This is a genomic window from Olleya sp. UBA1516, from assembly GCF_002323495.1.
Classification (GTDB): Bacteria; Bacteroidota; Bacteroidia; order Flavobacteriales; family Flavobacteriaceae; genus Olleya.
In genome coordinates, this window is sequence record NZ_DCQO01000016.1 from 1 (window position 1) to 57,671 (window position 57,671).

The window sequence follows — 57,671 nt, forward strand, 5'->3', positions numbered from 1 at the left end:
TGTGAAGACTCCAAAGCCATCACTGTCTGGATCACAATACTCTAAAGCGGTTGGTGTAAATGCTACTGGTGCTTGTACAACATCTAATTGTAAAGTCGTTGTTGTAAAACAGCCAGTAGTTACATCTTCTACTCTTACATAAACTATTTGTGGGTTAGAAATGTTTGTATACGGTATGGCTAATGGACTAGTTTCTGTTTCTGCATCTAATTGCGTTAGGTAATAACTTACTGCATAGTCTGGGTTACCTCCACTAATCTCATTGTTTTTAATACTTAAATCTATACTTGTAAATCCGTCTGGTGTGCCATCATCACAAACTTCTAATGGTGTTGGTGTGATTGCTGTAGGTAATGCATTTACTATAAGATTAAAAGTTGTAGACCCATAACATGTTGGATTAATATTATCGTTAACTCTTACATGTACAATTTGTTCTGGCGAATCTATATTTTGATAAGTAGTTGGATTTAAAATAGGATTAGTTTCTGCCTCTAAATCTGTTAAGTTTTCATAAAAAGTAACTGTATAGTTTGCTGGATCTTGACCTCCAAGAATTGTAGTTTCTTGAGTTGTTAAATCAAAAATCTCAAATCCATCTTCAGAAACATCATCACATACTACCATGTTAGCAGGTTGTACAGCTATAGCATTAGGATTAACAATTAAGGTAAATCCTCCGTTTGGTAAAGTAGTAGCTGTATAACAGTCTGAATCAATTAAGCTTTCGATACGAACAAAAATATATTCACCATTGTTACCATTATATGGACTAACTAATGGGTTATCACCTGAATCAGCATCTGCAAATGAGTTATGATACGTTACTGTATATTCTGAAGCTAACTGCGTACCTAACACTGTTGCAGTCTGTAATTCTAAATTAAACATTTCAACACCATCATTAGACAAATCATCACAAACCTCCATGTCTGGTGCTTGGTTAAGAACCGATGTTATCACATCTAGATTAAAAGTATCAACATCTGAACAAGTTCCTGATGCCACATCTTCAATTCTGATATGAATAATTTCTGGATAGGTTTCATTTCCAATGTAGTTGGCTGGATCCGCAATAGGATTAAGTCCCAATTGTGCATCTGACAAACTATTATGATAACTAATAGTTACGTCTGCAGCGACTTGACTTCCTATCGCTTCGGAATCATTAACCGTTAAATCAAAAATTTCATTTCCGGAAGGATTATTACATGTAATAATATCAATGGTATTTTCCACCATTGGTCCTGGAATAAATTCTATTAAAACAGAATCTGTCGCTTGACATGTTGCAGAAAAAACAACATCAACACTATAAACACCATTTTCCGTTGCGTTCAAAGTAGATCCCGTTTCTCCTGGTATAACAACTCCGTCTAAATACCAAGTATGAGTTGCTGTAGGTAAGTTTGTATCTAAAGGTACAGATCCTCCGGAACATATTGCTGTACCAGCATCTATGGTAACATCATCTCCTAAATCTCCTCCTAAATTAAATGTTCCTGCTCCTAAAAACACTGCTGCATTATAGGCTGAATCACCATCATCCGCAATAACTAGTTTAATGTTATAAGTGTTACCAGGCGTTACATTAGAAAATGCAGTCATAGAAGTTGTATAACCTCTAAAATCGATTGGAGAATTTCCTGGAGGCAATCCTCCTGCTCCATAATAAGAATCGAAAAAAGTTGGATTAACCGATGGACAACTTGCATTATACGCATTGTCTCTAACCGTAAACACAGAAACAACATCTGTTGTTCCTGGCACGATTGCCAAATTAGTAACTGCAGTCGTTGATAAATCCGTTAATAAAAATGCAAAAGCATCTGTAAATCCACATTGGAAACCTCCATACTCTTCTGATGCGAATAAGAAATCAAAACTTATACTATCAGCTATTGGCACAAAATTAAACTCGATAAAAGAAGCATCATTAGAATCTCCTGGGTTTAATGCTGGTATTGCATTTTCTAAATCTGCATCTCCTGGCCATCCACCACTACTTTGTGTTCCTGTTTCAGGTCCTTCAGCTTCCATTGCATCACCAGAATTTAAAACAATACCTGCTTCAAATGGAAATGCACCTGGAAGTGCTGTAAAATATCCAATCCCATTTTCTTGCCCAAAATTGCTTCCTGTGCTCCAATTAAAATTAGAAACTGTAGCACATGGGCTATCAATTAATACATCCTCTATTAATTCTGGAACTGTATAAGTTGTTTGATTTACAGTAATATATGGACTTAAAACTTCTACTTCAATAGTTGTAGAAGCAGAACATCCTGTTGGATTGCTATCTGTTGCTGTAAATGTTACAGTAAACGTCCCTAAATTGTTAAATACATGACTTGATGATAATCCTGCTGCTGAAGATCCATCTCCAAAATTCCAGTTATAAGTTGCTCCTGTTCCGTCATCTTCAAAAATAGCACTACCATCAAAACTAACAGTACCACCTAAAGGAATTTGAATAACACCTAAACCATCTGCTACTGGGTTTGTAGCATCTATAGTAGGTGTAATTGTTTGACAGGATTGTAAACATGAAATATTAGCAGCCCAACCTGAAGTATTTGCTGCTGCACTACTTACAAACTCTATTGTAATACAACCTGTTGCACTAGTTGTTGATGCAGAAATTGTACCTGGATTATTTGCTGCTCCACCACCAGAATATGTACCAATTACCGCAGCACTTGTATCATCACCATCATAGATAGTCATTACGTCAGAACCTAGTTGCGTACTAAATGTAGTAAATTGTATTTGAATAAATTGATCTGGTCCATCTGGACATAGCGTTAAAACAAAATTCTCGTTATCAGCATAATTAGCCGATGCTCCTCCTGAATCATAAAGCACACCTGAACATTGTGAAAACGTTCCGTTTTGCATCAAAATATCTTGAGATTGAGCAGTGAATAAAGCACCTAGAAAAGTAACAATAAGTAGAAATTTTTTCATTTCTTATTTAGTAAAAGGGTTGAATAATTGGTTAATTTACAATTATACTAAAATACTGCCTAATAATTTGATTAAATTCATCTTAAAAAATGATAAGAATAGATCTTACATAGATTAATTAATACGCATTTTTATAATAAAAACAGACAGGGTTGAATAGTATATATATTAAACAGTTACAATTCAAAAACTCCTACCCAACCCTAGAGTTTGCAAATTATATCTATATTTGTTTTAACTTATAAAATCATACAATGGAATTACAAAAATGGATAGACAAAGGGTCTGAAATTATTATTGAATACACGCCTAAAATGTTAGCTGCAATAGCTATCTGGATTATTGGTGCTTTTGTTATTAAACAAGCTCTAAGAGCTTTAAAAAAACTAATGCTAGTTAGAAATTATGATGAAAGCTTACAAAAATTTTTAATAAACCTATTACGTTGGGTTTTAAAAATTGTACTAATTATAGTCGTATTAGGCACGTTAGGCATTGAAACTACATCCTTTGCTGCGATATTGGCTGCAGCAGGTTTAGCTATTGGATTAGCTTTACAAGGGTCTTTAGCTAATTTTGCTGGAGGTGTGTTAATTATGTTATTTAAACCTTTCAAAATTGGTGACTTGATAGAAGCACAAGGTCAAGTTGGAGTTGTAAAAGAGATCCAAATTTTTACGACTAAACTTACAGGATTATCAAACAGAGAAATTATTATACCTAATGGCTCTTTGTCCAATGGAAATATTATTAATTTTTCTACTGAAGGTACGCGACGTGTAGATTTGGTTTTTGGCGTTGGGTATGAATCTGACATTAAAAAAACAAAAGATGTTTTAATGTCTGTATTAACCGCTAACCCTAAAGTATTAGAAACACCTGCACCCACAGTAAATGTGATTGAATTAGCAGATAGCTCTATTAATTTTGCTGTAAGACCTTGGTGTAAAGCTGAAGATTATTGGGCTGTTTATTTTGAGACAACCGAACAAACTAAAGAAGCACTAGATGCTGCTGGTATTGATATACCTTATCCACATAGTGTTGAAATACAAAAACAGGCTTAATTATTTTTTAGATTTTATTGCTACAAAATCTTTTAAGTAATACGGTTCAAAATAAGCGACATCTTCGGTGTCGCTTTTTTTGTATTTATTAAAACTTAAAGCACTCATTTGATCTGCAGAAGGTAATTTGTTTTCAATAAACACTGCATTGTTATTATCTAATAACGCTTTAGTTTTAGCTACACCATCACCAATAAAGTAGACTTTATTTTCTGACAAATAAGATTGAAATGACGTCTCATCAAGGACTTGCGCTTCAATTGCTCTAATGCTATTAAACTGAGTATCAAAAATAGCAGAATACACCTCTAAACGTCTAGCGTCTAACATTGGTACAATTAATCCAGAATCTGCTTTTACTTGATGCGCTAAGGCTTCTAAAGTAGATACAGATACTAATGGTATGTTTAAAGCAAATGCTAAGCCCTTTGCTGCAGACACACCTATGCGCAATCCTGTATATGATCCTGGTCCTTTACTTACTGCTATGGCATCTAATTGTAACGTTGAAATCTTTGCTTCTTTTAACACCTCATCAACGTAAACATGGAGTTTTTCTGCATGAGAATAACCATTTCCGTAATCTTCCTTTAACACCAAAGTCTCTCCTTTATGAGAAAGAGAGACTGAGCAGTTAGTTGTAGACGTTTCAATATTTAAAATATATGCCACTTTTATTCTGTTATTGGTTTATCAAGATAAAAATCTAACACTTTAGTTTTAAAAACGTAATTGTATTTAGCGTTTAAAAAAGACGATTGTGCATTTATTAGTCGGTTACGAACTTGTTCTAATTGAAACGATGTACTAACACCTAAATCGTATTTATCTTGTTCGTTTTGAAAAGCTAACTCTTGAGACTCTAAAGATATTTTAGACGCTTCATATTGAATTAATGAAGCCTTAGCATCAGCAAAAGCTTGCTCGACATTGGAAGTTAGCGTTTGTTTTTCTTGCTCTAAATCTAAAATGATTCGATCTTTACTAATCTCTGCTCTTTTAACACTTGCATCTGTTCTAAATCCATTAAAAATTGGCACGTTTAAACTAAAACCAACATTGTATCCAAGGTTGTTTTCAATTTGCTCTGCAAATCCATTTTTTTGCAATTCGATTATTGCCTCTCCAGACGTTGCATCAAATCCTGTAACTATAGGTAAAACATCATCTTGTCCTTGTAAATGTTGGTAAGACGTACTTGCACCAACACCAAAACTTAAGGTTGGTAAATACGCGCTTCTTGCAATCTGATAGTTTAACTCAGCATTATCAATATTAAGTTGTGCGCCTTTAATTTCTGGACGATTATCTAAAGCATAAGATAAAATTTCGTTTGAATTTTTGTAAGCTAAGACTGCTTCCGTTAAATCAATATCTACATTTTGAATATCAAAACCTTGTGATGGTATTTGTAATATCTGTGATAAATCTAATAGTGATAATACCACATTGTTTTTGGCATTAACTAAGCGCTCATTATCTGAAGCCAATTGCGATTTAGAGACTAACAAATCTGCACTTGCTCTGGCTCCTGCATCAACAAGTTCTTGTACTTGCTCTAAACTTTTTTGGCTAATTGCTACTTGCTCTTCTGCTTGCTTTACAGCTTCGCGATTAAACAATATATTTAAATACGCATTTACAACATTTAACGAGATATTATTTTTTAAAATATCTAATTGAATCTTACTATTTTCAATACCTAGATCTGCTTGCTTTTGAAGATTTGTATTTCTAAAACCATTAAATAAGGTAACACCTGCATTTAAACCAAACCCATTACCTCTAGAATCTCTAGAAATCCTGCTTCCGTTTTGATCTATAAACGAACCAAAATTCCAATTTTGAGAGGCACTTGCATTTACTGTAGGTAAAAAATTTCCTTTTGCAGATTTTAAATTTTGTTCTGCAATTTGTTGATCTAGCAGTGACTGTCTAACGGTTATGTTGTTTTGCAATGCGTAATCAACACTTTCTTTTAATGACCACTTTTTTTCTTGAGCAAAAGCTGTGAAGCCTACTAAGAATATTAATGTGAATTGTATTATATTTCTAGTTTTCATCTTCGTTATCTTCTTTTGATGCTTTGTTCCACACTTTAATTTTTTCTCCTTCTTTAACACCTTCTGTGATTTCGACATTAATTCCATCAGACAATCCTAATTCAACATCTCTTTTTTCAAAAGTACCTGGAGCTGTTTCAATGTCAACAAATGGTTTTTCAGTAATTCTGTTAAACTGTAATAATGATTCTTTAATTACTAAAATACTGTCCTTGCTTTCCATTTCAATTTCAGCATTAGCACTATAACCAGCTCTAATTTTAGTTGAAGGTTCTACCGTTACATCTGCTTTAATAGTAAACTGTACTGCTCCATTCTCTTCCATCCCCTTAGGCGCCACAAATGTAAGTTTAGCAGGAAACACTTTTTCGTTAATCGCACCTAAAATTACTTTAATATCTTTTCCTTCTTCTAATTTACCAACCTCAGCTTCATCCACTTTACCTTCAAAAATCATTTTGCTCATGTCTGCAATAGTCGCGATTGTAGTACCAGCATTAAAGTTATTACTTTCAATAACTTGATCACCTTCTCTAACCGGAATTTCTAGAATTGTTCCAGGAATTAAAGCGATAATATTTGTATTTGCAGATCCACCACCAGACAATGATCCTCTTTTAATAATTTGGTAATTATTTTGAGCTTGATTTAAAGTTTCTTGTGCTTGGTTTAAAGACAATTGACTGTTTTCAAAATCTTGTCTAGATATAACCCCTTTTTCAAATAAAGCTTTATTACGATCGTATAATGTTTTAGCATTATTAAACGCTAGTTTTGCTGTAGATATTTGTCCACTTGCACCAACCAAACTTTGCTCGTTAGGTACGACTCTAATTTTAGCAATCACATCTCCTTTTTTAACGATGTCACCTTCCTCGACTAGAATTTTATCGATAATACCAGAAATTTGAGGTTTTAGCTCTACTTCTTCCTCTGGATTTAATTTACCTGTAGCTACCGTTTTAGTATTTATTGAGGTATAAAAAGGCTCTGCTGTTTTAAACTCTTCCACTGATTTAGAACTTGAGTCTTTAAAGTATTTTAACACCATTAAAAGTGCTATTACCAAAGCAACAATTACAATTATTTTTATTACTTTTTTCATTTTTATATAGTTTACTCGGTTGATTTTAAAAGTTTTTTAGACTTTACTTTAATTATATTTAATTGATAAAATTATTCTTCTCTTAATGCCTCAATAGGCTTAATACTTGTTGCTTTAAAGGCTGGTATTAGTCCTATTAAAGTCCCTAATACCACCAAAATTATTAAGGCAATAAATACCACTGCTATAGACACTGATGCGTTAACAATAACAGCTTCTGCACCTTGACCAAAAGCACTATCCAACGCTATTAGTATCCAGCCACCAGTAATTATACCTAATAGTCCTGCAACTAAAGTGATTGATACAGCCTCCACAACAATTTGTCTTTTAATCTCATAAGGTGTGGCACCTAAAGCACGTCTAACACCTATTTCTTTAGTTCTTTCTTTAACTGTAATAAGCAATATATTACCAATTGCAAATACACCTGCAATTAAGGTTGCTATACCAACAAACCAGGTTAAAAATTGCATTCCTGTTAAAAATCCAGTGATTTTTGCAAACTCTTTACCTAAATTAAAACTACCAAATGCACGTGTATCATCTGGATGCACTCTATTTAAGTTTCTTAAAATTAGTTTGGAGTCTGCTTCAATTTGCGAAATATCGTATTCTGGTTTACCAGTAATCATCATCCAACCAATATTTTCACCCATATTATATATTTGTTGAAAAGTGGTGAAAGGAATATGAATATCACTAGATGGTCCCATATTAGCATTACCAGTTTCAAACATACCAATGACTTTAAAATTCATTCCGTTTAACAGAATGTATTCGCCTATCATTTCTTCATCTTTTTCAAAAATTTGTTTGTAGATTTCTTCTGAAATAACGACGACTTTCCTATTTTCATCAATATCAGTTTGATTGATAAAACGTCCACGAATCATTTTCTTTTTTTGAACTTGATCTAATAAAGGATAATCACCATTTACGCCAAAATTACCAGACAGAAAATTACGTACTACCAAAGCAGAACTTTGATTTCTTGGTACCACAAACTCAATACCTTCAACATTTTCCTCAATTTTTTTAGCGTCACTTATTTTAAGTTGTACTTGTCTACCTTCCTGAAACCCTTTAAAAGGTTTGCTGGTACTTTGTGCCCAAACAAACACACTATTTGTAGCAAAATCACCAAACAATCTATTAAAAGAATTTTCTAACCCTTTTGCTGAACCAAGTAATCCGATAAGTAGTAAAATTCCCCACCAAACACCAACCATAGTTAATGCTGAACGTAGTTTGTTTTTACTTAAACTATCGTAAACTTCTTGCCATGTATCTCTTTCGAATAAAAACATTATAATTTAGTCATTTCTTAGTGCGACAATTGGTTTAATCTTGGAAGCCTTTTTAGCTGGTAAATAGCCTGCAATACCACCAGCTACAATAAGAGTTATAGTTGCTGCAACAACAACGCTTAAACTTACAGTTGGGTCTTTTATAAAATATTTTTCTAGCATTGGTCCTGCAAACTCTACGACTGTCATCCCAATGAGCAAGCCTACAAATCCAGCAATAACTGTAACTAAAATAGACTCTAATAATATGATTGACACTATCGATTTTGGTGAAGCTCCAAGTGCTTTTCTAATTCCAATCTCTTTAGTACGCTCTTTAACAATAAAAATCATCATGTTACTTATACCAACTATTCCTGCTATTAATGTCCCAAATCCAATAACTAATACCATGACACCTAAACCTCCTGTCATTTGATTGATAGCTTTAGACTCATTAGCCAAGTTTCTAACCCTTATAGCACGTTGGTCATTTTGAGACACTGAAAAACGATCTTTTAGTTTTCTGGTTAAGGCAGTACTAAACCCAATAGCTTCGTCAAAATTCATGCTTGGGTTATAGGTCAAATTGATTTGATCGATATAGTCGTTATTACCATAAATTTGTTGTGCTGTAGACACTGGCATATACATGTAACGCTCTTCATTATCTCCACCATCGTCACTAAACACACCAACCACTTTATATTGGATCCCATTTAAATTAATGTATTTACCAATAGCAGTTGTTTTTAAAAATAAATCCTCTTCTACTAATCGTCCAATAACAACTACTTTAGTTTTATTGTCAACGTCTAATTGATTGATGTATCGACCGTATTCTACTTTAGTATTTTCAAGATATTGATGGTCTGGGTGAACAGCTCTAACACTGTAGCTGTTTTTTTCGTTTCTAAACGAAGCATTTACATTTCTGTATATTCTTGCGGTTATGAATTGTACTTTGTCACCAAACTCGTCTTTAATATACTCATAATCCTCATTAGTAAACTGTATTTGTCTACCAGCTTGTAATCCTTTATGTGCTTTTGAGGTTTGCCCAGAATTTATAAAAATAGAATTAGCAGCATCATCCACAAAAGCGGTATCAAATGTATTGACTAATCCATTGACCACTCCAAATAGAATGGCGAATAATGAAATAGCAAAAGCTACTGTAAAACCAGACAATATACTTCTGGTTCTATTCATGTTTATACTCTGAAATATTTCGCGCCAAAGATCTCTATCAAACATGTGCAGAAGCTCTTTCTTGATTAATAAACACATCCTCCATAATAACACCATCTTTTAATCGCACAATACGCTTACACATATTTGCAATATCCTCTTCGTGTGTTACCATTAAAATGGTTTTACCCTCATCGTTTAAAGATTGGATAAAGTCCATAATCTCATAAGAGGTTTTGGTATCCAATGCTCCTGTAGGCTCATCGGCTAATAATAATTTTGGATTTGCAGCTAAAGCACGTGCAATTGCTACACGCTGTTTTTGTCCACCTGACAACTCGTTTGGTAAGTGAGTAGCCCAATTAGCTAAGCCCACTTTTTTAAGGTGAAACATTGCTTTTTCAATACGCTCTTTTCGTTTTAAGCCTTGATAATACAATGGTAATGCAACATTTTCTACTGCATTTTTATAATTTATTAAGTTAAACGATTGGAATATAAATCCTAAAAATTTGTTTCGGTAAATCGCTGCTTTCTTTTCGGTAAGATTTTTAATAGGGACACCATCAAGTATATACTCGCCTTCATCAGCTTCATCTAACATTCCAATAATATTAAGTAACGTCGATTTTCCAGAACCTGAAGAACCCATAATAGCAACCATTTCGCCTTCTTCAACAGATAAATCAATACCTTTTAAAACATGAAGACTAGAATCGCCAATTGGATAAGACTTATGTAACTTATTTATTTTGAGCATAATTGATGGTTTTTTTGATTGATGATTAACTCAATAACAATTAGACTACAAAGGATACAATTTGTTACAACATTTATTAAAAAATTTTGTTAAATATTGGTTTTAAAGGTTTTTAATAAGATGCTTTTATTCATTCTTTATTCATTTGTAAATAAAACATCTGCGCCAATCATAACATTACCTGTCCTATTATCGTTTTTGTAATCAAACTTAACAATGCCTTTTTTCCATTCTTTACCTCTATATTTAGACCAAGTTAGATTTTCTTCTGTAGCATAGGTAAATCTATACATAGGACCTATAACATCATATTTTTTGGACTCGTTATTAGGATCAATAAATTCAATTCCAATACACATACCTTCTTCTGGCATGAATATATCCATGTCTTCTACATTAATATTTAAAGTGTAATTTTTGTTTTTAGGCTTTACTACTAAGTTTTTGGTGTAAAGTTCATATCCAGGTTTGTCATTTTTGGTATCATAACTATAAAATTTAATATTTAAAGACGCTGTAAAAACAGCATTATTTCTTTTTTTTAATTTTATATAAATATTTTTTAACTTTCCTTTTTTATCCAATGGATTATTTAATAATACGCATGTTTCGTAACCTATTAAAGAGCTTACTCCAGCATTACCTACTTTATCTTCACCAATGGTATGTTTTTTATTGTATTTTTTCTTTTTAAAATCAATAACAACTTCATCTAACTCTGTAATTTTTTCAGAAAGCTTAATATCTAACTTTACATTTATCTGGTTTTTATATTGACTTAAAACAATATATTTAGAATTATACCCAATTGAAGACACCTTTAATGTATCATATAAATGATTTGAAATTTCAAAGCTGTAAGACCCATTATTATTTGAATAAACACCTTTATTTTTAGTCATTAAAGTAATATTTACAAGCTCTAAAGGTTGTTGACTTATTGAATCTAAAACTTTACCTTCTATGGTTTGAGAATAAGAATGGTTAACAATTAGTAGTAAAACTATATAAATAATGTATTTCATACGATAAAATAAAAAAACTCCAAGTAATGTAACATTATTTGGAGTTTTTTTTTAATTCTATCAATATATAGTTTAGCTTTTTTTTACTTTAAAATATTTCCAATAAATAAAAAAGCCTAAACTAAAAACTATGATGTATGGAATGGACATTAGATAGACAATACCATCGTTAATACCTTTTGCTGCAGCTTGACCTTCTTCGTTTTCCAGAACAGCTCTACACATAGCGCATTGTGCATTAGTCTGTAAAAATGAAACGATTAAAAATAGAAATAAAAAAACTTTAGTTTTCATAATTGTAAGGTGCTTAGTAAAGCTTTAAATAGCTGCTACACGTAATAAGGCGAAATCATTAAATACACAATCACACCAGTAACTGCAACGTACAACCATAATGGAAACGTAATTCTAGCTATTTTTTTATGACGTTGTATATTGTTTGTGATTGCTCTAACATAAGTTATTAATACAAAAGGAATGACTACTACCGATAATGCAATGTGTGTTATTAAAATAAAAAAATAAATAGACCTAATTGCGCCTTCGCCTCCAAATTTAGCAGAATCACTTGTCATGTGATAAGCGACATACATAACTAAGAATATTACTGATAACGAGATTGCAAACTTCATTAAGTTTTCATGCAGCTTACGTTTATTATTTTTAATTGCCCAAACAGCTACCAATAATACAAATGCTGTAATACCATTTATAGTCGCGTAAATAGGTGGTAAAAATGTTAAAGGCTCTACATTAAAACCTAAGTCTTTTAATTTAACTGTAAATAAAGCTGCTACAGCTAAAGGAATAATAATTGAAAGTATAACAATCCACTTATTATACTTTTGTTCGGCGTTTAGTTTTCTTGTACTCATAATTGTAATTAATAGGTATGGCTAGATTAGGACGCGTTAAGTTTACTCTTGTAATAGTTTTGCAATGTCTTCTTTTAAGATTGTAATTTCTTGTTCATTACCATCTTCGTCCATTTTTTCTTGCTCGCTAATTACACCTTTATAAAATATTTTAGGATTACCAAAAGCATCTGTTCTAGATCTTAAATATCCTTCTTTATCCACTAAAGCAAAATCTCCTGAATGTTCAAAGTTTTCAACATTAACAAAAATATTAAATCCAATATTTGATAATTGGTAAATAGCCTCTTTATCTCCTGTCATTAAATGCCAATTTGGACTAGTAACACCATAATCTGCAGCATAAGCCTTTAGGATTTCTGGAGTGTCGTTATCTGGCATAATACTAAATGATGCAATACCAAACTCTGGATTATCTTTAAATGTGTTTTGTATAGATGCTAAGTTAGAGCTCATTCTTGGGCAAATGGTAGGACACGTTGTAAAAAAGAAATCCACCACATACACTTGACCTAAATAGTCCTTATTAGTTATTGTTTTACCATCTTGATTAGTAAAACTAAATTCTGGCACTTTTTTACGCTCTCCATTAATTACTAAATAGCCTACATCTGATTTATTTGGCGCATCGCTTTTTGGATTAACAATAACGCCTTTACTTCTACTCTCGTCTGTACGATTAATATCCTTATTACTAATTCTATCTATGATTTTAGGAATAAAAATAATCCCGAACAATAATATAATGAATGAAATACCTACGTAAGAATAATTTGCTTTTTTACTCATGGTAATGCTATTAGTTTGTGTCTCCTTTTAAATCGTCTGCACGTCTAGAGGTCGAGTTAAACTCGCCTTTACGTTTTTGTCTATACTCAGTAAACAAAACACGTAAATCATCTGCTCCCATGACATTTTTAAGCTGTGCAACTTCTGATGCGTTATAAGCAGTAAGCGGATAAGCTTGCTTACCTTGTTCTATTTCTTTTTTGGTTCTGTTATCTAAACGTCCACGCTGATTTAATTCCTTATCAACAATGTAAACTTTGTTAGTTGCTAAATTAAAATCTAAGACTTCACTTGACCTTAAGCTATTAAACATTTTTTTAGTATCAGAGTCATCCAACTCAACAAAATGCCAATATTTAAGTTCTCCGTATTTAGTTAATTCTTTTTTAAGTCTATCTGTAGCGTCTGATGTAGATTTAGACACCAACATAATAACTTGAAACTTTTTAAAGCCTTGAAACTTATCGTAGATTAATTCTTTTAGATTAGAGGTTTCAACAACTTTTGATTCTGGATCTTTTCCTAAAAAACCTAAAACTGTGATATGATTTTCTAATTGTAAGTCTGTTGTTGCTGAAGACAAGTTTTGAAAATCAAGAACATAATTTTTAACAACGTCTAAAGGATTGTAGTTATTAGTAGAAGGATATAAAAACAACAAAAAGATTACTGGCAAAAAAAATAAAGCACCTAAGGTAATTCCTTTTTTCAATTTCTTTTTATCCATAATCTCAATGCTTTTTTTAATTATACAAAAATAAAAAAGGTGGCTTTAATAAACCACCTTTTAACTATATTTTATATCGATTTCTTCACTTAGAAATCTCTTTTGATAAATCCTTTGTCGTACACATCAAAAACGTAACCTCCTTCTTGTAATAATATAAATACTAAGTAACAAATAAGGAATATTCCTGTCCAAACAACAGCACGTCTTAATCCAGGTAATTCATCACGCATGTGCATGAAATCCCAAGTAATATAATATGCTTTAACAATTGTTAAGATGATAAAAATCCAGTTTAAAAGTTTCATCCCTAACACAACGTTGGTTCCCCAAGATGGTTTGTAGATACCTAAAACAACCTCTACAGCTGTAATGATAGATAACAAGATTAAAACTCCCCAAATTTTTTGAGTATTAGATTTAAACTTAATTAATCCTCTAAATATTTCTAATTTATGTGCGTCTGCCATGATATTTCTTTTCTATAAAATTATTAAACTAGGTAGAAGAATGTAAATACAAATACCCAAACTAAATCTACAAAGTGCCAGTAAAGACCAACTTTTTCAACCATTTCGTAGTTTTTACGTCTGTCATATGTACCGATAACAACATTAAAGAAAATAATGATATTAAGCACAACTCCTGAAAATACGTGAAATCCGTGAAATCCTGTAATAAAGAAAAAGAAGTCTGCAAATAATGGCGAACCATATTCGTTTACATGTAAGTTAGCACCTTGAACTACTAATTTACCGTTTTCTTTAATTTGTTTTAAAGATTGCTCTCTTGTTAAGATTGTTTTTTCACCTTCCTCGTTAATGATTTGCGTTCTAACTAATACATTAGGATTAGCTTCCATACCTTTAACGATATCGCTTACTTGGTATGCTGGTAAAGTACCTTCTCCTACAAACCAAAGTCCATTTTTACGCTCATGCTCTACTCTGTCTGTCGGTGCAGCAGTAGCAAAATCTGCTATAGCCAAACGTTTAAAAGTTTGTTCACCATCAACAGTTACATTTTCTCCAAACTGAAGGATGTTACCACCTTTTGTTTGTACAGCACCAAAGTCCCCTTTAATAAAAGTATTCCACTCCCAAGCTTGCGACCCAACAAATATTAAACCACCAATAATGGTTAAAAACATGTACCAAGTCACTTTTTTCTTGTTTAAATGGTGACCAGCATCCACTGCTAATACCATTGTCACTGAAGACATGATTAATACAAACGTCATAAACGCTACATAAATCATTGGATAATTACCATGGAAAAATGGTACGTGAGTAAAAACCTCGTCTGCAATTGGCCAAGCATCAATAAATTTGAATCTTGAAAAACCATAGGCTGCTAAAAACCCAGAGAATGTTAATGCATCTGATACGATAAAAAACCACATCATCATCTTACCATAACTTGCTTTTAATGGTTGGTTACCACCTCCCCAAGTCTTTCCTTCTGTATCAGTAGTTGCAACTGTAGTATTCATAGTGTTAAATTAGTTGTTAAAATGTGGCACAAAAATAATCATTTTATTCAGTTAAAAAAATACCAAACTCTAATTTTATAGTATCTAAATAAGGTTTTGGTCTTATTAGATCAATATTTTTTTAGTTTAGAAAAAAGTATAAGAAAAAAAACAGGTAGATCCATAGCAAGTCAACAAAGTGCCAAAAGGTTTCTGCTAATTCAAATCCAACCATATTATCTTGAGAATATTTACCTCTTAAGTGATTGATTAACACCACTAGTACCGGAATCAAACCTACTAGCACGTGTACTATATGTACTACTGCAATTAGGTAAATATAAGTTACTGTAATATTACTTGTTGGTCCTGTAAAGTTAAATCCTAAGTCTATAATTTGATTAAAACCTACAAATTGATTGTAAATAAAAAATAACCCTAACACAAATGTTAAAGTTAGCATTGCAGTAGTTAATCCATTTTTACCTTGCTTTAATGCTCTTTTAGCGATTATAAAAGTAATACTACTTATTACCATTATTATAATACTAATCCAAAATGGCTGAGGCATTTGAAAGTCATTAAGCCAATCTGGTCTAGAACTACTTACAATAAATGCACTAGTCCATCCTGCAAAAGACATAATTAAAGACGCTATACCAAAGTACAACATCATTTTTTTTGCACGTCCCGTTTTTTCTTCTAAAGTCCCTTGAGTTAAATCCATTTTATCTTATAAATTTATCAATAACGTATACAATCTGTATTAATGTAATATATAGTACGCTTGACAACATTAATTGTTTTGCTGCTTTTTCAGTCATTTTTTTATACAATTGAATAGCATAATACAGCATGACTAATCCTAAACTTAAAACTATTATTGCTGCAACGATAGATAATTTTAATTGTCCAGTTACACCAAATACTGGAACAATAGACACTAAAATAGTCCAAACCGTGTATAAAATGGTTTGCACTGCTGTACCTTTATCTTGTTTACCTGTAGGCAACATAAAAAAGCCTCCACGCTTATAATCTTCAAATAAAAACCAACCAATTGCCCAAAAATGAGGGAATTGCCAAAAAAATTGTAAAGCAAATAAAGTTCCTGGTTCAATACCAAAATTATCTGTTGCTGCAACCCAACCTAACATAAAAGGAATAGCTCCTGGAATAGCTCCAACAAATACAGATAATGGTGTTTTTGTTTTTAAAGGCGTATAAACGCTTGTATATAAAAATATTGAAATGGCTCCAAACATTGCTGTTTGTGCGTTTATTGAATATAAAATACCAATACCTAAAATAGTAAAAACACAAGCTATTAAAAAGGCTGTATTAACCGTCATACGACCAGAAGCAACAGGTCTGTTTCTGGTACGATGCATTAAGGCATCTAAATCTTTTTCAATAATTTGATTAAAAGCGTTACTGGCTCCAACCATAAAATAACCTCCTAAAGCTAGCAATAAAACAATTTTTAGGCTGATAGTATCTGCTCCTAAAAAATAACCAGCAACTGATGAAAACACGACACTTAAAGACAAGCGCATTTTAGTGATTTCTTTAAAATCTGATAATGCTGTATGTTTAATTGTAGGGGTTACAGTTGTACTCAAACCAACGCTATTTTTTTTGCTGATGCAAAGATACTGCTAAAAAGGAATTTGGCATAAAAAAACCACAAGGTTTTTAGGCTTGTGGTTTTTTATGATTTAATAACATCAGTTAAAATAATAATTACTATCAACTTCTTTAAATACTGTTTCCCATTTTGATTCTGTTTTTTTTAATAAATAAATTTTACTGATAACAAATTTACCCTCATGAATTGTTTCATATACTATTGCCTTATCCTTTTTTAAATTATAAACAGGAACAGAAATGTCTAACTTTTTGTTTGTATCATAATTAGTAAAAACTATTTTATGGTTTGCTTCTAAAGCCCATTTTTTTGTGACTTCCTTTGTGTAATTAAATGAATCTTTTAAAAATGTTTCTGCCAATTTATTTACACCTTTACCCATTTTAACATAGTAGTCTCTAATAATTGGTTTTTCATATGAAATAACTGAATCAATTTTATAGTAAACTGAGTCGCTTAGATTAGTTTCTTTATCCTCTTTACAGGCATACCTAAACACTGTGTTTTTTGTATTTCTATATCTAAAAAATTCTTTTATTCTTTTATTATTAGTTTCTAAATTAAAAAATAAAGAATCAGATTCAGAAAAGTTGCTTTCTGATAAAATTGAACTTAAAATTTTTTCATCGTCGCTCTTTTTCTTACAAGAAAAGATAGTAAAAACTGAAATAATTACTAAAAATAACTTAGCAGTCATCTGCTTGTGCATTAAGCGTGTTATCTTGTTCATCTGTGTATTTATTTTTAAGTTCCTTAGTAGTATTATCTCTAGTATCTATTAATAACATAGAAGGTGTGTTATAAAAAGAGACTTAAAAAAAGTAAAATTGACAAATGGTTTTTTGATTTTTTCATATTGATTTATATTAGGTTGCTCAAATCAAAAAAAAAAAAAAAACTTCTAAAGTAATTTATTTTTCAAAATATTGCTGTGATTTAAACCACACTTGACTGATCTTCAATCTAAAAAGGCTAAAAAAACCATCTTTTACAAATCAAAATACCAATTAAATAAGTCTGTTCTAATCCCAAAATTAATCCAAACTGTACTGTTGTTATAAACCGAAGCTGTTTGTGCTTCTGGGTTAAAATTACGATAACTTAAATTTACAAATGCTTTTAAATTAGAGGCTGGATTAACCAAATAGCCTAGTTGTGTACTTGCGTTTACAGATGTTGTTTTTATACCTTGACCTATTGTTACACCTGTATCAAAAGGTCTGTCGTTATAATCTTGATAGACATCGCCACCATAACTAAAATTGTCTGTACCATCGTTTACATCAAAACCTCTAATACCTGTTACTAATTTTGCCTCTCCAAACCAACGGTCTTTTTGATAGCGTCCAATTAACACCAACTCTCTAAAATTTGCTCCCCAAAGGTGAGCCATAGGTTGATTGTTGTGCGCATAGTTTAATACAATTGTATTATGAGAATAGGTATATGGTCGTACTTGATTATATTCTGCTTGAAGCATTAAGTTTTTAACTTTAAAGGCATTGTAATATTTTGCACCTAATTGGAAACCAAATTTGTTTTTCCAGCTTTTGTTTCCTCCAGTGACATCGTTTAAAGAAAATTCGTCTAAAATAAATTGACCATATACATTTGCATTATCACTAAGTTTGTATTTACCTGATGCTCCTAATATTGCATTACCTGCACCTTGACCAGTTTCAAACTCTATAGCTCTAAAAAATATTAATGGGTTTAGGTAATTGATATCAAAACCTCTGTCATTAGTATTTTCCCAGATTACAGACTCAAACAAACCTAGATTAAAACGTTTGGATACATTCCAACTTAAATAATGGTTTGCAATATATTTTGTTCTGAATGCTTTATCCACCACTGCTGCATCACGCACATCTTTTAACCAAGTCCATGTGTTGGTATATTTAATTTTCCAGAATGTTGTGTTTAATTTTAAAAAAGGGTAAGGACTTGCCACGTCACTTTGCAGTAAACTTCTATAACCATCACCTATAAATTGTTTGCCATGTCCAAACTGGACGTTTAAAAATTTAGCTGGTGTATACGATAAATAAGCTTCTGCTGCTGGATAATCATAAGCATCCTCTTTAAAGCGTTTGGCAATACCACGACCTGGTATAATTGCAGGATCTGGTCCAAATGCTTTTAAACTTTCGGCATATTGATTGTAATATTCTGCAAAACGTCCTTGACTTTCAAAAACTGAAGCCGAAAAACTAAGTTTACTTCCTAAACCTCCTTGTATGTACAAGCCTCTAGTATTGTTGTACGTTGTACCAAAATCTGCATCTGTATCTTTTCCTAATTGTAAATCAAGAATAGGGTCTACTGTAAACCAATAATCTTCGCCTTGTATTTGTGCCAAATGCTCATTCCAAAGCTTACGACCTAACCATGATTCAGCATCTTTTTGCAGCTTTAAATTTTCAGCAGAAAAATCGTAATAATTTGAAACATCTTCATAACGATAAGGTTTTGATGCTGTATGACTATTAGTTCCTATCCTATTAATATCCTGATCAAATCTAAAGTAGTTTTCATGAGAAAAAGGAATATTGATTTGACTTGTATAAGCTTTATTGGTATACTTAGTTGTTGCTTTTTGCACACTGTCAAACTCTTGCTTTGCTTTTTGTTGCAAATCCGTTAATTGCGCAATTTGATTTAAGTCACTATTATTATCCGCTTTAACATCAGTAATACTAGGCAACGCTTGAGGTGTGTTTTTCTGATTTAATGGAAAATATAAATTAAAACTGTATTGCTTAAACGTTGGATTACCATTGTAAGTGGCTGGTTGGATAGTAGGAAAAGCTTCAAAAACGCGTTTAGCTTCTTCTTTTAAATCTTTACTATGTGCATCAATATAAATAGTTTTAAAGTTACCGTCTTTGGTGACTTCAAAAATTATTGCCATTTGACCAGTATAGTTTTTATCAATACTATCTGGAAGTTTAAATTCTGAATATATAAGTTTATATACTTCTTGATTAAAGCAAAGATCTAATTGTTTTACCTCAGCATCTTGACAATTCTCAAAACGAGGTGGTATTTGATAATCAGTTGTATCTTGAGCGTAGATTACAGCTGAAGTACATAATAATAGTCCTAAAATGAACGTCTTCATATTTAGATTGAGGTTTTAATTTAGCCGAAAGATACTGCTTTTTATTAACGCTTTAAAATAGAAAAGTCGCTACCATTATCTAGTAGCGACTTAATATTTATTATTTATATATTAATACTTAACCTGAAAAGCAATTGGCAAAGTATATAATACTGAAACCGGTTTACCACCTTGTAATCCAGGCGTCATTTGTGGTACTTTACTAACCACTTTTTCTGCTTCTTTTTCTAATCTTTGGTGTGGTGCTCTTGTTTGCACTAACTCAGCTTCTCCAAACTTATTAATTCTAAATTGAATATAAATTTTTTGAACACCTTCCTTTAAACCCAATTCTGCTCCTAATCCTACATCAAATCTACGTTTTACAATCTTTGTAAGATTATCAGACATACATTTTCGTCTTTCGTCATTAGTAGTTGCGCTTTCACAACCAGGAAAAATAGGCATAACCTCGACCTTCTCAAATGGTAATTCTAGTTCTGGATCTACTTTTGGAGGATCTAAAGCTCCTAAATCCACTGTAACATTACCTTTTGGTTTTGTTGGCTTTACTATTTCTGTAATCAAATTATCAGTTTCCTTTTTATCAGGCGTATCATTATCAATAATTTCGGGTTTGATAATATGGACTGGCTTGGTTTTTACTGGCTCTGATGTTTCTACAGCATCTGGCTCTACTAAAACTGAAGGCGCAAACATAGCATCATTTTCAGAATCTACGTATGCTGTTAGTGGTATACTGTAATTATTAGACTGAAAACGCATTTCTAATGCACCATAGGCAGCCAATAGACACATAATTAACCCAATCTGGAAGTACAACGACGAGTTTTTTTGTAAATTTGCATCATGTTTTTGTGATTTTTGCACGTTTTTCTCATTTTGGCGAGTGAGATCACGAGATTCTTTCGAATTTTTCATAATATATATAGTTTAAATGTTAATGTTATGACAAAATCACAATAAGCATACCAAAAACAAAAATCCCGTTACTTAATTGTAACGGGATTTTTAATATATATGGAATATGTATTACTCTACTTTGAAAGTAATTGGTAATCCGTAAGGTACATTTACTGCTTTACCTCTTTGTCTACCTGCTTTCATTTTAGGTAACTTACCAATAACTCTTTTAGCTTCTGCTTCTAATTTAGGGTGTGGTGCTCTTGCTTGAATGTTTACAATATTACCAGTTTTATCAATTTTAAAACCAACATTAATTCTTTTAATACCACTATCTAAACCTAACTCTTGTGCTAAGTCATTGTTAAAATTCTTTCTTACAAACTTTCCGATTTTCTCAGACATGCATTTTTTCTTTGCATTGTTGTTAGGCTCTCCTTCACAACCTGGATATACAGGTACATTTTCAATAATTGAAAATGGTACATCTACATCTTCTTCTACTGCTTCAACCTCAACATCTGCAATTTCGATCTCAACAACTTCTTCTTGAGTAGTTTCAGTAGATTCTATAATTGTTTCTTCCACATCCTCTTCATCTTCTACAACTTCAATTACTTCTGGAGCAGCAGGTGGTGGTGGAGGTGGTGGAGGTGTGTTAAGCATTTCTGTGATAGGAACATCATCATCATCTTCGTTATCAAAAACTAATTGTCCTATATCAATATCTGACTTATCAGTTGTTGTATAATTGATTGCTGAGTAAGATAAAAATAGCATTAATGCTAGTCCTACTGCTACGTAAAGAGAACTATTACGTCCTACGTCTGCTTTTGTATTTTTCTTAGATTCCATATCTGTAAATTTAAACTGAATGCTAAAATAACTATTTATTTGTCAAAAAAACAAGGTATTAGTTGTTTTTAACTTTCAAGTTTGTAATTAAATTAATTAATAACACTGCTAATAGTGTTCCTATAATATTTGCTATAACGTCTTTGTAGTCTGCTTGTCTAGTTTGTGTTGTCACCTCCTGTAATATTTCAATAATTATGCCAAATGCTATGGAAAAAATTACTGTTATCTTAATGGCTTGAGGTTTACTTTTTTTAAAAGTTGTAAAAAAAGTATAAAACCATAAGCAAGTAAAAACAAAATAAGCAGCTGCATGAATTACTTTATCATTATTGTTTGGCATCTCTATAACACCCTTTACCGTTATCAAACATGATACTAGTAAAGCAATGCAATAACCAATACTAATGACAGGAAGTAATTTACGCACCAATTAAAGCCTTATAGTCGTCTGCTGATAATAACTTGTCTAATTGAGAGGCATCAGATACTTTTACTTTAACCATCCAACCGTCACCATAAGGATCTGTGTTTACTTTTTCTGGTTCATCTTCCAACGTATCGTTAAAAGCTACAATTTCTCCAGATACAGGTAAAAATAAATCTGAGACTGTTTTTACAGCTTCAACTGTACCAAATACTTCATCAGCCTCAAGAGTTTCATCTAACGTTTCTACTTCAACGTAAACGATATCTCCTAATTCGCTTTGTGCAAAATCAGTAATTCCAACGGTAATTTGGTCTCCTTCAATTTTAACCCACTCGTGGTCTTTAGTGTATTTTAATTCTGCTGGTATGTTCATTATATATTTATTAAGTGAATTGCAAATGTATCTAAATGACTATTAATTTCAAACAATGCTTTCTTAATTTCCAAAATTATATCGTAACGTTAATCCTGATCTAATAGTTGTTTGAGGAAACGCTGTTGAAATTGCATATTCAGAGAAAGAATAATCAAAATAAAACACACCTGTTAGGTTTTTACTAAAGGCATATTCTGCATTGTATTTAAGACCCCAAATAGTTTGACCGTTTGTAATTTGATTATTTTCTAGGTCTAAATAACGTATGATGGTTTTATTATCTCTTACAGATAAATCTGCAGACATAATTAAATCTGAAACAATCGCTTTTTTAGGACCTGCTAAATTAGATTTAATACGTAAATCTTTAATACGATATCCTAAACCAACAACGTACTCGTTACCTGCTATTTCTGTCATTAAATTATTATCAAAACTTAATGATAGCATTCTATCTTTTCTCATTTCTAATAATATTCTAACCGAGTTTTTAATTTCCATGTCAAAACGGAATAACGGACTAAACATCTCTGTAAGGGTTACGCTGCTATATAAGTTTTCACTTTTAAAATTTCCTGCTTGATCTAAATCTTCGCTAGGTTGTAAGTCATAATCTAGTCCATAGTCTATACCATCAAAATCTAAATTTGTTCTAAATTGTCCTATACTATAACTTGATCTATAACCATGTGTTAAAGAGAAACGTTTGAAACGTTTTTTAAACCATTTCATTTTCATGAAACCAGAATACTTTACGTCCCAGTTTGGTATTGGCACGTTTCTTAATGCACCAAGTTTAGTTTTACTTGTTTTTTGACCTGTATAAGCACTTACAAATGCTGGCAATAATACTTGTTGACTTGTTTTACCAAAACCTTTAGGATAACCGTCAGCATCAACATCGTTTGGATCTGATCCATTTTGTACTGCTAGTCGTCTTGCTATGTCTAACCTATTACTTCTAAAGTCATCAAAAGCTTGAGAACTAGTCTCGTCACTCTTACCAAAAGCAGTTGGCAATGTAAAAGATGAAATACTAAAATTACCAAATGTATTAGGCGTTAATGATAAGTATTGTCCGTTTTCTACTCTGTAGTTTTCTGTATAATTTTCTGCGTAAGTCCTAAATCCAACTAAATCTATTTTAAAATCACTAAAAGGCTCAAGGTTAGCTGAAAGATCTAATTGCTTAGTTTGGTTAGTAGTATACTGTTGGTTAAAATCAGGAAAGGCAGTTAACCAACCATTTCTGGCAGCTAAATCTCTAACATCACTTTGACTTCCAAAAGTATAACCTATAGTAGGTTTTGCTGTTCCTAAAAAACCTGGAGTTTGTAAATAACCTGGTAAAAAAGTACCATTAGTCTCGCTATATACTGCTTGAATACGTTTTATTGAGGTTAATAATCCGATACCAAAATTACCTATTTTAGATCCTATACCATCACCTGCTTTTTTAGCCTTCTCTTTTTCTTTATTTGCAATACCTGGAGGTCCAGCAGTTCTAGATGTTCTAGCAACTTTATTTCCTCTAGATTTAGTTTTAGCAGAAATTCCTAAATATTTATACAACTTATTCATGTCTAAAGTTGAATTAATATTATGTGTATTTCCGTTTGATATTGTGTTTCCTAAATTATAAGTCAAACCATCGTTACCAACTAAATTACCAAATAAGTCAGACCCTTTTTGCCACTGGAACAATCCTGAGTAAGAATAGGTTGCTTTTAAAAAGCTTAAAGTTGGTATTTTACTAAGTGGAATCTCATAATTAATTCCAATTTGTTGTTGTTGTCTATTTGGATCTCCAAAATCAAAGAAACCATCCCATACGTCTAATAATGGATCTGGCTCTCCATTAATAATATTATCCTTGAAGTAATTTCTAACAATATTATTATTTGATGAAGAATAATTTACCTGAAGCGACTTTGTCAAATTCCAATTAAGATTGTACTGGTAGTCAAAATTATAATTACGTCTATACAACTCTTCTAAACCAATATTGTTACCTGTTAAATCTAAATCTCTAAATTTTTGACGATTAAATTGTCTATTTAAATCTGTATTTATAGTAAAACTAGCAGGTAAGACATTAAAGTTCAATTCTTTTAAAAACTTCCAATACTTACCAGTAAATAACGAATCGTTTTTCTTGAAAGGTTCAATTAACTTAGGTTCAAAGTTATAAGCGTAATTTACACCTGCTCTAACCTGTTTATCAACAGATCTTTCAATCTCAAAGTCACGATGCTCCATTTTGTTATAAGAATAATTTAGCGTTAAGTTTTCTACATCATAAAAACTTGGTTTAGCCTCTCCTGTTCTATTCTTTTTAACACCTATAAAGTTTATACTTTTACGCTTTGTGTATGTTTCCGATTGTTCTAAAATCAAATCTCTTTCTGCATCATCAACAGCAGCATCCAAACGTGTGTCTAACTCAATATCTTCGTATTGTTGATCATACTTTGGTGTAATAACTTCCACTCCTTGACCGTAATTAAACGGAATTTGAATTCCCCATTTTTTAGGCAGTAATTGACCAACATTTACATTAGTTACTACATCATATTGTTTACTATCTTCAAGACTACGCTCATTTGGTCCTTGGTTTACATTTCCAAATCCAGCAGTACTCATTCTACCAGTTGCACTTACACTAGCAAAATCTGCTAATTGTGTATCAACCGTAACAATTGCTGCCCAACCACCTTCGTTTTCTAGTTCTGACAAACGCAATTCGTTAAACCAAATCTCTCCACATTGCAAGTTATTTGTACCATTTTTGACACCAACCATTAATGTTCTAACATCTCCAAAATTAGGATTTCCTTTTATAGCAACACGTTGTTGTCCTAAAACATAACCACCATATTGATCTATAACTGGTACTAAATCTCCACCAACTACATCATAAAAATTTGCTGTACCATCCGTTAATGTTTGGTTGCTTATCCCTAAAGACTTAATACGTTGTAAAATTTCTAATTCTATATTAATTTCATTCTCTTCTGGCCAATACGCTTCGGCAGATCCACCTCCATTATACACTTTTAATGGTACTTCTATTTGATAGTAATTTTCTGTAAGGTCATTACCCATTCTAATAAAACCTACTAAATCAGAATCTGTAAGTCCAGGTGTTTCTCCATCTCTAGCATGCATAAACATTCTCAGTTTTTTGTACTGACGCATATCTACACTAATATTTTTAAATACTGCTCTGGAGTCTTTAGCTTTAAGATCACAAACATCTACGACAAGTGCTTGTTCATTTTGTCTAACAATAGTGTTGTTATTGTTAAGCTGCTCTGGCACTACACTTGGTGGCGAAACATAACTTCCGTCATTTTCTTGCGTACTTACAGCACCAACAGTAAAGGCTGTATCATCAAAATCTAAAGGTGTTGCACCACCATCTAATGACAATTGAAAACGTCTCCAATCACTACGAACCAGCTCTAATGTTCCAAATCTTAATGTTGTTTGTTGCTGAAAATCGTTAAGGTACATTCTAGAAAATCTTATAGAACGTAAATCCGTAATACCATTTACAACAAACTCGTCATCTGTACGAATAGGAATTCTAAACTGATACCATCTAGGATATTCAGTTTCTCCATTTGGTAGTACTCTAGGATTGTTAGTATCTGTTACGTTTTTTGTATCAACAATATACTCGTTATTAATATTTAATGATGCTGGAGTTATATCAATTTGATACTCAAAATAACTATCAATAGTATTCATGGTATTATCCCTATTGACATCCTCTACATCTGGTTGCGTTGTTGACCCTCTATTAGTATCACTAAATGCATCTGGAGAGTTACCATCTACACCATTATATAATTTGTATCTGTTAAATACGTCACCTTCTGCATTTAAATAATAATCATAATTATCTTTTGCAGGATCTGTTAGTCCGGAAAAACCTGAAGGAAACTTAGCTGCTTCCTCAACATCATCATATCCATCAAATCCAACATCTTGATTGGTTCTTTCTTGGCCAGTTGTATCAAACGCATAAATTAAGGCTTGATTTTGTGGCACTACAGATTGAAACACCGTTTCTGGCAGCAAACTAATATTTCCATCTTGAGGTAAACCGTTTTCATATTGTTTACGTCCATCCTTAAGCACATCTTCTGATATATTACCTAAGTTAATAAATAATTTTCCACCTGGATTTCCTGGGTTTTCCTGAAATGGATCCTGTAACCAAAACTCGATATATTCAACATTTGCTTGTTCAAAATCCGTAGATGTAATCTGTCTTGTTATTCCAGCCCAACTACTTTCTGGGTTAGGTATTACACCACTTTCTGTACCTGGCTCAAAGTTATATGGACCTCGTTCTTGAGGATAATATGTTAAATCTAAAGTATTTAAAACTGATGTTTGACCTTGAGCAATGTCCTGTTGCGGAAACAGCTCGTTAACAAAAACGCGACTAGTATATAATCCTGACATATCATCATCTGATATTCCTGATGGTCTTTGACTACCATAAAATATAGGATCAATAGTATACCAGTTAAGCATGGCTCTACCATAACCGTTTTCTATTCCGTTATTATCTAACGCTGTAGAATTATTTACATTAAGTGGTCTACTTGATAAGCTCCAAGATTGTGCAGATTTAAGATCTATTCCGTTTTGTGTACCTTCAAAATCATCGATATAAGCAGTCGCTTCTCCATTAAAATCTGTTCCTTTTGGTGCACCTGGTAGTAAGTATGCAAAATCACCTCTAACTGAAATATTAGATGGTGCATCTGTATCAATATTAGGTAATTTATTAACTAACCTAGATAAAAACGGTACTTCCGAAGAATAATTAGCATTAAAACCAAAAATGGTATTATTTATAGGCTCATTAGCATAATTAGCTTTTTGAGTAATTGGACGTTCATTTAAATTAATATATGTTCCTCCAATTACAAAATTGTCATTAAACTTATGTTCTACATTTAATCCAGTATAACGTTTAGTTTGCTGTCCAAAAATCGAATTATTTTCGGTTGATACTTCAATTGGAATGTTGGATGCTTTTAAACCTTCATCAATAATATAAACACGTCCTAATTGGTAATTAACTGTATAATCTTGTCCTTCTACTAAAACACGTCCTCCAGCTGATACACGAACGGATCCTCTTGGTACATTAAATCCTCCAATTGGGATTCCGTCTCCACCTGAAGATTTATAACGTCCTTTAATTTGGAATTTATTTTTTTGACTCTCGTCTAATGCTGCTGTTTTGGTTGCTTTATAAAGTAAATCATAAACATACTTTTCTTGATTGGCATTGGTATATATATCTGCTTCATAATCCGACGCGTTATTACCTGTATTACCGTCGTTATCTAAAACATCAAATAAATAACGACCAAAAGGTTCTACTTTAGTAAATACAATTTTACCATTTTGCGGAATTACAGTAATGCCTGAAACAAAGTCAAAGAAACCGTCTCCATTAGTTTGTGGATCGTTATTGTAATTTAATCTATCAAAATTAAATAAGCGTAATAATGTGGTTTGATCTATAGGTTCGCCTTCAAAATCGGTTCCGAAAGGCGTACCTTCTACAGCAGTAATATAGTTTACAGGAGCTGATTCGTTATAAAAAATATTTAATTTAAAATCTTCTTGAGTTAATTGAAAAGCGCCTGTATCGTAAACGTTTTTCATCATTAAATCCCATATTGGTTGAGAGACACTAGTGATACTACTTTTTAATAGTTTTAATACTAATGCATTATTTGTAACATTAGTAACTTCTCCACTTGAATTTACAGCAACATCTGTTGCTCCAATACCATCATTTGCAAACTCTCCTACCTGAAATACTTGTCCTCCGACTGTGTATTGGTAAGCAACCGCTAAGACTTCGTCATTATTTAATCTTTGGTTTAAAGAAATATAACCCAATTGTGTGTTTAGGGTATATTCTTGACCTTCTATTAATTTTCTAGTATTTTCTTGCTTTGCATAATCAAAACCTTCATTAAAACCTGAAATTGAGATTCCGCTTTGCGCTGTTGCAATATCTCTAATTGCATTATTTAATTGCGATCCTGCGTTACCAATGTTAGTTGGATCTAATCCATTGTTTCCGTTATCCGGAAATGCATTAGGTCCTCCTGTAACAGAAACGCCTGGATTACCAATGATACTGGTTTCTCCTAAATCTTGGAAAGCAACAAAGTTTCTAACATTTTCAGTACGATTACTTCTGTTAGTTATCCAAACCTCTATTCTTGTAATTTGAATATTATTATTAATAAAAGGGTAATTAGATAGTGCTTGATCGTAGTTATTACGGAAGTATTGTCCTAAGAAAAAGTGACGATTCTCATCATAATCTCTAATAAAAAACTCAAACTCGTCTAATGTTCCGCCACCTTGAGCAGTTACTGACCTAGCGTCAGAACGCTGATCTGAGAATACTCCTGTAATTGTTGTTTTACCAAATTTTAATTGTGTTTTTACACCAAAAAGACTTTGTGCTCCAGAAATTAAAGAGCTATTAATTGGCATACTAACGTTACCAACTTCAATTTTTTGAATGATATCATCTTCGGTTGGTGTGTATTCTAACTTAATTAAATTTTGAAAATCAAAAGTAGATTGTGTGTCGTAATTAGTTGTTACTTGTAATCTTGATCCTACTTTACCAATCATACTAAGACTGATACGTTGGTCAAAATCGAATGAAAAATTACGTCTGTTTCTTGGAGAAAACGATGGATTATCCTGTTTAGTAAATAAGACACCTAAATCCATTTCAACAGTACCTTGTGGTATTATGGATATTGGTCCTTCACCAAAAATACTTTCAAAAAAACTAGAGTTGACATAAAACTCTGGTATTAAGTTTTTCTGAGCTTCTTTTACATCTCCTTTTTTACCGTCGTAAGCATCAATCTTATCCTTATAATACGATTTCAAATTCTGGCTTGATACTAATTCTAAATACTCATCTGGTGTTAGAATTACTGGATAATTAATATTAAACTCTCCAACAGTTTCAGTATATATGTATCTATCCGTTACAGGATCATACGTGTATTTAGATTGTATACTTGATGGATTTTGCATTTGGATATTCCCTAAACTAAAACCTGTTTTGGTACTATCTTGTTCTACTTCATTTTCTTCTTGAGCAAAAGAAAATACTGAGACTAACAATGCAAAAGCAGTTAGTAAAAAATGTTTAAGGGATTTATAAAAGCTAAGTTGACTTGTATTCAAAATAAATTATAAATTTTTTAGGGCTAGTTTGATAATTGTTTCTACGTTAGCTTCTGGTTGGTCTTTGACAATTTTATCCAGTACTTTTTCTGCTTGTTTTTTAGCAAAACCTAATACTTCTAAAGCAGATAACGCTTCATCTTTGTTAGTATTGCTTTGACTTACAGAAACTTCGTCTATATCGTAAATTTTTAAGATTTTATCTTTTAAATCTATTATTACTCTTTGTGCTGTTTTTATCCCTATTCCTTTAATAGATTGAATTAAAGCAACATCATCCACAGCAATACCTTCTCTAATTTGTTTTGGCGTTAAAGATGATAACATGGTTCTTGCTGTATTTGCACCAATACCACTTACAGAAATTAAAAGTCTAAATAATTCTCTTTCTGATGTTGAAGCAAAACCATATAAAGTATGCGCATCTTCCCTTATTTGAAGATGCGTATATAACTTTAAATTTTCTTGATTAGGAATTTGAGAATAGGTATGCAATGATATATTTAGCATATAACCCACTCCGTTGCAATCGATGACTACATCTGTTGGATTTTTCTCTACTAACTTTCCTTGTATGTGTGTAATCATAAATTTTTGTTAACTCTCCAAATGTAAGAAAATTATCTTTACATTATTTTAGTTCTTGTTTTCTAAGTTTTTTTCCCACTTTTCTTTCTGTTGCGCATCTATTACTGCTATTGCAGTCATGTTTACAATTTCGTCAACACTTGCATGTAGTTGTAAGATATGTACAGGTTTACGCATTCCCATCATAATTGGTCCAACGGACTCTGCATTATTAAGTTCTTTTAATAACTTATAAGTAATGTTTGCAGACTCTAAATTAGGGAAGATTAAAGTATTTACTTTTTTACCTGCTAGTTTAGAAAACGGGAAACTATCTGTTAACATTTGACTGTTTAAAGCAAAATCTGTTTGTAACTCTCCATCTACTAATAAGTCAGGATGTCTTTTATGTAAATAAGATACTGCCTCTCTAACTTTAGTAGCTGTTTGGTCTTTTGATGAGCCAAAGTTAGAATAAGAAGTCATTGCCATAATTGGTTCCATTCCAAACATTTTAACCACTTTAGCAGTCATTTGCGCTATTTTAGTTAAATCTTGAGCTGATGGATTTATATTTATTGAAGTATCACTTAAAAACATAGGACCACGTTGGGTCATCATAACATTTGTTGTCGCAATTCTTGTGGATCCTGGTGCTAATCCTATTAGTTCCAACATTGGTTTTACAACCGAAGGATAACTACGAGAGTACCCAGAAATTAATGCATCTGCATCACCTTCATTAACCATCATTGCTGCATAGTAGTTACGTTCTCTCATTAACTTTTCAGCTAATAACAACGTTACTCCTTTTCTTCTGCGTTGTTCCCAATATATTTTTGCGTACTTATTTTTTTGTTCAAGTTGCTCGTCAGATTTAGGATCAATAATTAGTACATCTGCATCAAACTCTAGCTCTTCTTTTAAGCGTTCAATTTCTTCTTTTCTACCTAATAAAATTGGTATAGCAACACCTTCCTCGTAAACTATTTGGGCTGCTTTTAATACATCTAAAGAATCTGCTTCTGTAAAAACAACACGCTTTGGATCTAGCTTAGATCTGTTTAGTAATAATCTTACAATCTTATTATCATTACCTAATCTATCTAATAATTGCTCTTCATATTTTTTCCAATCTTCAATTGGCTCTTTAGCCACACCACTTTCCATTGCAGCTTTTGCTACAGCTGGAGGTACAGTTGCTATTAATCTTGGATCAAATGGCTTAGGTATAATATACTCTTTACTAAACGTCAGGCGTGTTTCGCCATAAGCAATATTTACTTGTTCTGGTACAGACTCTTTAGCTAAGTCAGCCAATGCTTTTACAGCTGCCATTTTCATGGCTTCGTTAATTTTAGTTGCTCTAACGTCTAAAGCTCCTCTAAAAATAAACGGAAATCCTAGTACATTATTAACTTGATTAGGATGGTCACTTCGTCCTGTAGCCATAATAATATCCTTACGTGTTGCAATTGCCAAATCATAACCAATTTCTGGATCTGGATTAGCCATAGCAAATACTATAGGGTTTTTAGCCATAACTAATAACATGGCAGGCGTTACAATATCCGAAGTTGATAAACCAACAAATACGTCAGCGTCAATCATTGCCTCATCCAATGTATCAATTTTACGGTGTGTTGCAAACTCGGCTTTTTGTGATGTTAAATTATCTCTGTCATCTCTAATTACACCTTTACTGTCTAACATGACCACGTTTTCACGTTTAGCACCAAATGCTAAATATAAACGCGTACAAGAAATAGCTGCTGCACCTGCACCACTTACTACTATTTTAACGTCCTCTATTTTTTTATCAGAAAGCTCTAAGGCATTTAATAATGCTGCTGCAGAAATAATTGCAGTACCATGTTGGTCATCATGCATTACAGGAATATCAAGCTCCTCTTTTAAGCGTCTTTCTATTTCAAAAGCTTCAGGTGCTTTAATATCTTCTAGGTTAATACCTCCAAACGTTGGAGCGATCATTTTTACCGTTTGAATAAATTCTTCAACATTTTCAGTATCCACTTCAATATCAAAAACATCAATATCTGCGAAGATTTTAAATAATAAGCCTTTACCTTCCATTACAGGCTTAGAGGCTTCTGGACCAATATTACCCAATCCTAAAACTGCGGTACCATTAGTTATTACTGCTACAAGATTACCTTTAGCTGTATATTTATAAACGTTATTAACGTCTTTTTCTATTTCTAAACAAGGTTCTGCTACACCTGGAGAATAAGCTAAGGCTAAATCCCTTTGGGTTGCATATTTTTTTGTTGGAACTACTTTTATTTTACCTGGAGTTGGCTTTGCATGATATACTAAAGCTTCACGACGTCTACTTTGTTTGCTCATAATTTCACTTTAAGTTTTAGTGAATTACAAATGTAAGTTTTTAAGACGTTTGAACATAAAAAAAATGAGAGAGACTTTGAATAATTTTAAACTAATAATAACACGATTTTGTGTTACTATCTTTTATTAGAAGTATTGAAAACAAAGGGAATATAGCGTTGCAAAAGCTTAATGTTTTATTTTACAAACTCAATATTACGTTTTAAACCCTCAAACTTTGTACGTTTTACAGCACTTTTTTGAAACACTTTTTTAAACACCTCTTCAGTAATGTCTTCCCAATCTTTTTTTGTCATAGCTAACAAATCAGGATGTGGATTAAAAAGTGGCTCGTTATGAGGTTTTGAAAACTTATTCCATGGACAAACGTCTTGACAGACATCGCAACCAAACATCCAATCGTCAAATTTACCTTTCAAGTTGTTTGGTAATTGATCTTTAAGTTCTATTGTAAAATAACTAATACACTTACTACCATCAACAACGTAAGGCTCTGTTATGGCTTGCGTTGGACAAGCATCTATACATGCTGTACAAGTACCACAGTGATCGGAAACAATGGAATCGTATTCCAAATCTAAATCAATAATTAACTCTGCAATAAAATAAAAAGAACCCACTTGTTGGGTTAATAAATTACTATTCTTGCCAATCCAACCTAATCCAGATTTTGCTGCCCATGCTTTATCTAAAACTGGTGCAGAGTCTACAAATGCACGTCCTGAAACATCACCTATTTCTTGCTGAATAAAATGGGTTAATTCTTTAAGTTTTTCTTTAATTACAAAATGGTAGTCCTGTCCATAGGCATATTTAGATAATTTTGGAGCTTTTTTGTCTACCTGAACTTGAGAAGGATAGTAATTTAACAATAATGATATTACGGATTTAGAATCATCGACAAGTTTGGTTGGATCTAAACGCTTATCAAAATGGTTTTGCATGTAACCCATTTGACCATGCATATTTTTATTCAGCCAGTTTTCTAGTCTAGGTGCTTCTTTTTCTAAAAAACCTGCTTTACTAATACCACAAGATAAAAACCCTAAGCGTTTAGCTTCGGCTTTGATTTGTGTTGTGTATTTAGATTTGTTATCAAGCATTATTTTCTTATCTGAAAACTAAGCTGTGCATTTTTAGGTTTCAAAGTGATTAAAGGTGTAATCTTAATATTATCAAACTCAGGTTGAATTTTAAATTTTTTGACTAAAGCTGTAACAGCTATAATCATTTCAAACATAGCAAAATTGTTTCCAATGCATTTTCTTGGACCAGCACCAAAAGGAAAATATTGACTAGAAAACTGTCGTCCACCATCTGCAAAACGCTCAGGTAAAAACGATTCTGGATTATCCCATAACTTTGGATGTCTATGTATTTCGTAAACCGAAAACAGCAGATTACTACCTGGCTCAAATTCCATTTCATTAAAAACATCCCTCTCTATATTTACTCTGTCAATAAAATATGCTGGAGGATACAATCTCATGGACTCTTCAAGGACTTGTTGACAAACTTTAGACTGTGATATTCTAGTCATCAAATCTGCTTTATCACCACCAAGTTCAATAAACTCATTATGGATTTTATCTTGCCATTCAGGATGTTTTGCTAATAACTGAAATGTAAAAGTTAAAGCATTGGATGTGGTTTCATGACCTGCTGTAAAAATTATTAAGATTTCATCAATTAATTGGTCTTCTGTCATACCTTGACCATCTTCATAGCGCGTTTCCAGTAGCATATCAAGTAAATCGTCATAACGTTTACCTGAAGCTGTACGTTGATCAACTATGCGTTTTAGTATAACTCTAGCTTCTTCTGATAAATCTAAATGTTTTTTTAAAGTGCCACCAATTTTAAACCACCATCCTAAATAAGGTTGCCTTAACTCTTTAACTAGCATGCGTTGATTTGCTTCGGTTATATACTGTAACCGCTCCATATCCTTATTTTTGGCTGCTTGAGTGAACAAAGATTTAACTACTGTTTGAAAGGCCAAATCATTAAGAATTGGAAAAAGATCTATGGTTTTATTACTTTCAACCTTACTAAATTCTGAAATAATCGTCTGCTGCATACCATCTAGCAAATTTTGCAATTGCTTTTTATGAAAAGCTGGTTGCATCATCTTACGCTGTTTTTTCCATTTTTCGCCTTCAGAGGTTAAAAGACCTTCACCTACATATTTTACTAAATCTTCAGTTTGAATTTTTGATTTTGTATAGTTTTTTTGATTTTTTTGAAGCACATACTGCGCAAAAGCAGCGTCTCTACAAAAGTATATCTTAGAATTAAAACCTACATTAAGTTTAAATACATCACCTAACGCTTGAAAGTTTTTATTATGAAAAGGCAACGGGTTTTTAAGAATTTCTAAAGAATGCTTAATAAATTTTAATAGTGAAACTTCTGGAATCTTTTTCATTTATCTAAATAAGAGATTATTATATATGTCCAAAGTTTTTAGTGTTTTACATTAAAGTTTATTAAAACAAACCTCCTTGAATTGGACCTTTAATTTTTCCTAAATGTTTATAAGCCAACTCTGTTACCTCACGACCTCTTGGTGTACGCATTATAAAACCTTGTTGTATTAAAAAAGGTTCGTAAACCTCCTCAATAGTCTCAGTACTCTCACTAACTGCAGTAGCAATAGTACTAATACCAACAGGTCCTCCCTTAAATTTTTCTATTATAGTAGATAGAATTTTATTATCCATCTCATCCAAACCATATGCATCAACATTAAGTGCTTCTAAGCTATACTTTGCAATTTTAATATCGATACTTCCATTACCTTTTATTTGTGCAAAATCTCGGACTCTACGCAGGAGTGCATTAGCAATTCTAGGTGTACCACGACTACGACCTGCTATCTCGATTGCTGCTTCCATTGATATTGGAACATTTAATATATCTGAACTACGTTGTATGATAGTTGTTAGTAATTCTGTATTATAATATTGTAATCTGCTTTGTATACCAAACCTTGCTCTCATAGGAGCTGTCAATAACCCTGATCTGGTTGTCGCACCAACAAGTGTAAATGGGTTTAAGTTAATTTGAACCGTTCTAGCATTTGGGCCAGACTCAATCATAATATCAATCTTATAGTCTTCCATTGCAGAATATAAATATTCTTCTACAATAGGACTTAAACGATGAATTTCGTCTATAAAAAGAACATCTCTTTCATCTAGATTGGTTAATAAACCTGCTAAGTCTCCTGGCTTATCCAATACGGGACCTGAGGTAACTTTAATACCAACACCTAACTCATTTGCTAATATGTTTGCTAAAGTAGTTTTACCAAGTCCTGGAGGACCATGAAATAAGGTGTGATCTAGTGCTTCATTACGACCTACTGCTGCTTGAACAAAGATTTGAAGATTTTCTAATACCTGATCTTGACCTGTAAAATCTTCAAAAGATAGAGGTCTTAATTGTTTTTCGACATCAAACTCTTCTGGAGTAAAATTATCGCTAGTTGGGTCAAGGTTATCGTTCATGTTCATGTTCCGCAAAAGCGGTAAACTTATAAATTATATAGCTTAAATAAAGCTAAGAAATAATATAAGCAAATATAAAGAAAAAGCCTTTCTGTTTTTACAGAAAGGCTTTTCAATATGATATTAGATTTAAAATCTAGTGTTGTAATTCTTCTTCTCCTTCTTTTAAAGGAACAATTTGTGGAACAAAATCATCATCATGTCCTGGTTTGCTATAGTCATAAGCCCATCTGTGAACCTCTGGTATAGCACCTGGCCAGTTACCATGTACATGTTCTACAGGTGTAGTCCATTCTAGAGTATTAGATCTCCATGGATTTTGAACAGCTTTCTTACCGTAAAATATACTTGAAAAGAAATTGTATATAAATACGATTTGGAAAATACTACCAATAATAGCAAATAAAGTAATAACAACGTTTACACTAGCTAAATCATCAAATAAAGGAAAGTTAGTGTTTGTATAGTAACGTCGTGGTAATCCAGCCATACCTATAAAATGCATTGGAAAAAATACTCCGTAAGCACATACCGCAGTTATCCAAAAGTGTACATATCCTAAATTTTTGTTTAGCATGCGTCCAAACATTTTAGGGAACCAATGATAAACACCTGCAAAGAAACCGTAAAGTGCAGAAATACCCATCACTAAATGGAAGTGAGCTACTACAAAGTAAGTATCATGTACGTTAATATCTAATGCACTATCTCCTAAGATAATTCCAGTTAATCCACCTGTTATGAAAGTAGAAACTAATCCAATAGAAAACAACATTGCTGGATTCATTTGTAGATTACCTTTCCATAAAGTGGTTATGTAATTAAATGCTTTTACCGCTGATGGTATAGCAATTAAAAGCGTTGTAAATGTAAATACAGATCCTAAAAATGGATTCATTCCTGAAATAAACATATGGTGACCCCAAACAATTGTAGATAAAAATGCAATTGCTAAAATTGAAGCTACCATTGCACGATAACCAAAAATAGGCTTACGTGAGTTGGTTGCAATAATCTCTGAAGTAATACCTAATGCTGGTAATAATACAATATATACTTCTGGGTGACCTAAGAACCAAAATAAGTGCTCAAATAAAACAGGAGAACCACCTTGATAATGTAATACTTCACCTTGAATAAATATATCTGATAAGAAAAATGATGTACCAAAACTTCTATCCATTATTAATAATAATGCTGCAGATAGTAATACTGGGAATGAAATAACTCCAATGATTGCTGTTACAAAAAACGCCCAAATTGTTAAAGGTAATCTTGTCATAGACATACCCTTAGTACGTAAATTAATAACTGTAACTACATAATTTAAAGATCCTAATAAAGAAGAAGCGATAAATATAGCCATAGAAACTAACCACATTGTCATACCTAATCCAGAACCACCTTGAGCCATAGGCAATGCACTTAAAGGTGGGTAAATTGTCCATCCTGCTGCAGCTGGTCCAGCTTCAACAAAGAAAGAACATACCATAATAACACTTGAAGTAAAGAATAACCAATATGAAACCATGTTTAAAAAACCTGATGCCATATCTCTTGCTCCAATTTGCAATGGAATAAGTAAATTACTAAAAGTACCACTAAGACCTGCTGTAAGTACAAAGAAAACCATTATAGTACCATGGATAGTTACTAATGCAAGATAAATATCTGCACTCATTACACCATCTGGAGCCCATTTACCTAATAAAGCTTTAAATAATGGATTTGATTCTTCAGGCCAAGCAATTTGCATACGCATCATGATTGACATTACTACTGCTATGATTCCCATGATAAGTCCAGTAATAAGATACTGCTTGGCAATCATTTTATGATCTTGACTAAATATATACTTAGTTATGAATGTTTCTTTATGATGATGACCATGATCGTCATGTCCATGTTCTTCTACGTGTGCTGACATAATCTAAAATCTTTAAATTTAATTTCTTGTTATTTAATTTTTTACTAATGAATCTACAAAAAGCTTTTGCTCTTTCATCCACTCATCATACTCCTCTTGTGTTTCCACTATAATTTTCATTTGCATGTTATAGTGAGACGTTCCACAAATCTTGTTACATAATAGTAAATAATCAAACTCATAAGGCTCTAAACCTTCTTTACCCTCAGCAATTAAAGATTGGCTCTTCTCTGTTCTGATTTTGTTGATATTAGCTACCTTATCTTGAATTTCTTGCGTTTCACGCATTTCAGCAGTAGTTTTAGAAGGAGTAAAACCAAACTGAGTAATCATACCAGGAACACAGTTCATCTGAGCTCTAAAGTGAGGCATGTAAGCAGAGTGTAATACATCTTGAGAACGCATTTTAAATAAAACAGGTTTTCCTACTACTAAATGTAACTCTTTAACGATTACATCATCTTGAGCATTAGGGTCAGACTCATCCACACCTAATTCATTAGCTCTATTGATATCAATTAATCTAACATTAGCTTTACCTAAAGCATTATCAGGACCAGAATATCTAGCTTTCCAATTAAACTGTTGCGCGTATAACTCAACAATCATAGGATCTGATTCTTCATCAATATTCATGATACTTGTCCAGGTAAATAATCCTTGAATAATTAAACCTGCCAATACAATTACAGGTATAATAGTCCATATAGCCTCTAATTTATTATTGTCAGCATAAAACAAAGCTTTTTTACCTTTTTCACCTCTGTATTTAAAAGCGAAATAATGAAGCAAAAACTGAGTAATTGTTTGTACAAAGAAGATTACAATCATAGAAATGATCATTAAACTATCAATACCAGGTCCATGCTCTGAGGCAGAATTAGACATTAATGGTAAGTCTCCCCATTTAACAAAACATACTATTGTAATAACATAAATGAAGATTAAAAAACCTATCATTAAGTAACCGTTTATACGGTTATCGTTATCATTTGCTACTTGATTATTATCGTTTGTCTTACCTGCTTGTGTCAAATCAAAGATTTTAACCATTTGCCAGATTGCAACGAAAATAAATACTAAAACTAAAATTGATAAGAAAGTCGTCATTGTTATCGTTCTTCTTTATTTTATTTTTTATTAATAATGGAAATGTTCACTCTCTTTGATGAACGGATTTCCTTTAGCGATTAGAGGTTGTTTAGATATTGCATAAAACACAATAAACATAAATAAACCAGCGAACAATAAAATTGCTCCTATTTCAGGCATACCAATAAACCATCTATCTCCAACCGTAGCTGGCATAATCATGTTGAATATATCAATATAGTGTCCTGCTAAAATCACAACTCCAGCCATAATTACAAACCAAGGAATACGCTTATAGTCACTGTTCATTAATAGTAAAAGAGGGAATAAGAAATTCATAGCTATCATTCCAAAGAAAGGAAGGTTATAATCTTCAATTCTAGTTACAAAATAAGTTACTTCTTCTGGAATGTTTGAGTACCATATTAACATAAATTGAGAAAACCATAAGTATGTCCAGAAAATACTAAATCCAAACATAAACTTAGCTAAATCGTGAATATGACTATCATTAACTTGTTGTAATAATCCTTTAGATTTTAAGTAGATAGTAATCATTGCCATTACTGTAACAGCACAAACCATCATTCCTGCGAATACATACCATCCAAATAATGTTGAGAACCAGTGAGGGTCTACACTCATAATCCAATCCCATGACATCATCGACTCAGTATAAATAAAGAATACTAAAAATGCTGCAGCAATACGAAATGATTTTTTAAAATTACTTCTATCACCTTCAGGAGCCTCATCTTGCGCTAATGAAAATTTACGAGCAAAAAATCTATATAGAGACCATCCACCAATAAAAACTAAAGCTCTAATAACAAAACCAGTTGTATTTAACCAAGCTGACTTACCAGCTACTAATTTATCAAACTTATCACTCTCTGGATTTACCATTTCGGGATCCATCCATATAAATATATGATCACCAGCCCAAACAGCTATAGCAACTACAATTAATGCTCCAGGTAATACGTAATAAGTAATACCTTCCATTACTCTAAATAATAAAGGAGACCAACCTGCTTGTGCAGCAAACTGAATAGCATAAAATGCTAGAGCACCTAAAGCAATCATCATAAAGAAAAATGCAGCAACATAAAGCGCTGAATAAGGTCTATTATGAATTTGATGCATTACATGTTCTGCATGCTCATCTCCGTGATGTGCGTCTGCCTCAGCATGTGAAGTCTCTTCACCATGAGAATCTGTCATAACATGAGACTCAACTTCATGAGTATCAGTACTAGTTGCATGGCTATCACCATGGGCACCATGACTTGCTTCTTCTGCTAACATCGTTTTAACGTTATCTAAAGTAACGTGATGAGACGAATAATAACCTGTTCCCCATAATCCAGCTCCTACAATGATTAGGATTAGTGAAACTAATTTTAGTCTATTTGAAAGTGTGTACATATCTATATATAAACTTTATCTAAATCTTATTTTTCTAAGTCTGCCTTTAATTTCTCAACATAGGCAACAACTTGCCAACGTTCTTCCTCGCTTAAAAAGTTAGCGTAAGATCCCATTGAGTTTTTACCATAATACATAACATGATAAATACTACCTGTATTAATAGCTCTACCTACATCGTCATAACTTGGTACTCCAAGAATTTTCTCTCTTTTAACCAAATTACCTTTACCGTCCCCTTTGTTACCATGACATATACCACAATAAATGTTGTATAATTCTTTAGCTCTTGGCTCATCAAATTGAGTAGAATCTAAAGGCGATTTAAGTTCAGCTTTAGCTAAATCATAACCAGCAATGTCATTTGTATACTCAAAAGGTGTATAACCTCTAGGTATAGTACCATCTACAGGTAATTGGGCTTCAACTCCGTTTGCAAAAGCATCTGATTCTTGGTAAGCATCGTACGCCACAGACTCATACATGTTTGGCATGTATTGATAATTTGGACGAGAACTCTTATTACAAGAAGTAAACGAGATTGCAATTAAGGCTATTATTGATATTTTAATTAAATGTTTCATTCTATCTAATTAATGTGCTTTATCTACTACGTTAATTTCAACTGCTCCTGTTTGTGATAATAAACTTTGCAATTCAACTTCATTGTTATGAATTGGAAGTTCCATTAAGAAATGGTCATCAGTTGTTCTAGGATCTGGATTTTCAGCTTTTTTAAAAGGCCACATTTTACTTCTTAAATAAAACGTTATAACCATTAAATGGGCTGCAAAAAACACTGTAAGCTCAAACATAATTGGTACAAAAGCTGGCATGTTTTCTAGGTAACTAAAACTAGGCTTTCCACCAATATCTTGAGGCCAATCTTCAATCATAATGAAATTCATCATTAAAACTGCTACTGTTAAACCAACACAACCGTACAAAAATGCACATATAGCTAAACGTGTTGGAGCTAATCCCATCGCCTTATCAAGTCCATGGACCGGAAAAGGTGTATATATTTCTTCGATTTGATGTTTTGCAGCTTTAACTTTTTTAACTGCATTCATTAACACATCGTCATCGTTATAAATAGCGTGAATTACTTTTGAAGCTTCCATATGCTACTTTAAGTTTTTTGATTCGTTATTATTAACCTCAGAAGTTCTGGCATCTGATCCAGTACCTACTAAGCTATCTCCTCTTTCTCTGATGTTTTTGTAACGTTGCCCAGAAGATTTCAAAATAGTTTTAACCTCTGCTTGAGCTATTACTGGGAATGTTCTAGAATACAATAAGAAAAGTACGAAGAAGAAACCAATTGTTCCAATAAAAATTCCAATATCGACAAATGTTGGTGAGAACATCGTCCAAGAAGAAGGTAAATAATCCCTGTGTAAAGATGTCACGATAATTACAAAACGTTCAAACCACATTCCTATGTTTACTACAATCGAGATAAAGAAAGAGAACATGATACTTGTACGTAGTTTTTTAAACCACATAAACTGTGGTGAAAATACGTTACAACTCATCATCATCCAATATGCCCAAGCATAAGGACCAGTTGCTCTGTTCAAGAATGCGTATTGTTCATATTCTACACCAGAATACCAAGCAACAAACAACTCAGTTATGTAAGCCACACCAACGATAGATCCTGTAAGCATGATTACAATATTCATTAACTCTATATGTTGCACTGTAATGTAGTCTTCTAAGTTACATACCTTTCTCATGATGATAAGTAACGTGTTTACCATAGCAAATCCTGAGAAAATCGCACCTGCCACAAAGTACGGAGGAAAGATTGTTGTATGCCAACCAGGTATAACAGATGTTGCAAAGTCAAAAGATACAATAGTGTGTACTGAAAGTACTAAAGGAGTTGCTAAACCAGCAAGTACAAGAGAAACCTCTTCAAAACGTTGCCAATCTTTAGCACGACCTGTCCAACCAAAACTTAATAAACTATAAATTTTCTTTTGGAAAGGTTTGATAGCTCTATCACGTAACATTGCAAAATCAGGTAATAATCCAGTCCACCAGAAAACTAATGAAACCGATAAATACGTTGAAATCGCAAATACATCCCAAAGTAATGGTGAGTTAAAGTTTACCCATAACGACCCAAATTGATTAGGAATAGGTAATACCCAATACGCTAACCATGGACGACCCATGTGGATGATTGGAAATAAACCAGCTTGAACTACCGAGAAAATTGTCATTGCTTCTGCAGAACGGTTAATTGCCATTCTCCATTTTTGACGGAATAATAAAAGTACTGCAGAAATTAATGTTCCTGCGTGACCAATACCAACCCACCAAACGAAGTTAGTAATATCCCAAGCCCAGTTTACTGTTCTGTTTAGACCCCAAGTTCCGATTCCAGTAGAAACGGTGTATATAATACAACCTATTCCCCAAAGAAAAGCTACAAGTGCGATAGAGAATACAATCCACCACTGTTTGTTAGCCTTACCTTCTACAGGTGCTGCGATATCTACAGTTACATCGTGGTAAGATTTCTCACCTGTAACCAAAGGTCTTCTAATAGGTGCTTCGTAATGAGACGCCATAATCCTTTATAATTGTTTATTAATTAATCTTTTTATGCTTCTTTCGTGTTTCTCACTTTAGTATGATACTGAACATTAGGTTTAGTACCAACACTTTCTAATAAGTGATACATACGATCGTCTTTTAAAAGTTTTGCAACTTTACTTTCCTTATCGTTAATATCTCCAAATATCATTGCTCCACTACTACATGCAGCTGAACAAGCTGTTTGGAATTCTCCGTCTTTAATCTCACGTCCATCGCGCTTAGCGTCAAGAATAGTCTTTTGTGTTTTTTGAATACACATAGAACATTTTTCCATTACACCACGAGAACGAACAGTAACATCAGGATTAATTACCATACGACCTAAGTCATTATTCATGTGGTAATCAAACTCGTCATTTCCGTTGTATAAGAACCAGTTAAAACGTCTTACTTTATACGGACAGTTGTTTGCACAATATCTTGTACCCACACATCTATTGTATGCCATATGGTTTTGACCTTGTCTACCGTGTGCTGTAGCAGCAACAGGACATACAGTCTCACATGGAGCATGATTACAATGTTGACACATTACTGGTTGGAATGCTACTTGTGGATTATCTGCAGGATCTTCTAATTCTCCAAAACCTCCTAAAGAACCATTATCTCCAAATAAACCAGAGAAACCTTCTTTTTTAGCATCATCTTCAGCAAATGTATCTTCAGATGAATAATATCTATCTATACGTAACCAGTGCATATCACGACTACGTCTAATTTCTTCTTTACCAACTACTGGTACGTTGTTTTCAGCATGACATGCAATAACACATGCTCCACAACCTGTACAAGCATTTAAGTCAATTGATAAATTAAAATGATGTCCAATTGAGCGGTCAAATTCATCCCATAAATCAACCTCAGGAGATGTAACCGGAGTTTCTTGGTGATTTAAAGATACCATAGGAACTTCATTCCAATAGTGCTTATCTTTAGTATTAAAAATCTCTAAAGTAGTTTCTTTAATGATATCACCACGACCCATCAATGTGTTTTGTAACTGTACACATGCAAATTCATGCATTCCAGTTGCAGGCTCAATAGATACGCTTTGTACTGTATTAAAATCTTTATAAAGTGTAAAAGCATTTACACCTGTTTTCATTTCATCTTTAAGACCAGCAGTTCTACCATATCCAAATGCTAAACCAACAGACCCCTTAGCTTGACCTGGTTGAATGATTACTGGAACATTAGATAAAGTAGTATTACCTAACTTAAGATTAACGTAGCTACCATTTAAAGCTCCTGTAGAATCATTTTCATTGATAATATTCCAAGCTTGAGCATCAGATTTAGAAACCGTTAAATAGTTATCCCATGATGTTCTAGTAATTGGATCAGGAAACTCTTGTAACCAAGGGTTGTTGGCCTGTTGACCATCACCCATTCCAACTTTAGAATATAATGTTAATTCTGTACCACTAGTTTTTACACTTGAAGCTAATGCTCTTGCTGCATTGCTAGCAGGTAATTCATCCTGAGCAATCTCTTCCGTTACTTCTTCAACAACTGGCATTGAACTAACAAATGACCCATCATGTAAAGCTTGGTTATAAGAACTACCATTAAGAATAGTCTCTTTCCAAGTTGCTTTAATATAATCATTTAATGCACTACTATTGTCGTTCCATTTTAATAAAACATCTTGAAACTGTCTTGTATCAAATAAAGGTCTGATTGTAGGTTGCATAAGTGCAAAATGACCTTTCTTTAATTCAACATCACCCCAAGATTCTAAATAATGAGGTGTTGCTGCTATATATTGTGCAACTGAAGCAGATTCATCTTCTTTAGAAGTGAAAGCAACAGATAAACTTGTATTTTTAATTCCCTCAGCAAATTCAGAAGCGTTAGCTAAAGTATACATTGGGTTAACACCACTCATAATAATAGCACCAACCTTACCTGCTTTCATGTCAGATATTAAAGTTTGCACTGATTTATTATTTCCTTGTCGTGTTTTAATAGGTGTTTTAGGATCAAAAGCCTTACTACCTAGTTTTTTATTAATTTCTAAAGCAACAGTTTGAGCATTCACATCTTGAATACCTGTAACTAATACACCATTGCTACCAGCTTTAATTAACTCAGAAGCTGCTTTTTGAACTGCCTCCTTAATTTTAGCAGGTAAATCATTAGCATTAACAGAACCTCCAACAATTAAACTATGTAATTGCGCTAAAGCAAGTTTTTGCTGAGAAGGTGTTACAGGCACACGTTTGTCAGCATTAGCTCCTGCTAAAGACATATTAGCCTCAAACTGAATGTGACGTGACATTTTACCATCAACAGGAATACGTCCTTTAGCATAAGCAGAGTCAAAACCACCACCTTGCCAATCGCCTAGAAAATCTGCTCCTACTGAAACGATAGTCATTGCTTTAGAGAAGTCATAATTAGCTAAACCACGCTCACCATACATTGCTTGGTAAGCATCTAAAGCTGCTGACTCTGAAATAGCATCATAAACGACATGATTAACGTTGCCATATTTTTCAGTAAACTCTGCAACTAATTTAGAAGTGGAAGGACTAGCATAAGTTTGAGTTAACAAAACAATTTGCTTACCAGAATTCTTAACGTTATTTAATGCTGATGTAGTTTCAGAATCGAAATCTGACCAAGAAATAGAGTCACCACCTTTTTTAGGTCCTTGTACTCTAGTACTATCATATAAATCTAAAACCGAAGCATTAACTCTAGCATTTGCACTACCATTAGTAGCAGCTAAAGTGTTGTTTTCAATCTTAATTGGACGACCTTCTCGAGTCTTAACTAAAACACTTGCAAAATCAAAACCATTAGCTATAGTTGTTGCATAGTAATTGGCAACACCAGGCACAATTCTGTCTGGTTGTACTACATAAGGTATAGACTTAACTACTGGTCCTTCACAGGCTGCTAAAGAAGCAGCAGCTGTACTAAAACCAACATACTTTAAGAAATCACGACGTGTTGTTGAAGAAGCCTCTAACGTTCCCTTATCACCTAAGAACTCATCAGTAGGAATTTCTTGAACAAATTCGTTTTGTTTTAGCGTCTCAACAATAGAGCTATCTTTTAGCTCCTCAACACTTTTCCAGTATTTCTTGTTTGATGACATATTATATAATTGAATTTATTTCTTTATTAATTATTTTAAGGTTTTCCATTTTAAAGGAAAAGAAAAATCTTGTTTTTAGTAATGACATTTACCACATTCTAAACCTCCCATTTGAGCTGCAGTAAAGTTATCCTTACCATACTTTTTGTAAAGTTGCTCATGGATTTTAGTGTAATATGCATTGTCTTTAACTTTCACATCTGTTTCTCTGTGACAGTTAATACACCATCCCATTGTTAAAGGTGCATGTTGATACATAATTTCCATTTCTTCAACAGGTCCATGACATGTTTGACATTCAACACCTCCAACCACTACGTGTTGCGAGTGATTAAAATAAGCGAAGTCTGGTAATTTATGAATTTGAATCCATTTTACTGGAGCTGTTTTTCCTGTGTACTTTTGTTCTGCATCATCCCAACCAACTGCATTATAAAGTTTTTTGATTTCAGCATTGTAATCTACTCCATATTCTGACAATCCTTCAGCTTGCGTTTCGGCAGCAACTTCATAAATAGATTTATGACAATTCATACAAACATTTAATGAAGGTATACCTGAATGCTTACTAACTCTAGCAGAAGAGTGACAGTATTTACAATCAATACCATTTTCACCTGCGTGAATCCTATGTGAATAATGTATAGGCTGAATTGGTTCATACCCTTGATTAACTCCAACTTGCATAAAGAAACCGTAAACAAAATAAGCACTAGCTAACAATAATACTACTACTGAGACTAAAACTAAAAATTGATTTTGAACAAATGCTTTCCAAATTGATGTACGCTTTGTAGTCTCAGATAACTCAACACCTTTTGCTTCAGCAAAATTACGAAGTGTCTTGTTAACTAAAAATAAAGCACCAGCTAACAATGCGAATAAAACACCTAATGCTCCTAAAATTATCTTATTAGAAATACCTCCTTCAGAAGTCGCATTAGAAGAACCAGAAGCAGTAGGATCACCTGCAGCCACAGGAGCAGCAGTTGGCTCTGTAGCAGTATACGCTAAGATGTTATCAATATCTGCATTAGTAAGAGTAGGAAACGCACTCATTGCAGCACCATTGTACTCATTATAAATCTTGTTTGCATACGCATCTCCAGATTTAATAAGTCCTGCACTATTTTTTATCCATTTGTACAACCATTCTCTATCTAAACCTTCAGCATCAGCTAAACGAGATTCTACTTTACGTAAAGCAGGACCTGTCATTTTTTTGTCTAACTTATGACAAGCTATACAATTGGCGTTAAATAAAGATTTACCTGCAACTGCGTCGCCTTCTTGAGCGAACATTGAGGTTGAGAATGCTAGTAAAAAAATTAAGCTTAAACGAAGATAGTTACTACTTAACTTACGGTGAATCACCTGTTTCATATTATATATTGAATTTACTTCTAAACTTTGGTATGATTTTTTCATTGCTGCATATTGAATACAGTTAGAAAAACGTTACGCAAAAGTAATACTTAAAGTCGATTTTTAAAATCTTAAAGAAGTCTTAATTGCTAATTTAGATAAATTCTAAATAATAAATTGAGTTACTTTTTAGTTTAATACATTTACATTTGCATTAAATACTATTAAAAATGAAAAAAACACAATTTAAAGCCATTTGCTTAACTTCCTTAATTACAATATGTTTTTCAGCATTTAGTATGGCACAAAGCGGAACAGTCGTCCTTAATGAAGATCCTGCTATCTCTAAATTATTAGATATAAAAAAGGAAATGAATAAAGATGACAAAAATAGTGATCGCTATAAAATACAGATATATTCAGGAAATTTAGGTAGTGCAGAAAGCATGAGATCTAAGTTTGGAAATAGCAATGGAAACATAAGTTCTCAGCTTGTTTTTGAGACTCCTAACTATAAAGTATGGGTAGGTAGTTTTAGAACACGTCTAGAAGCAGAAAGAGCTTTAGTAGATGTACAGAAGAAATTTGGTGATGCCTTTATATTTAAACCAAAAAAAGAAAAAGACTAAAATTAGTTAGTTTTAAAACATAAAAAAAGCGATTCAAATGAATCGCTTTTTTTTATAACTAAACTTAAATCTATTTAAGTTTTTTCTTAACTTCTACTTCATGGAAAGCTTCAATAACATCTCCAATGTTAATGTCATTGTAGTTCTTAATTTGCATACCACAATCGTATCCTTTAGAGACTTCTTTGGCATCATCTTTAAATCGCTTAAGCGAATCTAAAACACCTGTGTAAGTTACAACTCCATCACGTATTAAACGTATTTGAGAGTTTCTAAATATTTTACCATTCATTACCATACAACCTGCAATAGTACCAACTTTAGAAACTTTAAATATTTCTCTAATTTCAGCAGTACCTGTAATCTCTTCTTTAACTTCTGGAGATAACATACCTTCCATTGCGTCTTTAAGATCATTTATGGCATCATAAATAATAGAATATGTTCTAATATCAACTTCTTCTCTATCTGCAATCGTACGTGCATTTCCAACAGGACGTACATTAAATCCAATAATAATGGCATCTGAAGCTGTTGCAAGTAATACATCACTTTCAGTAATAGCACCTACACCTTTATGCAGAATGTTTACTTGAATTTCTTCTGTAGACAGCTTCTGGAACGAGTCAGTTAATGCTTCAACAGAACCATCCACATCTCCTTTAAGGATAATATTAAGCTCTTTAAACGTACCTAAAGCAATACGACGTCCAATTTCGGCTAACGTTAATGTTTTAGTTGTTCTTACATCTTGTTCACGTTGTAATTGCGTACGCTTAGTTGCAATTTGCTTAGCTTCACGCTCATCTGCAAATACGTTAAACTTATCACCTGCTTGAGGTGCTCCGTCTAAACCTAATACAGATACTGGTGTTGATGGTCCAGCTTCCTGTACATCATGACCACGCTCATCTTGCATCGCTTTAACTTTACCACTATTTTTACCTGCAAGAACATAATCTCCCACACGTAATGTACCCGCTTGCACTAGCACTGTAGACACATAACCTCTCCCTTTATCTAAAAAGGCTTCAACTACGGTTCCTACTGCTGGTTTATTTGGATTAGCTTTAAGCTCTAATAATTCAGCTTCAAGTAATACTTTTTCTAATAATTCTTTAACACCTGTACCTACTTTTGCAGAGATATCATGAGACTGGATTTTTCCACCCCAATCTTCTACAAGTAAATTCATTTGTGCTAAGCCTTCTTTAATTTTTTCTGGATTAGCGTGTGGCTTATCAATCTTGTTTATTGCAAACACAATTGGCACACCTGCTGCTTGTGCATGAGATATTGCTTCTTTTGTTTGAGGCATAATATCATCATCCGCTGCTGCTACAATAATAGCAATATCTGTAACTTGAGCACCACGAGCACGCATCGCTGTAAAAGCTTCGTGACCTGGAGTATCTAAGAATGCTATTTTTTGACCATTATCTAATTGTACACCGTAAGCTCCAATATGCTGCGTAATACCTCCAGACTCTCCTGCAATTACATTTTCTTTACGAATGTAATCTAATAGAGAAGTTTTACCATGATCTACGTGTCCCATAACAGTTACGATTGGTGCACGTGGTTCTAAATCTTCTGGCTTATCTGCAACATCTTCTATTGAAACATCAATATCAGCAGTAACAAATTCTGTTTTATATCCAAACTCTTCTGCAACGATCGCAATAGTTTCAGCATCTAAACGCTGATTCATTGTTACCATCATCCCTAAAGACATACACGCTGAGATAATTTGTGTTACTTGAACATCCATCATCGTAGCTATTTCGTTTGCTGTAACAAACTCTGTAACTTTAAGTATTTTGCTTTCTGCAGCTTCTATTTGTTGATCAATTTCTGATTGCTCTCTATGTTGATCTCTTTTCTCTCTTCTATATTTAGCACCTTTACCTTTAGAAGATTTACCTTGTAATTTTTCTAAAGTTTCACGTACTTGTCTTTGTACTTCTTCCTCACTTGGTTCCGCCTTTACAACAGGACCTCCTGATTTACGACCACCTGGTTTTTTACCTTTGTATCTGTCGTTACCACCTCTTGAAGGTGATGAAGACGTTCTATTATCTCCTGGTTTAGATATACGACGACGCTTCTTTTTATTTGCGTTATCATCTTTTTTAGGATCTTCTTTTTTCTTTTTAGGCTTGTTAAACTGAGATAAATCAATTTTCTCTCCTGCAATTTTAGGACCAGAAAGTTTAGTATACTTAGTTTTTAAAGTCTCTTCAACAGGCTCTTGAGGTTTCTCTTCTTCCTGTGGCTTAGCGACTTCCTTTTTAGGCGTAATAGCAGGCTTAGCTACTACTTTAGAATCTGGTTTAGATTCTGTCTTAGCTTCAACTTTAGTTTCAACCTTAGGCGTTTCTTTAGCTTCTGGAGTTTTCTCAACTTTAACAGGCTCTTTTTTAGGCTCAGGAACTAATTCTTCCTTTTTAGCTACTTTTTTACCCGAATCTAAATCTATTTTGCCAACAGTTTTAGGTCCAGAAAGTGCCTTAGAAGCTTTGATAACTTCTTCCTCTTTTTTGAGCTGAGCAGCTTTAGCTGCCTTAACAGCTTCTTCTGCTTTTTGCTTTTCTTCTAACTCCTTTTCGCGTTTGATACGCAGCTCTTCTTTTTCTTTATTCTTCGCTTCGTTAACTTCTTGAGACGCCATTTTTTTGCTAGCATCTTTTTGAAATTCATTTGAAAGAATACTGTACGTTTCCTCTGAAATTTTGGTAGTCGGACGCTTCTCAACCTCTACACCCTTAGAATCTAAAAATTCTACAGCGCGATCAAGAGAGATGTTAAGCTCACGTAATACCTTATTTAATCTAATTGTTTCAGCCATAAATTGCCTTTAACCTAATTTCTTTTTTTCAAATATATGTTAATCTTCGAACTCTTCCTTAAGAATTCTAATAACATCTAAAATTGTTTCTTCTTCTAAGTCAGTTCTTTTGACTAGATCTGCCACATCTTGCTCTAAAATACTTTTTGCTGTATCTAGACCTGCTTTACTAAATTCTTTGATAATCCAATCCTCTATTTCATCAGAGAATTCTCTTAACTCTACATCTTCCTCAGCTCCCTCTCTTAACACGTCAATTTCGTAACCTGTTAATTGACCAGCTAACCTAATGTTATGTCCACCTCTACCAATTGCTTTACTTACTTCTTCTGGCTTTAAGATTGCTTCTGCACGTTTGTTTTCTTCATCAATCTTGATTGAAGTTACTCTTGCAGGACTTAAAGCTCTGGTAATATACAATTGTAAGTTGTTAGTGTAATTGATTACATCAATGTTTTCATTACCTAATTCACGAACAATACCATGTATACGTGATCCTTTCATTCCGACACAAGCTCCAACAGGATCAATCCTATCGTCGTAAGAGTCAACCGCTACTTTAGCTTTTTCTCCAGGAATACGAACTACATTTTTAATTGTAATTAAACCATCAAATACTTCTGGTATTTCTGATTCAAAAAGTTTTTCTAAGAACTTTGGTGATGTTCTAGACATTATAATTGTTGGCTTATTACCTTTAAGCTCAACACTATCAATAACACCTTTTACATTATCTCCTTTTCTAAAAAAGTCAGAAGGGATTTGCTTATCTTTTGGTAATATGATTTCGTTTCCTTCATCATCTAACAAAATTACAGCTCTGTGACGAATATGATGTACTTCTGCTGTATATAAATCTCCAACTAATTCCTGAAACTGCTTAAATACGTTAGTATTATCGTGTTCATGAATTTTAGAAATTAAATTTTGACGCAATGCTAAAATTGCACGACGACCTAAATCTATTAATTTAACCTCTTCAGACACATCCTCTCCAACTTCAAAATCTGGCTCGATTTTTCTAGCTGCTGTTAACGAGATTTCTTGATTAGGTTCTTCAACTTCACCATCTGCAACAACAACACGATTTCTCCAAATCTCTAAATCTCCTTTATCTGGGTTTATAATAATATCAAAATTATCGTCATCTCCAAATTTTTTCTTCAATGCATTTCTAAATACATCTTCCAAAATAGCCATTAAGGTGACACGATCTATTAATTTATCGTCTTTGAATTCTGAAAAAGATTCAATTAACGCTATATTTTCCATAACTCTATTTGAATTAAAATTTTATTATAACTTTTGCTTCTACAATATCTTTGTAAGCAATATTTTCTTTTTTGTTTACTGTAACCTTACCCTTACCTACTGGTTTTGGCTCTCTAGCCTTCCATTCTAAAGTAATTTCATCCTCATTAGCCTGGGTTAAAACACCTTCAATATTTCCAGTACTTGTTTTAACACCTAAAGTTCGTCCAACATGTTTTGGATATTGTCTTGGTAATGTTAAAGGAGCAGCTGCACCAGACGACATAACCTCTAATGCAAAGTCATGTTCTTCTCTATCAATATTATGCTCGATAGCACGACTAACAAACATGCAATCTTCAACTTTAACACCTTGATCTCCATCAATAATAATATTAATAGCATCCTCTCCATTAACACTAAAATCTATTAAAAATAAATCTTTGCGCTCCGTTAAGGCTTCCTCTAGTAAACTTTTGACTGTATTTATAAACATTTTTAAGTATAAAAAGAGGGGACTTTTAGTCCCCTCAATTTCAGTTTTTCTCTTGCAACGCTGCAAAGATACATAATTTTATTGATTTTCATAACTTTTTAAAAGTCATTTTTTATTACTAACTTTATAATAAGTTCTTTATTAACCATCTAAATCAACATTATGAAAAAACTACTAGTCCCAACTGACTTCTCTACTGAAGCAGAAAATGCAGTTAAAGTTGCTGCTCAATTAGCAAAAAAACATAATTGCGAATTAATATTATTACACATGCTAGAGCTTCCTTTAAACCAATTAAGCACTAATGGTGGCACTCCTGCTGATTTACCTGAGGCTGTTTTTTTTATGAAATTAGCACATAAGGAATTTGAAAAAATACTTGATAAAGACTATTTAAAAGGCATAACGGTTCATGAAGCAGTAGATTTTAACGAAATTTCTAAGGGTATTCTTGAAACCTGTAAAAATCATGATGTCGATTTAATTATCATGGGGTCTCATGGTGCAGAAGGACTTAAAGAACTTTTTATTGGATCTACCACAGAAAAAGTTGTTAGAACCTCCAACACACCTGTTCTGGTAATTAAAAACGAACATGACAATTTTGATATAAAAGAATTTGTGTTTGCTTCAGATTTTAAAAATGACAACAAAGAAACTTATGTACAAGCGGTAAAACTAGCTAACCTTTTTGAGGCGAAAATCCACTTACTTAATGTTAATACACCAAGTAACTTTACAACAACAGCAGCTTCCAAAGTTAGAATGAGAGATTTTATAGCCAATTCAACTTTTGATAATTACACGATAAACATATATAACGACGAAACAATTGAAAAAGGTATATTAAATTTTTCTAGAATAATAGATGCCGATTTAATAGGAATTAGCACACATGGACGACAAGGTATTGCTCACTTTTTAAACGGTAGCATTAGCGAAGATTTAGTCAATCATGCTAAACGACCAGTCATTACTTTTAAGATATAAGCAAAGTGTATTAAAATAAAAAAGCTTCCTAAAAAAGGAAGCTTTTTTTTGTTGGCCCACTAGGTTTCGAACCTAGACTCTTTGGTACCAAAAACCAACGTGTTACCAGTTACACCATAGGCCAATCTCGTAATGAGGATGCAAATTTAATACAATTATTTATTCACGCAAACATTTTTTAAAAAAAATTTAAATTAAAACTTAACGTTAACTTAAAAACCGTGTCTGTTTGATAATAATTACTAAATTCGCAACACATAATAAACCTATAATTTATGATGACTTTTAACTTTAAAAAATGGAACTTAATACTTAGTTGGTTCGCTTTTTTAATTGCTCTTATCACTTACACGCTTACTGTGGAACCTACCGTAAGTTATTGGGATGCTGGAGAATATATCTTAACCTCTTCAAAATTACAGGTTGGACATCCACCAGGAGCACCACTATTTCAGATGTTTGGAGCAGTGTTTTCAGTGTTTGCTTTAGACCCTTCACAAATTGGTTATTTAATGAATATGATGAGCGCTGTATCTAGTGCTTTTGCTATTTTATTTATGTTCTGGACAATTATTTTATTGTTAGAAAAAATAATTGGACAACCAGAAAAACTTGAAAAAGGACAACAATTTGCCATTTTAGGTAGTGCTTTTGTAGGAAGTTTAGCATTTGCCTTCACGGATTCATTTTGGTTTAACGCTGTAGAAACCGAAGTTTATGCTATGGCTACTTTAATAATGACTGTCATGTTTTATTTAGGTTTACGCTGGGAAAAAGACATGCATAAACCTAGAGGTAATCGCTGGCTAATACTAATAGCCTTTGTTGTAGGTCTTTCTTTTGGAATTCACTTTATGGGATTATTAACCATTCCTGCGATTGGTTTAATCTATTATTTCAAAAACTATAAAACAATAACAATTAAAAATTTTATAATAGCCAATATTGTATCAGTTGCTGTATTGTTATTTGTATTTAAATTAATGTTTCCAAATGTATTAAGATACTTTAGTGCATTAGAATTATTTTTTGTTAATCAAATAGGATTGCCTTTTAATTCTGGCTCAATAATAGCAGGAATATTACTTATTGCAGCATTTTACTACGGACTAAAATATACACGAGCTAAAAAATTATACCATATAAATACAGGTATTATATGCTTACTATTTGTATTAATAGGTTCTTCAACTTGGTTAATGTTACCTATTAGAGCAAACGCAAATGTTGTTATTAATGAAAACAACCCTTCTAGTGCTAGAGAACTTTTGGCTTATTATAATCTAGAACAGTATCCAGAAACACATTTATTTTACGGACCATTATTTACAGACCAATACACTGGTTTAGATGAAAACGAACCGTATGTAGATGATAAACCTAAATACGAAAAAGACGAAGCAGCAGGTAAATATATTATTGTTAACGATTATAAACGTGCTAAACAAAACTTTAACTCTAAACAAGCTGCTATTTTACCAAGAATGTGGAGTGGCGAAAATGCAGAAAACTACATGCTGTTTACTGGCTTTTTGGAATTTAGTCTTAAACCAGAATACCAAGGTGAAGAGCGATTAGTACAATCTATGATTGACTTTAAAAGTGATGTTGCTAAAGGTGCAATTGATTATGAAGATTATCATAACTTTTTAAAACAATTTGGACAATTTATCAATATTGAAAAACCATCACTAGCTAGTAATATCTCATACCTATTTGAATACCAACTAGGTTATATGTATTGGAGATATTTTATGTGGAATTTTACTGGTAGACAAGATGACTTACAAGGTCGCTATGACCAACATGGTAATTGGATTAGTGGTGTTAAATTTATTGATGAGTGGCATTTAGGACAATCTCAAGATAATCTACCAAGTGATGTTGCCGATAATAAAGGTCGCAATACGTATTTTTTCTTCCCATTAATTTTAGGATTAATTGGCTTATTTTTCTTATTCAATAAAGACAAAAAATTATTTTGGGTTACCTTGGTATTTTTCTTATTTACAGGATTAGCAATACAAGTATATACCAACGTTAGACCTTTTGAGCCTAGAGAACGTGATTACTCAGTCGTAGGATCGTTTTATGTATTTGCAATATGGATTGGACTTGGTGTCTACGCTATTTTTGATCTATTAAAAAAATACGTATCAAACAAAGTATTAGCTCCAACCATTACTTTAGCGTGCTTACTATTAGTACCTGTTATAATGGCGTCTCAAAACTGGGATGACCATGATAGATCAGGTAAGTATACAGCTTTAGCTATGGCTAAAAAATACTTAGATTCCTGTGGAGAAAATGGTATATTATTCTCCATTGGTGACAATGATACATTTGCCTTATGGTATGCACAAGAGATTGAAAACTATCGTACAGATGTGCGTGTAGTAAACACTAGTTTATTCCAAACGGATTGGTATATAGATCAAATGAAGCGTAAAGCTTATAAGAGTGACCCTATTCCTTCTAGCTTAACCCACGATAAATATAAGCATGGAACAAGAGAATATTTAATGAAACGTTTACGATCTAAAGACACTTTAGACATTGCAACATTTATGAATTTTATAACTAGTGATGATCCAAAGACAAAACTTAAATATGCTTTACAACAAGAAGGAGAAGATTATACACAATATCCTCAACAATTTTTAAATGCTAACTATTTTCCTGTCGAAAACATCAGAGTACCAGTAGACAAACAATCTGTTTTGGCTAATGGTATTGTAAAAGCAAAAGATAGCGACTTAATAGAAGACTATGTTGACATAACAATAACTGACAATGCCATAACAAAAAACCGTCTATTAATGCTTGATATTGTTGCTAGTAACAATTGGGAAAGACCTATATACTTTACTGGTGGAGCTTTTGGAAACGATGACTACATTTGGATGAAAGATTACTTACAACTTGATGGTATGGTCTATAAACTAGTCCCTATAAAAACACCTGTAGCTAGAGCAAATCCATTTGATATGGGACGCTTAGATACAGAGTTTATGTATAATAAGGTTGTTAATTGGGATTGGGGAAATAGTGGAAGTGATCAAATTTACCATGATCCAGAAACTAGAAGAAACTCAATTACCTACAGAGGAAACTTAGCAAGATTAATTGAAAATTTAATTAATGAAAATCAATTAGATAAAGCTGAAGAAATAGCTGACATAGCTATGAAAAATATGCCTGTTAATAAGTATGGTCATTACACCTTATTAGAGCCTTATATTAGTGCCTACTATGAAGTTGACAATCAAGATAAAGCTAGACAACTATTTACAGAAGTTGCTACCAAATATCAAGAAAATTTAAAATACTACAGTACCTTAACTAGAGATAATCAAGATAACAACTTTACTGAAATACTTACAGATATTGAGCGCTACAAAGCTTTAGTAGATGTTTTAGTTGAATATGACAGAGAATTTGCCAAAAAAGAATCTATGACTTTTACTAACTATCTAGAATTGTTTAAACAATATTATGATAGCGAGCCTGAGCCAGAAACTAATCCTGCACCAACAGACAAAGATTTTTTACAGC

General features: G+C 32.7%; 43 protein-coding genes and 1 tRNA gene (1 of these 44 running past the window's edge). 4 read left to right on the plus strand and 40 right to left on the minus strand.

All coding sequences use genetic code 11. From position 1 onward, the window contains the following. Positions 1-2,967: choice-of-anchor L domain-containing protein (locus B2989_RS09110; protein ID WP_292947601.1), on the minus strand; the 2,967-nt coding region annotated here is incomplete at its 3' end. A gap of 254 nt (positions 2,968-3,221) precedes the next feature. Here B2989_RS09110 and B2989_RS09115 point away from each other — a divergent pair. Next, positions 3,222-4,034 carry a mechanosensitive ion channel family protein gene (locus tag B2989_RS09115; RefSeq protein WP_292947604.1) on the plus strand — a complete coding sequence of 271 codons (813 nt, stop codon included), beginning with the start codon at positions 3,222-3,224 and terminating at the stop codon, positions 4,032-4,034. Here B2989_RS09115 and tsaB read toward each other — a convergent pair whose 3' ends face one another. The 35 genes from tsaB to B2989_RS09290 all read right to left on the minus strand — a co-directional run bounded on the left by tsaB (position 4,035) and on the right by B2989_RS09290 (position 47,920). After that, positions 4,035-4,706, minus strand: coding sequence for a tRNA (adenosine(37)-N6)-threonylcarbamoyltransferase complex dimerization subunit type 1 TsaB (gene tsaB / locus B2989_RS09120; protein WP_292947607.1), 672 nt, complete (start codon positions 4,704-4,706; stop codon positions 4,035-4,037). A 2-nt stretch (positions 4,707-4,708) separates the two neighbouring features. Then, positions 4,709-6,097, minus strand: a complete 1,389-nt coding sequence (locus tag B2989_RS09125) for a TolC family protein (protein WP_292947610.1) — start codon at positions 6,095-6,097, stop codon at positions 4,709-4,711. Beyond that, positions 6,087-7,202, minus strand: coding sequence for an efflux RND transporter periplasmic adaptor subunit (locus B2989_RS09130; RefSeq protein WP_292947613.1), 1,116 nt, complete (start codon positions 7,200-7,202; stop codon positions 6,087-6,089). Before B2989_RS09130 ends, B2989_RS09125 begins: the two co-directional genes overlap by 11 nt. Positions 7,203-7,273: 71 nt before the next feature. Continuing rightward, a complete protein-coding gene (locus tag B2989_RS09135) occupies positions 7,274-8,515 on the minus strand; it encodes an ABC transporter permease (protein ID WP_292948097.1) in 1,242 nt (413 codons plus the stop codon). A gap of 3 nt (positions 8,516-8,518) precedes the next feature. Further along, positions 8,519-9,748: an ABC transporter permease gene (locus B2989_RS09140; RefSeq protein ID WP_292947616.1), complete on the minus strand. Its 1,230-nt coding sequence runs from the start codon at positions 9,746-9,748 to the stop codon at positions 8,519-8,521. Continuing rightward, the gene (locus B2989_RS09145) at positions 9,741-10,442 is read right to left on the minus strand and encodes an ABC transporter ATP-binding protein (RefSeq protein ID WP_028283412.1); all 702 of its coding nucleotides are present in this window, start codon (positions 10,440-10,442) and stop codon (positions 9,741-9,743) included. Before B2989_RS09145 ends, B2989_RS09140 begins: the two co-directional genes overlap by 8 nt. Positions 10,443-10,579: 137 nt before the next feature. After that, entirely contained in the window at positions 10,580-11,467 is an 888-nt protein-coding gene (locus tag B2989_RS09150; protein WP_292947621.1) for a carboxypeptidase-like regulatory domain-containing protein, read from the minus strand. Positions 11,468-11,539: 72 nt separating this feature from the next. Continuing rightward, entirely contained in the window at positions 11,540-11,761 is a 222-nt protein-coding gene (locus tag B2989_RS09155) for a hypothetical protein (RefSeq protein WP_145003588.1), read from the minus strand. Between the two features lie 35 nt (positions 11,762-11,796). Next, the gene (locus B2989_RS09160) at positions 11,797-12,342 is read right to left on the minus strand and encodes a DUF420 domain-containing protein (RefSeq protein WP_292947625.1); all 546 of its coding nucleotides are present in this window, start codon (positions 12,340-12,342) and stop codon (positions 11,797-11,799) included. A gap of 42 nt (positions 12,343-12,384) precedes the next feature. After that, complete coding sequence (locus B2989_RS09165) at positions 12,385-13,131, minus strand: SCO family protein (RefSeq protein ID WP_292947628.1); 747 nt, start codon at positions 13,129-13,131, stop codon at positions 12,385-12,387. 10 nt (positions 13,132-13,141) lie between these two features. Further along, a complete protein-coding gene (locus B2989_RS09170; protein ID WP_292947631.1) occupies positions 13,142-13,858 on the minus strand; it encodes a hypothetical protein in 717 nt (238 codons plus the stop codon). Between the two features lie 89 nt (positions 13,859-13,947). After that, positions 13,948-14,328, minus strand: coding sequence for a cytochrome C oxidase subunit IV family protein (locus B2989_RS09175; protein WP_028283407.1), 381 nt, complete (start codon positions 14,326-14,328; stop codon positions 13,948-13,950). Positions 14,329-14,351: 23 nt separating this feature from the next. After that, a complete protein-coding gene (locus B2989_RS09180; protein WP_292947635.1) occupies positions 14,352-15,350 on the minus strand; it encodes a cytochrome c oxidase subunit 3 in 999 nt (332 codons plus the stop codon). 121 nt (positions 15,351-15,471) lie between these two features. Continuing rightward, the gene (locus B2989_RS09185; RefSeq protein ID WP_099568806.1) at positions 15,472-16,056 is read right to left on the minus strand and encodes a cytochrome c oxidase subunit 3; all 585 of its coding nucleotides are present in this window, start codon (positions 16,054-16,056) and stop codon (positions 15,472-15,474) included. Position 16,057: 1 nt separating this feature from the next. Continuing rightward, entirely contained in the window at positions 16,058-16,951 is an 894-nt protein-coding gene (gene cyoE / locus B2989_RS09190) for a heme o synthase (protein WP_292947640.1), read from the minus strand. 105 nt (positions 16,952-17,056) lie between these two features. Next, a complete protein-coding gene (locus tag B2989_RS09195) occupies positions 17,057-17,707 on the minus strand; it encodes a hypothetical protein (protein ID WP_292947643.1) in 651 nt (216 codons plus the stop codon). A 258-nt stretch (positions 17,708-17,965) separates the two neighbouring features. Continuing rightward, a complete protein-coding gene (locus B2989_RS09200) occupies positions 17,966-20,101 on the minus strand; it encodes a gliding motility protein RemB (protein ID WP_292947646.1) in 2,136 nt (711 codons plus the stop codon). Between the two features lie 111 nt (positions 20,102-20,212). Continuing rightward, the gene (locus tag B2989_RS09205; protein WP_292947649.1) at positions 20,213-21,022 is read right to left on the minus strand and encodes an energy transducer TonB; all 810 of its coding nucleotides are present in this window, start codon (positions 21,020-21,022) and stop codon (positions 20,213-20,215) included. 111 nt (positions 21,023-21,133) lie between these two features. Further along, positions 21,134-21,859 carry an energy transducer TonB gene (locus B2989_RS09210; RefSeq protein WP_145003620.1) on the minus strand — a complete coding sequence of 242 codons (726 nt, stop codon included), beginning with the start codon at positions 21,857-21,859 and terminating at the stop codon, positions 21,134-21,136. A 58-nt stretch (positions 21,860-21,917) separates the two neighbouring features. Then, positions 21,918-22,289 carry a VanZ family protein gene (locus B2989_RS09215; RefSeq protein WP_292947656.1) on the minus strand — a complete coding sequence of 124 codons (372 nt, stop codon included), beginning with the start codon at positions 22,287-22,289 and terminating at the stop codon, positions 21,918-21,920. After that, positions 22,282-22,662, minus strand: a complete 381-nt coding sequence (gcvH, locus tag B2989_RS09220; protein ID WP_145003626.1) for a glycine cleavage system protein GcvH — start codon at positions 22,660-22,662, stop codon at positions 22,282-22,284. Before gcvH ends, B2989_RS09215 begins: the two co-directional genes overlap by 8 nt. A gap of 63 nt (positions 22,663-22,725) precedes the next feature. Beyond that, complete coding sequence (gene sprA / locus B2989_RS09225) at positions 22,726-29,925, minus strand: cell surface protein SprA (RefSeq protein ID WP_292947660.1); 7,200 nt, start codon at positions 29,923-29,925, stop codon at positions 22,726-22,728. A gap of 6 nt (positions 29,926-29,931) precedes the next feature. Further along, positions 29,932-30,513, minus strand: a complete 582-nt coding sequence (gene ruvA, locus B2989_RS09230) for a Holliday junction branch migration protein RuvA (RefSeq protein ID WP_145003633.1) — start codon at positions 30,511-30,513, stop codon at positions 29,932-29,934. A 48-nt stretch (positions 30,514-30,561) separates the two neighbouring features. Continuing rightward, positions 30,562-32,859, minus strand: a complete 2,298-nt coding sequence (locus B2989_RS09235) for an NADP-dependent malic enzyme (protein ID WP_145003637.1) — start codon at positions 32,857-32,859, stop codon at positions 30,562-30,564. 176 nt (positions 32,860-33,035) lie between these two features. Next, positions 33,036-33,962 carry a tRNA epoxyqueuosine(34) reductase QueG gene (gene queG, locus B2989_RS09240; protein WP_292947667.1) on the minus strand — a complete coding sequence of 309 codons (927 nt, stop codon included), beginning with the start codon at positions 33,960-33,962 and terminating at the stop codon, positions 33,036-33,038. Next, positions 33,962-35,287: a cytochrome P450 gene (locus B2989_RS09245; RefSeq protein WP_292947670.1), complete on the minus strand. Its 1,326-nt coding sequence runs from the start codon at positions 35,285-35,287 to the stop codon at positions 33,962-33,964. Before B2989_RS09245 ends, queG begins: the two co-directional genes overlap by 1 nt. 61 nt (positions 35,288-35,348) lie before the next feature. Next, positions 35,349-36,371 (minus strand): Holliday junction branch migration DNA helicase RuvB, encoded by a 1,023-nt coding sequence (ruvB, locus tag B2989_RS09250; RefSeq protein ID WP_292947673.1) that lies wholly within the window; start codon positions 36,369-36,371, stop codon positions 35,349-35,351. 136 nt (positions 36,372-36,507) lie between these two features. Next, positions 36,508-38,298, minus strand: coding sequence for a cytochrome c oxidase subunit I (locus B2989_RS09255; RefSeq protein ID WP_292947676.1), 1,791 nt, complete (start codon positions 38,296-38,298; stop codon positions 36,508-36,510). Between the two features lie 33 nt (positions 38,299-38,331). Then, on the minus strand, positions 38,332-39,408 hold the full coding sequence (locus tag B2989_RS09260; protein ID WP_145003652.1) for a cytochrome c oxidase subunit II: 1,077 nt from the start codon (positions 39,406-39,408) through the stop codon (positions 38,332-38,334). Positions 39,409-39,438: 30 nt separating this feature from the next. Then, positions 39,439-40,818: a quinol:cytochrome C oxidoreductase gene (locus B2989_RS09265; protein ID WP_292947681.1), complete on the minus strand. Its 1,380-nt coding sequence runs from the start codon at positions 40,816-40,818 to the stop codon at positions 39,439-39,441. A 26-nt stretch (positions 40,819-40,844) separates the two neighbouring features. Beyond that, positions 40,845-41,402: a c-type cytochrome gene (locus tag B2989_RS09270; RefSeq protein ID WP_186439213.1), complete on the minus strand. Its 558-nt coding sequence runs from the start codon at positions 41,400-41,402 to the stop codon at positions 40,845-40,847. Between the two features lie 9 nt (positions 41,403-41,411). Then, positions 41,412-41,942, minus strand: a complete 531-nt coding sequence (locus B2989_RS09275) for a DUF3341 domain-containing protein (RefSeq protein WP_145003658.1) — start codon at positions 41,940-41,942, stop codon at positions 41,412-41,414. 3 nt (positions 41,943-41,945) lie between these two features. Continuing rightward, positions 41,946-43,403, minus strand: a complete 1,458-nt coding sequence (nrfD, locus tag B2989_RS09280; RefSeq protein WP_145003661.1) for an NrfD/PsrC family molybdoenzyme membrane anchor subunit — start codon at positions 43,401-43,403, stop codon at positions 41,946-41,948. A gap of 32 nt (positions 43,404-43,435) precedes the next feature. After that, complete coding sequence (locus tag B2989_RS09285) at positions 43,436-46,537, minus strand: TAT-variant-translocated molybdopterin oxidoreductase (protein WP_292947689.1); 3,102 nt, start codon at positions 46,535-46,537, stop codon at positions 43,436-43,438. Between the two features lie 75 nt (positions 46,538-46,612). After that, a complete protein-coding gene (locus tag B2989_RS09290; protein WP_292948098.1) occupies positions 46,613-47,920 on the minus strand; it encodes a c-type cytochrome in 1,308 nt (435 codons plus the stop codon). 212 nt (positions 47,921-48,132) lie between these two features. Between B2989_RS09290 and B2989_RS09295 the strand changes: the two genes are divergently transcribed. Then, the gene (locus B2989_RS09295; RefSeq protein ID WP_292947692.1) at positions 48,133-48,531 is read left to right on the plus strand and encodes an SPOR domain-containing protein; all 399 of its coding nucleotides are present in this window, start codon (positions 48,133-48,135) and stop codon (positions 48,529-48,531) included. Positions 48,532-48,601: 70 nt separating this feature from the next. On the opposite strand, the gene infB is transcribed toward B2989_RS09295, so the two are convergent. From infB to rimP, 3 genes are read right to left on the minus strand one after another with little or no spacing between them, the layout of a single operon-like run. Continuing rightward, the gene (gene infB, locus B2989_RS09300) at positions 48,602-51,379 is read right to left on the minus strand and encodes a translation initiation factor IF-2 (protein WP_292947695.1); all 2,778 of its coding nucleotides are present in this window, start codon (positions 51,377-51,379) and stop codon (positions 48,602-48,604) included. A gap of 39 nt (positions 51,380-51,418) precedes the next feature. Continuing rightward, positions 51,419-52,651 carry a transcription termination factor NusA gene (nusA, locus tag B2989_RS09305; RefSeq protein ID WP_145003674.1) on the minus strand — a complete coding sequence of 411 codons (1,233 nt, stop codon included), beginning with the start codon at positions 52,649-52,651 and terminating at the stop codon, positions 51,419-51,421. Between the two features lie 13 nt (positions 52,652-52,664). Beyond that, positions 52,665-53,126: a ribosome assembly cofactor RimP gene (rimP, locus tag B2989_RS09310; RefSeq protein WP_292947700.1), complete on the minus strand. Its 462-nt coding sequence runs from the start codon at positions 53,124-53,126 to the stop codon at positions 52,665-52,667. A gap of 162 nt (positions 53,127-53,288) precedes the next feature. On the opposite strand from rimP, the gene B2989_RS09315 reads away from it, so the two are divergent. Next, positions 53,289-54,116 carry a universal stress protein gene (locus B2989_RS09315; protein WP_292947703.1) on the plus strand — a complete coding sequence of 276 codons (828 nt, stop codon included), beginning with the start codon at positions 53,289-53,291 and terminating at the stop codon, positions 54,114-54,116. Positions 54,117-54,167: 51 nt separating this feature from the next. Here the strand turns inward: B2989_RS09315 and B2989_RS09320 are convergent. Next, positions 54,168-54,240: transfer RNA gene (locus tag B2989_RS09320), tRNA-Gln, on the minus strand. Positions 54,241-54,391: 151 nt separating this feature from the next. On the opposite strand from B2989_RS09320, the gene B2989_RS09325 reads away from it, so the two are divergent. Continuing rightward, positions 54,392-57,671 carry the 5' portion of a DUF2723 domain-containing protein gene (locus B2989_RS09325; RefSeq protein WP_292947706.1) on the plus strand. Its footprint extends 29 nt past the window's final position, so 3,280 of the gene's 3,309 nt are visible here — the first part of the coding sequence; its start codon is at positions 54,392-54,394; its stop codon lies off the right edge, out of view.

Coding starts and splice junctions, on each gene's coding strand:
- infB (WP_292947695.1), bottom strand. CDS start 51,379: ATGGCTGAAACAATTAGATTAAATAAGGTATTACGTGAGCTTAACATC.
- B2989_RS09145 (WP_028283412.1), bottom strand. CDS start 10,442: ATGCTCAAAATAAATAAGTTACATAAGTCTTATCCAATTGGCGATTCT.
- B2989_RS09290 (WP_292948098.1), bottom strand. CDS start 47,920: ATGAAACAGGTGATTCACCGTAAGTTAAGTAGTAACTATCTTCGTTTA.
- B2989_RS09275 (WP_145003658.1), bottom strand. CDS start 41,942: ATGGAAGCTTCAAAAGTAATTCACGCTATTTATAACGATGACGATGTG.
- B2989_RS09315 (WP_292947703.1), top strand. CDS start 53,289: ATGAAAAAACTACTAGTCCCAACTGACTTCTCTACTGAAGCAGAAAAT.
- B2989_RS09285 (WP_292947689.1), bottom strand. CDS start 46,537: ATGTCATCAAACAAGAAATACTGGAAAAGTGTTGAGGAGCTAAAAGAT.
- B2989_RS09270 (WP_186439213.1), bottom strand. CDS start 41,402: ATGAAACATTTAATTAAAATATCAATAATAGCCTTAATTGCAATCTCG.
- B2989_RS09295 (WP_292947692.1), top strand. CDS start 48,133: ATGAAAAAAACACAATTTAAAGCCATTTGCTTAACTTCCTTAATTACA.
- B2989_RS09255 (WP_292947676.1), bottom strand. CDS start 38,298: ATGTCAGCACACGTAGAAGAACATGGACATGACGATCATGGTCATCAT.
- B2989_RS09130 (WP_292947613.1), bottom strand. CDS start 7,202: ATGAAAAAAGTAATAAAAATAATTGTAATTGTTGCTTTGGTAATAGCA.
- B2989_RS09200 (WP_292947646.1), bottom strand. CDS start 20,101: ATGAAGACGTTCATTTTAGGACTATTATTATGTACTTCAGCTGTAATC.
- nusA (WP_145003674.1), bottom strand. CDS start 52,651: ATGGAAAATATAGCGTTAATTGAATCTTTTTCAGAATTCAAAGACGAT.
- B2989_RS09140 (WP_292947616.1), bottom strand. CDS start 9,748: ATGTTTGATAGAGATCTTTGGCGCGAAATATTTCAGAGTATAAACATG.
- gcvH (WP_145003626.1), bottom strand. CDS start 22,662: ATGAACATACCAGCAGAATTAAAATACACTAAAGACCACGAGTGGGTT.
- B2989_RS09165 (WP_292947628.1), bottom strand. CDS start 13,131: ATGAGTAAAAAAGCAAATTATTCTTACGTAGGTATTTCATTCATTATA.
- B2989_RS09210 (WP_145003620.1), bottom strand. CDS start 21,859: ATGGAATCTAAGAAAAATACAAAAGCAGACGTAGGACGTAATAGTTCT.
- B2989_RS09115 (WP_292947604.1), top strand. CDS start 3,222: ATGGAATTACAAAAATGGATAGACAAAGGGTCTGAAATTATTATTGAA.
- B2989_RS09170 (WP_292947631.1), bottom strand. CDS start 13,858: ATGGATAAAAAGAAATTGAAAAAAGGAATTACCTTAGGTGCTTTATTT.
- B2989_RS09160 (WP_292947625.1), bottom strand. CDS start 12,342: ATGAGTACAAGAAAACTAAACGCCGAACAAAAGTATAATAAGTGGATT.
- B2989_RS09265 (WP_292947681.1), bottom strand. CDS start 40,818: ATGTACACACTTTCAAATAGACTAAAATTAGTTTCACTAATCCTAATC.
- rimP (WP_292947700.1), bottom strand. CDS start 53,126: ATGTTTATAAATACAGTCAAAAGTTTACTAGAGGAAGCCTTAACGGAG.
- B2989_RS09260 (WP_145003652.1), bottom strand. CDS start 39,408: ATGACGACTTTCTTATCAATTTTAGTTTTAGTATTTATTTTCGTTGCA.
- ruvB (WP_292947673.1), bottom strand. CDS start 36,371: ATGAACGATAACCTTGACCCAACTAGCGATAATTTTACTCCAGAAGAG.
- nrfD (WP_145003661.1), bottom strand. CDS start 43,403: ATGGCGTCTCATTACGAAGCACCTATTAGAAGACCTTTGGTTACAGGT.
- B2989_RS09235 (WP_145003637.1), bottom strand. CDS start 32,859: ATGAGCAAACAAAGTAGACGTCGTGAAGCTTTAGTATATCATGCAAAG.
- B2989_RS09125 (WP_292947610.1), bottom strand. CDS start 6,097: ATGAAAACTAGAAATATAATACAATTCACATTAATATTCTTAGTAGGC.
- B2989_RS09155 (WP_145003588.1), bottom strand. CDS start 11,761: ATGAAAACTAAAGTTTTTTTATTTCTATTTTTAATCGTTTCATTTTTA.
- queG (WP_292947667.1), bottom strand. CDS start 33,962: ATGCTTGATAACAAATCTAAATACACAACACAAATCAAAGCCGAAGCT.
- B2989_RS09180 (WP_292947635.1), bottom strand. CDS start 15,350: ATGAATACTACAGTTGCAACTACTGATACAGAAGGAAAGACTTGGGGA.
- B2989_RS09185 (WP_099568806.1), bottom strand. CDS start 16,056: ATGGATTTAACTCAAGGGACTTTAGAAGAAAAAACGGGACGTGCAAAA.
- B2989_RS09205 (WP_292947649.1), bottom strand. CDS start 21,022: ATGAAAAATTCGAAAGAATCTCGTGATCTCACTCGCCAAAATGAGAAA.
- ruvA (WP_145003633.1), bottom strand. CDS start 30,513: ATGATTACACACATACAAGGAAAGTTAGTAGAGAAAAATCCAACAGAT.
- B2989_RS09150 (WP_292947621.1), bottom strand. CDS start 11,467: ATGAAATACATTATTTATATAGTTTTACTACTAATTGTTAACCATTCT.
- B2989_RS09245 (WP_292947670.1), bottom strand. CDS start 35,287: ATGAAAAAGATTCCAGAAGTTTCACTATTAAAATTTATTAAGCATTCT.
- B2989_RS09195 (WP_292947643.1), bottom strand. CDS start 17,707: ATGAACAAGATAACACGCTTAATGCACAAGCAGATGACTGCTAAGTTA.
- B2989_RS09175 (WP_028283407.1), bottom strand. CDS start 14,328: ATGGCAGACGCACATAAATTAGAAATATTTAGAGGATTAATTAAGTTT.